General features: G+C 46.5%; 46 protein-coding genes and 1 tRNA gene (1 of these 47 running past the window's edge). 27 read left to right on the top strand and 20 right to left on the bottom strand.

Features of this window, described 5'->3' with window-relative positions; genetic code table 11:
- The first annotated feature begins 160 nt into the window (after positions 1–160).
- A complete protein-coding gene (locus tag H3H32_RS31915; RefSeq protein WP_374191794.1) occupies positions 161–1063 on the top strand; it encodes a glycerophosphodiester phosphodiesterase family protein in 903 nt (300 codons plus the stop codon).
- Positions 1064–1133: 70 nt separating this feature from the next.
- Positions 1134–2657: a GH3 auxin-responsive promoter family protein gene (locus H3H32_RS31910; RefSeq protein WP_182459772.1), complete on the top strand. Its 1524-nt coding sequence runs from the start codon at positions 1134–1136 to the stop codon at positions 2655–2657.
- 34 nt (positions 2658–2691) lie between these two features.
- Here the strand turns inward: H3H32_RS31910 and H3H32_RS31905 are convergent, their stop codons facing one another.
- A complete protein-coding gene (locus tag H3H32_RS31905; protein WP_182459771.1) occupies positions 2692–3972 on the bottom strand; it encodes a hypothetical protein in 1281 nt (426 codons plus the stop codon).
- A gap of 247 nt (positions 3973–4219) precedes the next feature.
- Here H3H32_RS31905 and H3H32_RS31900 point away from each other — a divergent pair, with 247 nt between their 5' ends.
- Positions 4220–5458: a 4-hydroxy-3-methylbut-2-enyl diphosphate reductase gene (locus H3H32_RS31900; RefSeq protein ID WP_182459770.1), complete on the top strand. Its 1239-nt coding sequence runs from the start codon at positions 4220–4222 to the stop codon at positions 5456–5458.
- Here the strand turns inward: H3H32_RS31900 and H3H32_RS31895 are convergent, their stop codons facing one another.
- Complete coding sequence (locus H3H32_RS31895; RefSeq protein WP_182459769.1) at positions 5459–7168, bottom strand: glycoside hydrolase family 10-like protein; 1710 nt, start codon at positions 7166–7168, stop codon at positions 5459–5461.
- Between the two features lie 52 nt (positions 7169–7220).
- Positions 7221–7382 carry a DUF2256 domain-containing protein gene (locus H3H32_RS31890; RefSeq protein WP_182464548.1) on the bottom strand — a complete coding sequence of 54 codons (162 nt, stop codon included), beginning with the start codon at positions 7380–7382 and terminating at the stop codon, positions 7221–7223.
- Between the two features lie 422 nt (positions 7383–7804).
- On the opposite strand from H3H32_RS31890, the gene H3H32_RS31885 reads away from it, so the two are divergent.
- Complete coding sequence (locus H3H32_RS31885) at positions 7805–8275, top strand: Lrp/AsnC family transcriptional regulator (protein WP_157587953.1); 471 nt, start codon at positions 7805–7807, stop codon at positions 8273–8275.
- A 79-nt stretch (positions 8276–8354) separates the two neighbouring features.
- On the opposite strand, the gene H3H32_RS31880 is transcribed toward H3H32_RS31885, so the two are convergent.
- Entirely contained in the window at positions 8355–9572 is a 1218-nt protein-coding gene (locus H3H32_RS31880; RefSeq protein WP_182459768.1) for a tetratricopeptide repeat protein, read from the bottom strand.
- 131 nt (positions 9573–9703) lie between these two features.
- On the opposite strand from H3H32_RS31880, the gene hpt reads away from it, so the two are divergent.
- A complete protein-coding gene (gene hpt / locus H3H32_RS31875) occupies positions 9704–10231 on the top strand; it encodes a hypoxanthine phosphoribosyltransferase (RefSeq protein WP_182459767.1) in 528 nt (175 codons plus the stop codon).
- Between the two features lie 64 nt (positions 10232–10295).
- On the opposite strand, the gene H3H32_RS31870 is transcribed toward hpt, so the two are convergent.
- The gene (locus H3H32_RS31870; RefSeq protein WP_182459766.1) at positions 10296–11516 is read right to left on the bottom strand and encodes an NADH-quinone oxidoreductase subunit D; all 1221 of its coding nucleotides are present in this window, start codon (positions 11514–11516) and stop codon (positions 10296–10298) included.
- A gap of 159 nt (positions 11517–11675) precedes the next feature.
- Here H3H32_RS31870 and rpmG point away from each other — a divergent pair, with 159 nt between their 5' ends.
- The 11 genes from rpmG (at position 11676) to H3H32_RS31815 (ending at position 21875) form a co-directional block, all read left to right on the top strand.
- The gene (gene rpmG, locus H3H32_RS31865; RefSeq protein WP_111346404.1) at positions 11676–11861 is read left to right on the top strand and encodes a 50S ribosomal protein L33; all 186 of its coding nucleotides are present in this window, start codon (positions 11676–11678) and stop codon (positions 11859–11861) included.
- 93 nt (positions 11862–11954) lie between these two features.
- Positions 11955–12110 (top strand): DUF4295 domain-containing protein, encoded by a 156-nt coding sequence (locus tag H3H32_RS31860; protein WP_182459765.1) that lies wholly within the window; start codon positions 11955–11957, stop codon positions 12108–12110.
- A 238-nt stretch (positions 12111–12348) separates the two neighbouring features.
- Positions 12349–13305: a signal recognition particle-docking protein FtsY gene (gene ftsY / locus H3H32_RS31855; RefSeq protein WP_182464547.1), complete on the top strand. Its 957-nt coding sequence runs from the start codon at positions 12349–12351 to the stop codon at positions 13303–13305.
- Positions 13302–13787, top strand: a complete 486-nt coding sequence (locus tag H3H32_RS31850) for a hypothetical protein (protein ID WP_240543556.1) — start codon at positions 13302–13304, stop codon at positions 13785–13787. The genes ftsY and H3H32_RS31850 overlap by 4 nt, the downstream gene beginning before the upstream one ends.
- 63 nt (positions 13788–13850) lie before the next feature.
- Complete coding sequence (rimO, locus tag H3H32_RS31845; RefSeq protein ID WP_182459764.1) at positions 13851–15161, top strand: 30S ribosomal protein S12 methylthiotransferase RimO; 1311 nt, start codon at positions 13851–13853, stop codon at positions 15159–15161.
- A 94-nt stretch (positions 15162–15255) separates the two neighbouring features.
- A complete protein-coding gene (gene bshC, locus H3H32_RS31840) occupies positions 15256–16803 on the top strand; it encodes a bacillithiol biosynthesis cysteine-adding enzyme BshC (RefSeq protein WP_182459763.1) in 1548 nt (515 codons plus the stop codon).
- Between the two features lie 12 nt (positions 16804–16815).
- The gene (locus tag H3H32_RS31835; protein ID WP_182459762.1) at positions 16816–17412 is read left to right on the top strand and encodes a 5-formyltetrahydrofolate cyclo-ligase; all 597 of its coding nucleotides are present in this window, start codon (positions 16816–16818) and stop codon (positions 17410–17412) included.
- Positions 17413–17542: 130 nt separating this feature from the next.
- On the top strand, positions 17543–18196 hold the full coding sequence (locus tag H3H32_RS31830; RefSeq protein ID WP_182459761.1) for a hypothetical protein: 654 nt from the start codon (positions 17543–17545) through the stop codon (positions 18194–18196).
- 141 nt (positions 18197–18337) lie between these two features.
- Positions 18338–19351 (top strand): aspartate-semialdehyde dehydrogenase, encoded by a 1014-nt coding sequence (locus H3H32_RS31825; RefSeq protein WP_182459760.1) that lies wholly within the window; start codon positions 18338–18340, stop codon positions 19349–19351.
- A gap of 74 nt (positions 19352–19425) precedes the next feature.
- Positions 19426–20202, top strand: coding sequence for an ABC transporter ATP-binding protein (locus tag H3H32_RS31820; protein WP_182459759.1), 777 nt, complete (start codon positions 19426–19428; stop codon positions 20200–20202).
- Between the two features lie 5 nt (positions 20203–20207).
- The gene (locus H3H32_RS31815) at positions 20208–21875 is read left to right on the top strand and encodes a hypothetical protein (RefSeq protein ID WP_182459758.1); all 1668 of its coding nucleotides are present in this window, start codon (positions 20208–20210) and stop codon (positions 21873–21875) included.
- A gap of 131 nt (positions 21876–22006) precedes the next feature.
- Here H3H32_RS31815 and H3H32_RS31810 read toward each other — a convergent pair whose 3' ends face one another.
- Positions 22007–22825 (bottom strand): PfkB family carbohydrate kinase, encoded by an 819-nt coding sequence (locus H3H32_RS31810; RefSeq protein WP_374191793.1) that lies wholly within the window; start codon positions 22823–22825, stop codon positions 22007–22009.
- Between the two features lie 368 nt (positions 22826–23193).
- On the opposite strand from H3H32_RS31810, the gene H3H32_RS31805 reads away from it, so the two are divergent.
- The 6 genes from H3H32_RS31805 to H3H32_RS31780 are packed head-to-tail and all read left to right on the top strand — an operon-like array spanning position 23194 to position 29555.
- A complete protein-coding gene (locus H3H32_RS31805) occupies positions 23194–23859 on the top strand; it encodes a TetR/AcrR family transcriptional regulator (protein ID WP_182459756.1) in 666 nt (221 codons plus the stop codon).
- A gap of 22 nt (positions 23860–23881) precedes the next feature.
- On the top strand, positions 23882–24328 hold the full coding sequence (locus H3H32_RS31800) for a phosphatidylglycerophosphatase A family protein (protein WP_182459755.1): 447 nt from the start codon (positions 23882–23884) through the stop codon (positions 24326–24328).
- Between the two features lie 6 nt (positions 24329–24334).
- On the top strand, positions 24335–24712 hold the full coding sequence (locus H3H32_RS31795) for a GtrA family protein (RefSeq protein WP_182459754.1): 378 nt from the start codon (positions 24335–24337) through the stop codon (positions 24710–24712).
- On the top strand, positions 24709–27279 hold the full coding sequence (locus tag H3H32_RS31790; RefSeq protein WP_182459753.1) for a DUF5686 and carboxypeptidase-like regulatory domain-containing protein: 2571 nt from the start codon (positions 24709–24711) through the stop codon (positions 27277–27279). Before H3H32_RS31795 ends, H3H32_RS31790 begins: the two co-directional genes overlap by 4 nt.
- An 18-nt stretch (positions 27280–27297) precedes the next feature.
- Positions 27298–28584, top strand: a complete 1287-nt coding sequence (locus H3H32_RS31785) for a DUF4833 domain-containing protein (protein ID WP_182459752.1) — start codon at positions 27298–27300, stop codon at positions 28582–28584.
- A gap of 35 nt (positions 28585–28619) precedes the next feature.
- Complete coding sequence (locus tag H3H32_RS31780) at positions 28620–29555, top strand: phosphatase PAP2 family protein (protein ID WP_182459751.1); 936 nt, start codon at positions 28620–28622, stop codon at positions 29553–29555.
- 301 nt (positions 29556–29856) lie between these two features.
- Here H3H32_RS31780 and H3H32_RS31775 read toward each other — a convergent pair whose 3' ends face one another.
- Positions 29857–30390 (bottom strand): YceI family protein, encoded by a 534-nt coding sequence (locus H3H32_RS31775; RefSeq protein ID WP_182459750.1) that lies wholly within the window; start codon positions 30388–30390, stop codon positions 29857–29859.
- Between the two features lie 215 nt (positions 30391–30605).
- Here H3H32_RS31775 and H3H32_RS31770 point away from each other — a divergent pair, with 215 nt between their 5' ends.
- Positions 30606–31130 (top strand): DUF4269 domain-containing protein, encoded by a 525-nt coding sequence (locus H3H32_RS31770; RefSeq protein WP_182459749.1) that lies wholly within the window; start codon positions 30606–30608, stop codon positions 31128–31130.
- A 250-nt stretch (positions 31131–31380) separates the two neighbouring features.
- Here the strand turns inward: H3H32_RS31770 and H3H32_RS31765 are convergent, their stop codons facing one another.
- From H3H32_RS31765 to H3H32_RS31705, 13 genes are all read right to left on the bottom strand, one after another.
- Positions 31381–33552, bottom strand: a complete 2172-nt coding sequence (locus H3H32_RS31765) for a plastocyanin/azurin family copper-binding protein (RefSeq protein ID WP_182459748.1) — start codon at positions 33550–33552, stop codon at positions 31381–31383.
- A gap of 24 nt (positions 33553–33576) precedes the next feature.
- Positions 33577–35460, bottom strand: coding sequence for a 3-keto-disaccharide hydrolase (locus H3H32_RS31760; protein ID WP_182459747.1), 1884 nt, complete (start codon positions 35458–35460; stop codon positions 33577–33579).
- Between the two features lie 134 nt (positions 35461–35594).
- Complete coding sequence (locus tag H3H32_RS31755) at positions 35595–36551, bottom strand: transketolase family protein (RefSeq protein WP_182459746.1); 957 nt, start codon at positions 36549–36551, stop codon at positions 35595–35597.
- A 10-nt stretch (positions 36552–36561) separates the two neighbouring features.
- Complete coding sequence (locus H3H32_RS31750) at positions 36562–37419, bottom strand: transketolase (protein WP_182459745.1); 858 nt, start codon at positions 37417–37419, stop codon at positions 36562–36564.
- A 116-nt stretch (positions 37420–37535) separates the two neighbouring features.
- The gene (xylA, locus tag H3H32_RS31745) at positions 37536–38867 is read right to left on the bottom strand and encodes a xylose isomerase (RefSeq protein WP_182459744.1); all 1332 of its coding nucleotides are present in this window, start codon (positions 38865–38867) and stop codon (positions 37536–37538) included.
- An 11-nt stretch (positions 38868–38878) separates the two neighbouring features.
- Positions 38879–40378 (bottom strand): xylulokinase, encoded by a 1500-nt coding sequence (locus tag H3H32_RS31740; protein WP_182459743.1) that lies wholly within the window; start codon positions 40376–40378, stop codon positions 38879–38881.
- Between the two features lie 249 nt (positions 40379–40627).
- Complete coding sequence (locus H3H32_RS31735) at positions 40628–41329, bottom strand: NUDIX hydrolase (RefSeq protein WP_182459742.1); 702 nt, start codon at positions 41327–41329, stop codon at positions 40628–40630.
- 41 nt (positions 41330–41370) lie between these two features.
- Positions 41371–42039, bottom strand: a complete 669-nt coding sequence (locus H3H32_RS31730) for a TetR/AcrR family transcriptional regulator (protein WP_182459741.1) — start codon at positions 42037–42039, stop codon at positions 41371–41373.
- Between the two features lie 410 nt (positions 42040–42449).
- Positions 42450–42533, bottom strand: a tRNA-Leu gene (locus H3H32_RS31725).
- An 81-nt stretch (positions 42534–42614) separates the two neighbouring features.
- Complete coding sequence (locus H3H32_RS31720) at positions 42615–43952, bottom strand: dihydroorotase (RefSeq protein ID WP_182459740.1); 1338 nt, start codon at positions 43950–43952, stop codon at positions 42615–42617.
- The gene (gene hemB, locus H3H32_RS31715; RefSeq protein WP_182464545.1) at positions 43949–44920 is read right to left on the bottom strand and encodes a porphobilinogen synthase; all 972 of its coding nucleotides are present in this window, start codon (positions 44918–44920) and stop codon (positions 43949–43951) included. Before hemB ends, H3H32_RS31720 begins: the two co-directional genes overlap by 4 nt.
- 103 nt (positions 44921–45023) lie before the next feature.
- Positions 45024–45713 carry a response regulator transcription factor gene (locus H3H32_RS31710; RefSeq protein ID WP_182459739.1) on the bottom strand — a complete coding sequence of 230 codons (690 nt, stop codon included), beginning with the start codon at positions 45711–45713 and terminating at the stop codon, positions 45024–45026.
- An 84-nt stretch (positions 45714–45797) separates the two neighbouring features.
- Positions 45798–47729 carry a sensor histidine kinase gene (locus H3H32_RS31705; protein ID WP_182459738.1) on the bottom strand — a complete coding sequence of 644 codons (1932 nt, stop codon included), beginning with the start codon at positions 47727–47729 and terminating at the stop codon, positions 45798–45800.
- 176 nt (positions 47730–47905) lie between these two features.
- Here H3H32_RS31705 and H3H32_RS31700 point away from each other — a divergent pair, with 176 nt between their 5' ends.
- The 4 genes from H3H32_RS31700 to H3H32_RS31685 all read left to right on the top strand — a co-directional run.
- The gene (locus H3H32_RS31700) at positions 47906–48733 is read left to right on the top strand and encodes a T9SS type A sorting domain-containing protein (RefSeq protein WP_182459737.1); all 828 of its coding nucleotides are present in this window, start codon (positions 47906–47908) and stop codon (positions 48731–48733) included.
- 152 nt (positions 48734–48885) lie between these two features.
- Entirely contained in the window at positions 48886–49131 is a 246-nt protein-coding gene (locus tag H3H32_RS31695) for a hypothetical protein (protein WP_182459736.1), read from the top strand.
- A 514-nt stretch (positions 49132–49645) separates the two neighbouring features.
- Complete coding sequence (locus tag H3H32_RS31690; protein ID WP_182459735.1) at positions 49646–52771, top strand: serine hydrolase domain-containing protein; 3126 nt, start codon at positions 49646–49648, stop codon at positions 52769–52771.
- A gap of 290 nt (positions 52772–53061) precedes the next feature.
- Positions 53062–57671 carry the 5' portion of an Ig-like domain-containing protein gene (locus H3H32_RS31685; protein ID WP_220472573.1) on the top strand. 16 nt of this gene lie beyond the right edge of the window, so 4610 of the gene's 4626 nt are visible here — the first part of the coding sequence; its start codon is at positions 53062–53064; its stop codon lies beyond the right edge, outside the window.

Here is a 57671-nt window from a genome sequence, read left to right as displayed (position 1 = left end):
AATATTCCTTTTCTGAAGCAGAAAAATCGTTCTTAAATATAAGAATAATGGCCGTTTGGTCAATTTTTGCAACGCACCCCATATGAATTCAAGTTGTTAAAATTAACAGAGGCCGTGTCAATTAAAAGAACCAGTACTTTTGAGCCTACCGTCTATATCTATGCGTGTTCCTCTATTGTTTTTCTGCATGACGACTTTAGCTCTTGCTCAGCCACCAACGGGTTTTGATTTACAAGGGCATCGAGGCTGCCGGGGGTTGATGCCAGAAAATACACTACCGGCTTTTCTAAAAGCTTTAGATCTTGGTGTTACGACTCTGGAAATGGACGTAGTCATCAGCAAGGATAATCAGGTGGTGGTTTCGCATGATCCTTACTTCAATTCAGCTTTTACAATCGCTCCTGATGGAAACCCGATATCGAAACAAGATCAGAAAAGCCTGATCTTATATCAGATGACTTATGACGATATCAAACGCTACGACGTCGGATCTAACGGTAATTCAGCTTACCCAGAACAGCAGAAGTTAAAAACAAACAAGCCGCTATTGAGCGATGTGATTGAGCAGGCCGAGGCTTATCGAAAAACCAAAAATCTGCCGCTGTTCTCCTATAACATTGAGTTAAAAAGCGAACCTTCTGAATACAACAAGAGTCAGCCCGAACCAGCCGCCTTCTGTGATCTTGTCCAAGCAATTCTAAAAGAGCAGCTTGCAGCGGACCGGATCAATCCAGACCGGGTAGTAATTCAAAGTTTCGACTTTGCACTATTAAAGCAATGGAAACAGGGCGCCGATGTGGGTAAGTATCCTAAAGTCAGGCTATCAGCTCTCGTTGAAAACCTCCACAGCCCCGAGAAGAATTTAGGCGAACTTGGTTTCAAACCCGATATTTATAGCCCTTATTTTCGGTTATTAAGTCGAAAAAAAATTGCCCGACTTCATGAACAGGAAATCAAGGTTATTCCCTGGACGGTCAATCAACGCAAGGATATGATTCGGCTCAAGGAGTGGGGAGTCGATGGCTTAATTACGGATTACCCCGACCGAGCCATCGGTTTATAAATCAACCCGTACCATTAAATTTGTGTCGCTAACTAGTTCAATACAGTTAGTTTATGCTATTTTTAGCCCTATGACTGTCCTAAACACCACCCTTAAATGGCTCCTGCAACGGAGATTGCCGCGTATTGAGGCAATGATGAAAGAGCCTGGTGTGGCGCAACAGAAGGTTTTCAATCAACTGATCCGATCAGGGCGTCGGACAGAATGGGGCCAAAAATACCACTACAAATCCATCCAGACGATTCAGGATTTCCAGCAGCAGGTTCCGGTTTCGAGCTACGAAGATTTGTTCCCCTATATCGAACGGGTCATGAAAGGCGAGAGCAAAGTCCTTTGGCCTTCGCCCGTTCGCTGGTTTGCCAAATCGTCTGGGACGACCAATGCCCGTAGCAAATTCATTCCTGTCACCACCGAGTCGCTCGATGAAAGTCATTTCAAAGGCGGTAAGGATATGATGGCGCTTTATATCGCGAATAATCCCGATAGTAAGGCTTTTGAAGGCAAAGGGTTATCGATTGGCGGCAGTCTTCATCCAAATCCATATGGTTCCAATAGTGCAGCGGGCGATGTATCGGCAGTAGTGATGAAAAACCTGCCTAGCTGGGCGCAGTATATTCGAACACCTTCTATTCAGGTTGCGCTCATGGACGAGTGGGAATCGAAACTGGAGCGCATGGCCGAAATCACGTCGGAAGAAAATGTGACCAGCATGCTGGGCGTACCTACCTGGGGCATGGTGCTGATTGACAAAATTCTGGCGCGTACAGGTAAATCGAATATTCTGGAGGTTTGGCCAAATTTTGAGGTCATGATGCACGGAGCGGTCAACTTCCAGCCGTATCGGGAGTTGTTTCAGCAGCAAGTGTTCCCTTCACCAACAGTTCGGTATCAGGAAATTTATAATGCCTCCGAAGGTTTTTTTGCGATTCAGGATGACTTAAGTCGTGTGGGCGAAATGCTGTTAATGCTAGACTATGGCATTTTCTATGAGTTTGTCCCTTTTCACGAAGCCGATCAGCCTTTCCCAACGGCGTTGACCATCGACGAAGTTGAACTGGATAAAAACTATGCCCTTGTTGTTTCGACCAATGGTGGTTTATGGCGTTATAAAGTAGGTGACACTGTTCGGTTTACATCACTCTACCCGCATCGACTGAAAGTAAGTGGCCGTACCAAGCATTTTATTAATGCTTTTGGGGAAGAAGTAATCGTTGAAAACGCCGAAACAGCCATTACACGAGCCTGCGAAGCCACGGGCGCTATTATTGCCGACTACACCGCCGGCCCCGTTTACATGAGCAATGGAGCTACAGGTTGTCATGAATGGGTGATTGAATTTACCCACGAGCCCGACAATCAACAGCGGTTCAATCAAATTCTGGACGAAACACTCCGGCAAGTCAATTCGGATTACGACGCTAAGCGCTACAATGATATGGTGCTCAAGCATCCCCGTATTCATGTCGTGCAACCGGGTACATTTTACGCCTGGATGAAGCAACGCGGCAAAGTCGGTGGGCAGCATAAAGTGCCTCGCCTGGCTAATTCCCGTGAATATCTAGATGATATTCTGGGAAAAGTCCTTGAACTGTAGCAGCAAAAAATCATTAACCACAAAGGCACCACCTTTATCGGTTAGCTTCAGAGAGCCAGTGAAATTGCCGTTCTGCTAATTGAAAATGCCGTTTCTGGCGTTTTAGGCCTACTAGCACGGAATCATTTCGGATTTTCCCCTGCAACACGATGTTATTAGTATCGGGCATGCTATAGTGCATGGTAAACAGGGGCAGCGAATCGGTAGAAAATTTTTTAAACGCAATCGTATGCTGGAGTGAATCCAGTGAATAGCTAAAATACCCGCGCCGATACCGCTGCCGGAACAAGGTATCAGTCGTTTGAATACTTCCTGCGTTATTATGTTCAAAAATAACATCCTTCCAACGCAGGCTATCCACTGCATTACCCTGAAATTGATCAACAGTAAAGAAGCCAGTTGCCAGTTTCTTCGACTTTGACGCGTTAGTGGGACTCTGCGAGTCCAGATATAATCTTGTCAGAGGCATTACCAGAAATATGCCTACAAAGGCAATTTTCAGAACGAGTTGTCCCGTTCGCATCCATTTTTCGGGTAGTACAATACGAGCGGCCGGTTGGGTAGGTTTATTAAAAACGAAAAAGTTGAGTAGCCGTTTGACATCGCCCAGCAACAGAAAATTACTGAATATAAACAGATGGGTGGAGAACAGCTTTACGGGAATGTCGTAACAAAGATTCATCACCATCACGTTGAGAAACACACTTGCTGCAACAAATGCTCCTAATGTGCTGGTACGACGAAACAGAAGCAACACCCCCGCCAGCACCTCAACCGCTCCAGAGAAAAACTGGTAAGGAGTTGAATAACCAATAAAATACCAGGATAAACGCATGGGTAATAAATCACCCAAGGGCGTTGCCAGGGCACTTAATGATGGAAAGACCATCTGTTGTCCGAAGAGCTTGATCAACCCATAGCTCAAAGCGAACATGGCGACGTAGTATCTAACCAAGATTAACAACCAGTAATAAGCCGTATCGTAATTCGTACGCTTATCGACAATTGTCCAGATAATCGTTCCGACAAGTGCTGCCAGAATAAAAAAACAAAGCTGAGCATACCCATAGGAGGTATCGCCACTACCATTTAGTGGAACCAGCACGTCTTTTACGTGAAAAATATAGTTATTGGCAAGGTTGACAAGCCATTCCTCGGCACCACTATAAGACTTACCAATCAGATTCAGTAAAGGAATATCGCCCAACCAGTTCAGTGGCGACATATAAAGGAGAAGATAAATGCAGAAAAAGCGAAAGAGTAATTTACGCCACACGGGCCACTGTTCGGGCGAGTGAGTAGGAGCATTCATCATAAACGAACTGGCTAAGAGGAGGTTGTGGTAACGATAGCCAAATATAAACGAAAGAGTCAAATTACAGTAGACAGGATTGATTAACAGGCTACAGATCAATACATCCAGTCGCTACCTTTGCAGCGAACGAAGACATTTATCGTTCTGTTATTAAAATGATCGAGTCAGGTGTTAGACCTTCTTGTCACTCTATACTGATAGCTGAGTTTCATTCTTTCACCAGTCCACTCGTTCGCTCTTTCAGCTAATGAAATCGTTTGACATACCCAACTATTACCGTAGTAGCATTATTACCCCTCTGAAGGAATTTCGCCGGAAGCGGGATAAACTGAAAAGGGACTTCACCCCCACCCTACTCGATTTTGGTCCGATCCGGATATTAATTGCCAGGCATTTTGGCTTCTGCTACGGTGTCGAAAATGCTGTTGAGATTGCCTACAAAGCAATTGCCGAAAATCCTGGCAAACGGATTTTTCTGCTGAGTGAAATGATCCATAACCCCGATGTTAATGCCGATTTGCAGAGCCGGGGCATTCGTTTTATTATGGATACGAAAGGTAAACAACTCATTTCATGGTCAGATCTTAAGCCTGAGGACGTCGTTATTATTCCGGCATTTGGGACCACGCTGGAGACGCAGAATCAATTGTCGTCGCTGGGTTTAGATGTTGCCAAGTATGATACCACTTGCCCATTTGTTGAGAAAGTATGGAACAAAGCGGGCCAGATTGGGCAGAAAAACTATACTGTAGTTGTGCATGGCAAGCCAAGTCACGAAGAAACCCGAGCAACCTTCTCACATAGCAAAGAAGGCGCCCCAACGGTTGTTGTAAAAGACATGGCTCAGACGCAACGCCTGGCAAAGTACATGTTAGGCGAGTTACCACCCGATGCCTTTTACGCCGAGTTTGTCAATCAGTATTCGGTTGGTTTCGACCCAACCCGTGATCTGGAACGAATTGGGGTTGTGAATCAAACAACCATGCTGGCTTCCGATACGCAAAGCATTGCCGATTATTTAAAGCAGGTGGTTATTCAAAAGTATGCCCTAACTGCCGATTCGGTTGAAACGCACTTTGCCAATACGAGAGACACGCTTTGTTATGCAACCAACGATAATCAGGATGCTACCTATGCGCTGCTCAACTACCCGGCCGACTTCGCCATTGTAGCCGGTGGTTATAACTCCTCCAACACATCGCACATTGTTGAGCTTTGCGAAGAGAAACTGCCAACTTATTTTATTGAATCGGAACAGAAAATTCTGTCCGATAAGCTAATTCGCCATTTCGATGGACATGCCAAACAGGAAGTTATCACCGAAAATTTTATTCCTCAAAGTGATAGCTCTGAACCTGTTACGGTCTTATTAACTTGTGGAGCCTCTTGCCCTGACGCTATTGTTGAAGGTATTTTACTAAAACTTGTCAGCTTTTTCCCAAACGCCCGTTCAATCGACGAGGTGATGGAAAACGTGATGGGGTAGCTACTGCACTTTTATAACAGAAACCTGGCTTTCGTTATGAAGGCGATCTATGGCTGTTATCGCGTACACGTACTTCTTCTTTGGATCAGCGGTCTTGTCGACAAAACGCGTGGTCGATTCGCCAATACAACGGGCTAAAATATAACGGGGGTCGTTCAGCTCCAATCGTGGGCGCCGTCCTTCAAAACGGTAAATGAGGTATTCATTCGCCCCATCGCCATCCGAGGCTTCAGCCGATTCCTGCCAGAATAGCTCTACGCCTTCCGGTATGATAGCCGCTTTCAGATCGCGGGGTGGCAAAGGAGGGATGCTGTCTAGCCAGGGCATGGCAGGTACTAAAGCCATATGCCGATAGAGATTTGTTTGCAGCGAATCGCGGAAAGACAGCGGGTTAAGTTTTAAATTTTTTGCACTGAACAAAACGCTGCCCTGAACAACCTGATGCTGACGATTATAGCGTATCTGATTCGGGAATTCTGCGGCTCGCCCCCATCCTGGATCACGCTCAGAACCACGTCCAACCCGGTAAGCCGCATGACCAATGTATAAATGGGCCTTTCCCGTATTGCGTTTCCACCAGTCTACGAGCGTTTTGTAAGGCACTCGCCCAAACTCTGAGCTGAAATAAACCTGCGGTACGATGTAATCAATTGTGCCTTCCCGCGCCCATTTTCGCGAATCGGCATAATTATCATAGAAGGACTGCCCACCATTGGTCGCCGACCCCTCAGGATCATTGCTCTGGTTTTTCCAGACGCCGAACGGACTAACCCCAAACTTGACCCAAGGCTTATTCGCCCGAATAGAATCTCGAAGTTCAACGATGAGTTTGTTCACATTATCCCGTCGCCAGTCGCCTTTGGTCATGCCATTGTAGTTAGCCTTGTAGGTACTGTCGTCGCGCAGAACCTGGCCAGGTTCTGCATAGGGATAAAAATAATCATCGAAGTGAATGCCATCGATATCATACTCCCGTACAACATTGGCGACGATTCCGGCAATGTAGGAACGAACCGCAGGTATACCCAGATTAAATAATTTCCGACCACCATAACTCAACATCCAACCTGGTTTCCGGTAAATAATGTTGGAAGGAGCAATACTGGAATATTTGCTGAATGTAGCCCGATCAAGATTAAACCAGGCATGAAACTCTAATCCACGCTGATGGGCCTGATCGATCATAAGCTCCATTGGGTCGTAGAATGGCGTTGGTGCCAAGCCCTGCTGGCCAGTCAGCCATTCTGACCAGGGCTCTGAACTTTTGGCATAAAACGCATCGGCTGCCGATCGTATCTGAACAATGACGGCATTCAGCCCCATTTGCTGGTACATATCGAACATGCCCAAAATTTCACGCTGCTGGTCGGCAACCGGCAAGCCTTTTTTACTTGGCCAATCAATATTATCAACCGTTGCCACCCAAACCGCCCGAAACTCCCGTTTAGGGGGCGCCGGTGTTTGAAACGTTACGCCATCCATTTCAAGCGAATCCTCAGGAACCGCCACCACAACTGTTGCTGGCTTAGGCGGGGTAGTTTTAACAACCGCAGGTTTTTGAGCAACGGGGGGCTGCGTGGTGGTTGGACGGGCAGGACTAACAGCTTTGGCAGGCGGTCTTCGTGTAACAACAGGCACTGGCTTGGCCTGACGGCAACTATCCCAGCCAATAACTGCAACTAACAGAAACAAATAAGCAATTGGACGCATTAATGAAGGCGGGTTAATCGACAAAAATAACGATAGTTTAGATTTGTCATACTTATTCTGGATCTGGGCTTGTTTTTTGCCGCTTGCCACTTCGTCGACAAGCCTCGCTACAATACACGACATGTTCCCAATTTTTCTCCCATTTTTTCCGCCAGCTAAACGGCCGATTACAGGCCGGGCAAAGTTTAGTTGGCAAATTTTCCTTTTTCTGCATTTTCATACAACGCAACTCGATTGGTTCACATGCCTAAACAATGGTTGTATGACATTCGACTTTATTAATACGAACATCAAATCCTATTCGGTATAAATTGTACAAACAATATACAGCAATAGAAAAAATCGAACCGATCGAAAAGCTGGATTAGCCCGAACAAATGAGGCTATCAAGTCAAAGAAGTTAACTGACAACAAGAAGTAACGAACTCTACATCATACGAATACTACCGAATGATAAAAATAGGATTTGGCAACTACTCTATAAAGCTTAATATTGTGCCGTTTATGAGGAAGATATGCAATATTTGTTTTGCCTTTTTTAAATATTCATACGTTTTTAAGAATTTTCTATTGTAAAAGATAGTAGATTTGCACCGTTCTGCACACAAATTCTAATTCAACAGACGACCTCCGTTTATGTCAATTCATAAATTAGATCAGATAGATCGCAACGTATTAGAGATTTTACAAGCTAACGCTAAAATTACTAACGCACAGCTTTCTAAAGAAATTGGCCTTTCGCCAGCCCCTACACTTGAGCGGGTAAAAAAACTAGAAACCTCAGGAATTATTCAGAGCTATCATGCTCAGTTAAGCCGGGAGAAAATTGGCCTGGGCGTAACCACATTCGTTATGGTGACGCTGGTTGGCCACAAAAAAGACACAACAATGTCGTTTGTGGATCGGGTGAATCAGATTCCCGAAATTATCGAATGCCACCACATCACTGGCTCAGGAGACTTTCTACTCAAGGTGATTTCGAAAGATATCTCGTCGTATCAGGCTCTGATGCTCGATGTAATCAACGAAATTGACGAAGTAGCCAGCACTCAAACCATGGTTATCATGTCGACTTTTAAGGAAAGCAAAGTGTTGCCAATTCCATGATATATATGATGTATGATATAGGATATATGTATTCAGGTTAAAACATACATCCTATATCATACATCATATATATCAAAACTCATTCCTTCCTCTTCCTTCGCTCCTCCCGTCTTGCCTTTTTCGCGTCATCAAGCGCTTTTTTAGCCTCCTTGTACTGACTGGATTTTCGTTCCGCTTTGTCTAGTACTTCATTAAAGTAGGTCTGGGCCAGGTCGTAGTTTTTCTCTCCATTCGCAATCTTCGCCAATCCGATCAACGACGATAAATAATACCCCGACGTTGTCGAATTTGTCTGCTTCGAGAAGTCTACCGATTGTTGGTAGTATTTCTTCGCTTCGGCTACGTTGTTATAAAACACGCTGTTAACGTAGGCCAGGATATAGGCCGCTGTCCGTCCGCTAACGCCCTCATAACCAGACTGCGTGCGACTCACTTTTTCCAGAATATCTTTAGAAATCCGTTCGGCTTCGTTCAAGCGCCCTGTTACAAAGGCCGACCGGGCAAAGTACCGCTCAAAGAATGGGTTATCAGGATATTGCTCAGCCATGTACTTCGACATCTGATACGCTTTATCGTACTGATTCTCCATACTATAAATCTGAACCAGAAAGTAACGGGCTTCAACACGTGTATAGAAAGCCGTATTCGCCGTTTTCTCTAACTCTTTGATCCCGTTTGCTTTATTCCCTTTGGGAAAAAAGATCAGGATTGGCTTCAGTAATGGGTAATTTTCGGGAATCCACTGGGCGTAATAATTGTACATCCCATCCCCAAAGAGCAGTTCAGGACTGAAATCGGCATTCCCCTTACATTTCTCAAAGTACTTTAGGGCATTCTTACCCGCAAAGGTGGCCTTTGTCCATTTTTTTCGCTCCGAATAAAGTCGGCTTTTAAAGGCGTAAGCAGCTGCCAGGAAAAATGCCGGTTCGAGCTTGTTCTCACTGTTATCGTATAATTCTTCGGCCAATGTAATGGTCGAATCCATGTACATTAAGCACTGGTCATCATAATCTGTGACGTCGGTATTTGGAACGATTTTCCACCACTCGGCCAGCCCCATTAAGAACGTCGGCATTGGGTGTTTCGGATAACGCAAACGCAGCCACCGAAACTCTTTGTCGGCTTCGTAGAACTTATAGTTGTACATCTGATTGATAGCCTCCGCCGATTCAATCTGAACGCCTGGATGCTTCAATAGACCATCATACTTTTTATCAAACGCCGACGGATCATAAAGCTGAGCCTGGGCTAAACTAGCCATACTCATCAGCCAAACCGTCAACACAAATTTCTTCATTTCGTCAAAATCAATTAGTTAGTATATCAACGTAAACTGCTGGCTCTGCGTTTGCCAATTGTTATTTTTCCATCGTTTTTTTGTCCACGACCTCACTATCGGCGTATCTTTGCCGCCCCACAGACACCGATATGATAACGATAAAAGATAAAACGTTTGTCCCGTTTATTACTTCCGAAGCGATTCAGGAACGCATTCAGGAACTGGCCGAACAAATTAATCAGGCATACGCTGGTAAAACTCCCCTCATAGTCGTTGTCCTGAACGGGGCTTTTTTATTCGCGGCTGATCTGGCAAAGCGTTTAACAATTCCCTGTGAAATCACGTTTCTCCGAGTCTCCTCCTACAAAGGAACGGAATCGACCGGGCAACTGAAAGAAATCCTGGGCCTTACCGAATCTGTTGCCAACCGTGACCTTATTGTGGTCGAAGATATTGTCGACACAGGCAAAACCCTCTGCGACATACGCGATCAACTTCAGGCACAAGGTCCCTCATCGCTGGCAATCGCGACATTACTCTTCAAACCAGAAGCCCTACAAAAGCCAATTGACTTACAGTACGTTGGATTCGAAATCGAAAACAAATTCGTTTTGGGTTATGGTCTGGATTATGATGGTTTGGGTCGGAATACGCCCGATATATTGGTGTTAGAATGAGTCTGGGCCAAGCTCCGGCTTGGCCAATAGATTTTACGGGCCAAGCCGGAGCTTAGCCCAGACATCACCGATCCACTTCCCCCATCACGACATCAATTGATCCGATTATCGCTACCAAATCGGCTAGCATAGCGCCCCGGCTGATTTCGTGAATGACGGACAGATTGTGAAAGCAACACGAGCGGGATTTGCAGCGCACAGGCACGTCTGATTTGCCATCCGTGCGAAAGAAAAAGCCAAGTTCACCCTTAGCACTTTCAGCACGAGCGTAGAAATCCATTGCTTTAGGGCGAATTTTCTTTGGCACAACTGCTTGTGGATCGTAGTCACGGGTACGTCTATGATCACCCATAAGTTGATCCAAACACTGCTCAATAATGCGAATAGATTCGTGACACTCTAGTACCCGTACATTGTTGCGATCCCAGCAATCGCCAACCGTTCCCATCTTCCCTTCGCCAATCGGAATATCGAAGTCTAGCTCAGGGTAAACCGAATAACCATCTACCCGACGTAAATCATACCGTAATCCAGAACCACGAAGCATCGGGCCTGTACAGCCATAATTAATGGCAACGGGTAAGGGAAGAACGCCCACATTAGCCGTTCGTTTTATGAAAATATCATTCTCAATAACCAGCTGTTGTAGCTCTACTAATTTGGGTTTCAAATAGGAAATGAACTCCCGGCATCGTTCTTCAAACCCTACCGGAAGATCATAAAATAAGCCCCCTACCCAAATATAATTATACAACATCCGGGCCCCACTTACCCACTCGAGCAGCCGCTGAATATGCTCACGATCGCGCATGAGCCAGAGAAAAGGCGTATAGGCACCAATATCGAGTGCGTATGTCCCAATGCCGACAAAGTGGGCCGCAATACGATTCAATTCGGCTACCAGCACCCGGATGTATTCGGTACGTTTCGGAATATCGTTCTGAATACCCAGCATTCGCTCAACGCCCATCACAAAGGCATGTTCGCAGTTCATTGCAGCCAGATAATCGAGTCGATCTACGAACGGAATTGCCTGATTGAAGGGCAATGACTGCGCATGTTTCTCAAAACAACGGTGCAGATAACCTAGATGCGGAACTACGTCAACAATAATTTCTCCATCGGTAACCACTTCGAGCCGCAATACACCATGCGTTGATGGGTGTTGCGGTCCCATATTCAGAATCATCTCCCCTTCCTGAAGCATTTCGGGTCGATAGACGCCAGGTTCCGAAGCCCGGAAATGGCCGGGAGCGTACTCGTATTGAATTGTTTGCGTGGTCATGACAGCACCAAAGGTCGAAAGCGGGAATCCGATTGCCAAACTTTACGCACTTTTCTGACCTAATTCATTACAAATCATCAGTTTTTCTTAAAAAGCTATTGGCTAAATAAAAGTAATTCCGTACCTTTGCGCTCCTTATCGAGAAAACGAACATTAGCGATGGCAAAGAAAGGCGCCAATAGAATCCAGGTTATTCTGGAATGCACCGAGCAAAAAGACAGCGGTGTACCCGGCATGTCCCGGTACATCACCACGAAAAACCGGAAAAATACGCCAGCGCGTATCGAACGGAAGAAATACAACCCGTTTCTGAAGAAAGTAACGGTACATAAAGAAATTAAATAGGTTTTAGGTTTATAGTTTTCGGTTTACAGCAGATAATAATCTGAATTTGCATCCGAAAACCGAGAACCGTAAACCATAAACTGCAAAATCGACATGGCAAAAAAGGTAGTTGCAACCCTGAAAACGAAGGATAACGGCAAGGCATTCGCCAAAATCATCAAAGCCGTGAAATCGCCTAAAACTGGCGCTTATACCTTCAAAGAAGAAATGGTTCCCGTTGATGAAATTCAGGCTGCGCTGAAAAGCTAGTCTTGACTACGTTAACCACGTCGACGAATCGGCGCCCTGGAGAACCCGTTTCTGTACAAAGAAATTTGTCCCACAGCCTTCATGGTTCTGTGGGACTTTTTTTGCTGTAGTTTTGTTGAACCAGTCAATAGTTAATACACTATGCCCGCGCCTGCCCATATACAGGCTGACACAGTAAAGTTAATCATTGATTGCTAATCCACTATCGACTCACGACCGCACGAGCGGCCCCATTTTTATGGCTCTATTCGGCTTATTCTCGAAAGAAAAAAAAGAAACACTCGACAAAGGATTAGAGAAAACGAAAGACAGTTTTTTCTCGAAACTTGGCCGGGCCGTCGTTGGCAAATCGACCATTGACGAAGAAGTTCTCGACGAACTCGAGAATGTTCTCATTTCATCGGATGTAGGCGTTGAAACAACTGTCAAAATTATACGCCAGATCGAAGAACGCGTTGCCCGCGACAAATACATGGGCACCGACGAACTCGACCGGATACTCCGCGAAGAGATTGCCACCTTGCTTTCGGATAATAACACTAGCGATGTCCCCGACGACTTTGATTTACCTGTCGGGAAGAAGCCCTATGTAATTATGGTTGTCGGTGTTAATGGCGTTGGCAAAACCACAACGATTGGCAAACTGGCGGCTCAATTTCACAAACGTGGCAAACAGGTTGTATTAGGCGCTGGCGATACGTTCCGGGCAGCAGCCGTAGATCAACTCAAACTCTGGGGCGATCGCGTTGGTGTACCCGTCATTTCGCATGGAATGAACACCGATCCTTCGGCAGTGGCCTTCGATGCTGTTAAAAAAGCAACCGATATGAACGCCGATGTGGTCATTATAGACACAGCTGGTCGGTTACATACCAAAATTAACCTGATGAACGAGCTGACCAAGATTAAGCGCGTCATGCAGAAGTTCACTCCCGATGCACCGCACGAGGTACTTTTGGTGTTAGACGGCTCAACCGGGCAAAATGCGTTTATTCAGGCAACCGAATTCACAAAAGCAACCGAGGTTACGGCACTTGCCATCACCAAACTAGATGGAACGGCCAAGGGTGGTGTAGTTATTGGAATTTCAGATCAATTTAAAATTCCGGTTAAATACATTGGCGTTGGCGAGAAAATAGAGGACTTGCAAACATTCAACAAGATGGAGTTTGTGGATTCGTTCTTTAAGAAATGATACGTATCACAACAATCTTACTGGTTTTATTTCTCGGTACATCGGCTACCACGATTGCCCAGAAAATTCAACGGCAAAAAATGGCCAGTACAGCTGCGCTTCAGGGAATATGCGGAACTGTGCTGGTAAAGCAGGGTAATCATATGCCGGGCCCAGGCTCACCCAGACCTAACGCTAACGGCGCTCCTGCTGAGCGCGAGGTACTCATTTTTCCCTTGTTGAATGTGAGTCAGGTTGAAGCTGGCGACAATGGCTTTATTAATTCGGTGGGTTTAGTCAAACCAATCAAGACGGTCAAGTCAGGAAAAGATGGCACATTCTGTGTCAATCTTCCCAAAGGACGATATTCGGTAATTGTGCAGGAGCCAAAAGGCTTATACGCCAACTTATATGACACCAAGAACAACATTTTTCCGGTAACTGTTGAGGCCGGGAAGAGCGCGAAAATTAAGGTTGAGATTACGCATCAGGCAGTGTTTTAATGTAACGCGGACATCCTGTCCGCAATAGCTTTCAACAAAGCGGACAGGATGTCCGCGTTACGAATGAAAACCAAAGGAGTACGTACTAATAAAATCAATATCGTCACGCTCGGTTGCTCAAAGAACCTCGTGGATTCGGAGGTGCTGTTTACGCAACTCAAGGGCAATGGTATGAACGTGACGCACGAATCGAAAAAAGACGATGCCAACATTGTCGTGATCAATACGTGTGGTTTTATCGACAATGCGAAAGAAGAGTCGATCAATACCATTTTGCGCTATGTCGATGCGAAAGAAGCTGGGATTGTCGATAAAGTTTACGTAACGGGTTGTTTATCGCACCGTTACAAAGACGAACTCGAAGTCGAAATGCCGACCGTTGATGCCTGGTTTGGCACTAACGAGTTGCCTCGAATGCTGAAAACGCTCCGTGCCGATTACAAACACGAACTCGTTGGCGAACGACTCCTGACAACTCCGGCTCACTACGCCTATCTAAAAATTGCCGAAGGCTGCGACCGTCCCTGTTCATTCTGTGCTATTCCGCTTATGCGCGGAGGACACGTATCACGCCCAATAGAAGAGCTGATCACCGAAGCAAAGTCGTTAGCTCGGCGAGGCACCAAAGAATTAATTCTCATCGCTCAGGATTTGACCTATTATGGTCTTGATCTCTATAAAAAACGTAACCTTGCGGACCTCATCAATCAGTTAGCCGATGTAGAAGGCATTGACTGGATTCGGTTGCAGTACGCCTATCCATCAGGCTTCCCGCTGGAAGTACTGGATGTAATGCGAGATCGCCCAAACGTTTGTAATTACCTGGACATGCCGTTACAGGCGGGTTCAACTGAGTTGCTGAAACTCATGCGTCGGGGTATTACGCGAGAAAAAACCGAAGACCTGATTCATACCATTCGTGACCGGGTACCGGGTATTACGCTCCGCACAACGCTAATCGTGGGACACCCCGGTGAAACGGAAGCTATGTTTGGGGAGACGTATGAATTCGTAGAACGGATGCGTTTCGATCGGATGGGCGTGTTTACCTACTCTCACGAAGATCAGACTCACTCGTTTACTATGCCCGACGATGTTCCAGCTGATATTAAACAGGAACGAGCCGACGAGCTTATGGAGTTGCAACAGGGCATTTCGCACGAACTGAACCAGAAGAAAGTCGGGCAAACGTACAAAGTGCTGTTTGATCGGAAAGAAGGCGGCTACTTTATTGGTCGTACCGAAGCTGACTCACCCGAAGTGGACAACGAAGTATTGGTACCAGCCAGTCAGTACGTTCGGATGGGCGATTTTGCGAACGTACGCATTAACCGAGCCGATGATTTTGATTTATACGGAGAGGTTGTCTCCTGAGTTTAGAAACCCGCAAGCGAATCGTGGTGCACAACCCGAACCTTGCGGGTTTTTCCGTTGTTGAGCCGAATAAATCCCAACCCCCGCCCATCGCATGGACTGTCAGTACCTGCCGCTTACCTCAACCGGCCAGTTTTCGTCACTATTCCTAGATTACATCAACAAAAAAGATAGTTTAACTCCTTTTTATAATCGCTTTCCGGACGTAGCTGCTTTTGGCGGGCAGATTGCTGATAAGTCATTTGATGCATCGAAACGGCAGGTTTTAGTCAATACGCTTGAGCGGCAATATGCGGGTATTGCCAACAAGCCTGATTTTTCCGTATTACTTCAGCCCAATACATTTACCGTTACAACGGGCCATCAGCTGAATATTTTCACGGGGCCATTATACATTGTTTATAAGCTCATTACGACCATTAATCTGGCCCGAAAGCTGAAAGAAACGTATCCCGATTACAATTTCGTGCCTGTGTACTGGATGGCCACCGAAGATCACGACTTCGCCGAAATCAACCATTTTTCGATGTTCGGGAGAAGTTACGTCTGGCAAACCGAACAGCGTGGTGCTGTTGGAAGGATGAATCCACAGGAGCTAAAAGCGCTGTTTACCCAGATTCCGGAGAAACTAGCTTTGTTTGAAGAAGCCTATTTCAATCAGGACACCTTAGCAAATGCCGTTCGGTACTATATCAATGAATTGTTTGGTGCCGAAGGATTAGTTTGTCTGGACGCCGACGATGCGGCCCTCAAACGCCTTTTCGCGCCTGTTATGCGGGATGAACTTATTCATCATCGTTCAGGAGAACTAGTCCAACAAAAAACGCAGGAACTGGAAAATCTAGGGTATAAAACGGTAATCGCCCCGCGTGATATCAATCTGTTTTACCTCGACGATCAACTTCGTGAACGTATTGAACGTAAGGGAGATGGCACGTATAAAATAATTAATACACAGCTAAAATTTTCGGAGCCTGAGTTACTAGACATTTTAGAGCAGAACCCCGAACGCTTTAGCCCGAACGTTGTCTTACGTCCACTTTATCAGGAAACAATTCTGCCAAACCTGGCCTATATCGGAGGGCCGTCTGAGGTGCCTTACTGGTTGCAGTTGAAAGGCGTTTTTGAACATTTTCAGACAGCGTTCCCGATATTAATGCCGCGTAATTTTGCCATGTATGTTCCCGCTGTCAGTGCGAAGCGTATCTGCAAGCTCGGCCTCACCCCCGAAGAACTCTTTCAGGATACCCTTACGCTCAAACATGCGTATGTAGAACACCATGCCCGACATGCCCTTAAGTTCGATAATGAGAACAAGACGGTAAACAAGGCGCTGGATGCTATTTTGCATAAAGCGCAGATGGTCGATCCGACGCTCGAAAAAGCCGTTCTGGCCGAAACCAAGCGGTTTGCCAACGCCGTTGCCCGACTCGAAAAGAAAATGCGACGGGCCGAAGAGCGAAATCAGGAAACGGGCGTTCGGCAATTACTGGCCGTTAAAAACGAGCTTTTCCCCAATGGAGGTTTACAGGAACGAAGCGAAAACTTCCTGACATTTTACCTGACAGATCGCCAGTTTCTCCAGAAAATGCTAGCCGTTTTCAATCCATTCGATTACCGAATGCAGCTTTGTTTGGAGTAAGAGCTACAGCGTATGAATAAAGCGGAGCTACGTCGTGAGTATCTGGACAGGCGGCAAGCGTTGGTAGCCGATGAGGTCGCGCACCGGAGTCAGGCAATAGCACAGCGTTTTCTAGATTTTCTTATCCAGACGGATTTGGCCACAAAACCGTTGCTGATTCATACGTTCTTGCCAATTCGGCGGCAACATGAAGTTGATACGTGGCTAATTATTAATTCCATCTGGAAACAATTCCCACAAATAACGCTTGCCATCTCAGTAACCGATATCGCAGCTAATCAGCTCACTCACTACCCTTTATATCCGGATACGCGCTTGCAGGAAAATCGCTGGGGCATTCCTGAGCCGGTTGATGTTACGCAGAAATCGGCCATTGATAGTCATCAAATCGATCTAGTTCTCGTACCACTTTTAGTATTCGATACACAAGGACACCGGGTTGGTTATGGCGGAGGCTATTATGATCGTTTTTTAGCCAGTTGTCGACCAGACTGCTTAAAAGTGGGGCTTTCGTTTTTCGATCCGATTGAAGCAATTGACGCTATTGAAGTGACGGATATCAGATTGGATACCTGCATCACACCTAGACAGTTATTTAGCTTTAAGTAGTTAAGATTTTGTTAAAAAAAGTCCTATCAATACCACCTAATCGGTATTAGCAACATCTAATCAAAGTTTATTTATATTTTAATATAATAAGTGCCTAGCTGTTGTTAACTTTCTTAAAAGAACAGCAACTATGAAAAAAATTCTGCTTTTACTCTTTCTAGGCCCGTTACATGTATGGGCACAACAAGACAGAATACCTCCGCCTGTTTCGGCCGAGAATCTTAAACCCATTCAAAGCGATCTCGTTCCTGCTTACAACGGCCGTTATGGGACTAGTATACGAACGCAGTATATGTATGATGGATTGGATGTTCGACACGCAAAAGATTTAGGGCAATACATATTGGCCTCCAATGATCCTGATGCCATTCGCGAATTTAAAAGCTATATGACCAGCCGACATGCGGGTGGCTGGCTAATTGCGGGAGGCCTCATAACAGCGGGCGTTGGCTTAATCGTGGGCGTCTCTAACGATCACTCAGGCGAAGCCAGCAAGGGGACCTTTTCGTCAACAGGGGTTGTCAGCAATGGCACCATATGCTATGGGTATTGTAATTCTGTCCCAGACCGCACAAACACGGCGGCCGTAAAAGCGGGCGTAACGACTTTCTTCTCTGGGCTGATTGTAGCCGCTATTGGCGGATTTATGTTACGGCCAGGCCCTCATCTTCGTCGATCGGTTCAGTATTATAACCGTTCACTGAAGCAGCAGGGAATTTCCTGGCAATTGACCCCTTATTCATCTCTATCAAATTCTGGCATTGGCTTAGTAGGACGATTCTGATTTTTTTAGAATATAATTCCTGACCGTCAAAGTTTTACCGTACTTTTGCACTCCAATTCGGAGTGCGGGTAGAAACCCGCTTTTTATTAACCATTTAACCGCGGATTTCCATGGCTTCGGCCAACCGTCCGCATTATAAGTATGAAAATCGCAGTCGTTGGCGCCACAGGCCTGGTCGGTGGCGAAATCCTGAAGGTTCTGGCAGAACGGAACTTCCCTGTATCTGAACTTCTTCCCGTCGCTTCTGAGCGTTCGGTTGGTAAACAGGTTGAGTTTAAGGGTAAACCGTACACAGTCGTAAGCTTCGAAGATGCTATTGCTGCCAAACCTGCCATTGCGATTTTTTCGGCGGGTGGTGGTACCTCGTTAGCCCTGGCCCCTAAGTTTGCCGAAGCCGGTATTGTTGTTGTCGACAACTCGTCGGCCTGGCGTATGGACCCAACCAAAAAGCTGGTTGTACCTGAAGTAAACGCCGATACGCTGACTCCTGAAGACAAAATCATCGCGAACCCAAACTGCTCGACCATCCAGATGGTGGTGGCGCTGAAACCACTACACGATCGGTATAAAATCAAACGTGTTGTTGTGTCAACTTATCAGTCGGTAACCGGAACGGGTAAAGCAGCCGTTGACCAGCTTTTCGCCGAACGTGCAGGCAATACAGATGTAGCGAAAGTTTACCCACACCCAATTGACTTGAACGTATTGCCCCACATCGACGTCTTCCTCGACAATGGTTATACCAAAGAGGAAATGAAGATGGTGAACGAGACCAAAAAAATCATGGGCGACGATTCGATTCAGGTAACGGCCACTACGGTTCGGATTCCAACCATCGGTGGCCACTCGGAAGCGGTGAATATCGAGTTCGAAAATGAATTTGAGTTAAGCGATATCGTTTCGATTCTGAGCAACACCGAAGGTGTTATTGTTCAGGATGACCCAGCCAATAAAATCTACCCAATGCCTTTAACAGCGCACGGGAAAGATGAAGTATTCGTTGGCCGTATCCGTCGTGATGAAAGTCAGCCAAAAACGCTGAACATGTGGATCGTAGCCGATAACCTACGCAAAGGAGCGGCTACCAACGCGGTTCAGATTGCGGAATACCTGTTAAAACATAATCTGGTTGAAGCTGATGCTGTAACAGCTTAACCAGTTATCCTGACTAAGAACCAAAAGTCCCATTCGGCTTGCTGCTGGATGGGACTTTTGGCGTATATTGATGTATGAATATGACGCCAATCATCCAACTCCACGACCTTTATAAATCCTACGGATCAACGCCCGTTCTGAAAGGCATTAACCTGAGTGTATCGGCCGGGCAAGTAGTGGGTTATATCGGTCCTAATGGTGCCGGGAAATCTACAACCATTAAAATCCTGATCGGCATGCTGCCCGACTACACAGGCGAAGCAACCATATTAGGCATGGATGTGAAAACGAACTCGCTGGATATCAAACGCCGAATTGGCTATGTCCCTGAAAACGCAGCGCTGTATGACACCCTTACGCCCATGGAATACCTACAATTCATTGGGCAATTGTATGGGTTAGAAACCGCACAAATTGAATATAAGGCTCTTGAATTGCTTCGCCTGTTCCAGCTCAATGAGTACACAAATGCCCGCATGACGACCTTCTCGAAAGGGATGCGTCAGAAAGTGTTGCTCATTTCGGGGCTTCTTCATAATCCAGATGTCATTTTTCTGGATGAACCCCTGTCGGGTTTAGATGCCAATACAGTTGTACTGGTTAAAGAAATTATTCGGCAGCTCGCGAACAGTGGTAAAACGGTTTTCTACAGTTCGCATATTATGGACGTAGTGGAAAAGATTTCGGATCGCATTATTATTATCAATCAGGGGCAGATTATTGCCGATGGCACCTTTGCCGAATTGCAGCACCAGCGCCCCGAATCACTTGAACAGCTCTTTGCCGAACTGACGGGTAGCGAAGGCCAAACGGGCATTGCCGAAGAGTTTATTCACACTTTGAAAAACTAGAGAATATGGCCACGTTTATTCTCTGGATACTTGACCGAATCCAGCCGCTATTCCGGACTTTGGGTGCCGATTATGGCCAATTGCGGGCTATTGTATCCGTAAAACTAACGATGGACAACCGACGTAGCATCATTAGTTTGGGGCGTTACGGCAAGCCGTCGGGCGAGAACAACAGTAGTTTTATTCGCATTTTAGGGATTTACACCCTGTTCGGTGGCTTTGTTGGTCTGGGGATATTAACCTTTCCTGAGAGAGACCAGATGTTTTTTCCGCTCACCCTGCAATTTGCCTATGTTATGGCGCTATCGGCCATGACGCTTATTTCGGATTTCTCATCGGTCATTCTCGATTCATCTGACAACCAGATTATTTTACCCCGGCCTGTCAGTAGTCGTACACTCTGGCTGGCTCGTGTTGTACACATTGCCAGTTATCTGTTCGCCATTGCCCTTTCCATATCGTTAGGTGCTGTTTTTATTATATCGACCCGTTTTGGAGCGCTGGCGGGTGTACTGGTTCTGGTACTCAGTCTGCTATCGTCAGTATTGATGGTATTTCTGACGAATGTATTCTACCTCCTGCTGATGCGGTTCATTAGTGAGGAAAAATTGCGGGAGGTGATCAACTATTTTCAGATCATCATGGCCATTCTGTTCTATGGCGGCTATCAACTTTTGCCCCGCTTAATGGGCCCAGAAATGAGGCTGGCGCAGGCATTTGAACACCAGGGGTGGCATTATCTGGTACCGCCGATGTGGATGGCAGGCGCTGTCGATATGGTGGTTCAGCCAGCTATTGACCAGATACACTTGATTTTTCTGGCACTTGCATTCGTCACACCGTGTGCTGGTCTCTGGTTTATGAATCGCTTCCTGACCGCCGATTTTACCCAGAAACTCAGTGGGCTCGATCAGGAAAGCCGCCCGGCAGAATCAGCGAGCTCTGTTCAGGAAACGCAACAAACACTCGGCTGGACAGATCGCTTTGCCAACGTATTTACAACCAATCCGCTTGAACGCGCAGCCTTTGCCTTCACCTGGCGCGTAACGGGCCGCGACCGTAAATTCAAGCTTAAAACATACCCACAACTGGGCTTTGGTCTGGCTTATGTGGTGGTCATGTCAATTCAGGGGCAGACCTTCGGTTCAAGTAGCTTCTTTTATCTATTTGCTCTGTACTTCGCCAGTATTTACGTGATGGTTGCGCATTACCAACTCGGCGTTTCAGATAATTACCGGGCGGCATGGGTCTACGGTAGTGCTCCTATTCGCGAACCGGGCGCTATTTTATCAGGCTCACTGAAAGCTTTGATCATAAAACTTCTGATCCCTTTCTACCTTTTGCTATCCGCTTATATTATCTATCGATACGGCACCGATAAGATTAGCGACGTACTCCTGGCGTTCTGTAATTCTCTGGTAATGGTAGCAAGTTCAGCTCTCCTGTCAACCCGATACATGCCCTTCTCAACGGCACAGGATGCGTTGAAGCAAAACATTACCGCTCGTGGACTGTTGATTAGCATCGTTCTGGGGATAGTCGGTTTCTCACATTATGGTCTGACGTTTGTGCCATATGGCGTTTGGCTGGCTATTCCGGTATCAATTGCTACGTTCTGGATTCTTCTTCAGCAATACAAAAAGACGGATTGGGATAAGATTGTGATGGGGTAAGGGAAAATATAGTTTAACCACAGGCCAAAGTAGATTCTCGGGTGCGCCCGTGCGGTTGATTCTATTGATAATCACCACCTAAACGATCAATTAGAATCGAAAGAATCTCTAGAATCTAAATTGGACAAGCACTAACCCACGATCCCATGTTCCAGCAAGGTTGAAAACAACGCAGGTGAACCGGAAAATGGACCCGAAGATGCCACTTTCAATGTAGCCAGTGCAGCTCCAAACTCGCCAGCTTCTTCTACGTGGCTACCTTGAACCCGCTTCAACAGATAACCCGCCATGTACGTATCGCCACAACCGGTAGCATCGACAACGGCGGTGGGCTTGAAAGCCGGAATCTCATAAAAAGTACCTCCGGTATAAATTAGTGACCCTTCGCTTCCAAGCGTTATAATTACTTCACGCACACCCAGATCGGCAAGGTACATAGCGCCATCCCAGGCATTTTTCTGGCCGGTAACGACCTCCATTTCAAACTCATTTGCCTTCAGAATGCTTACATAAGGAAGGATATATTTTTTGTGAATCCAATCCTGATACACCACTCTCTTATTCCGAACGCGTCGTAAATAGCCCTGAATGTCGAGCGATACGATCCCCCGTTTCGACAAATCCTCAATCACGTTTATGGGAATATCATCGGCAAGCAACGGCCCTAAATGAAACAGTTTCGCATCGATGGCAGGCATTTTAGAGAGCCGAAAGGGAGCTGCCTTTTGCAGTACCTGTTGTTCCCGATGATTCTGATCGGCGCTGTAGCTGTTTTGAAAATAAACAGTGTGTTTACTTGGCAGAATGTCAACATCAACCCCTTCGGCCTGAAGATCGTCGACAATGTGATAGTCTTGCTGGGCAAGAGCCGTGATTAATTTATACTTAATATCGGCATGCAAAAGGGCCTTGGAAAAGTAAAAAGAGGTGCCCCCTGGCATGTAGCTCACAGATTGTGATGTGACTATTTTGTCAAGAGTTATATGTCCTATTGTGCATATGTCTACCATAATTTACCTCTGCCGCTGTGCGGCAATTTAAGTTTAACAAGTGTCAAGTATGTATTCAGCAATCTTTTTCAGTCAATAGCCTTGTGCTGTACGTGGTAATCACTTAAAGCAATATTATTCTGATATACAGTCATATTCAGAAATTCAAACACTCACACGTCTCTTTTCCGTAGAGGAATAAGCGGATTAATGCCGACAATGTTCCCCGTCATAGAAATATTTAAAACATATTATTTAAACATTTGATTAAAACATTTGGCAAATATAAATAACCAACATTACCTTTGCCACATAATATTGACGTAATAATGAAATCAGCGAGTTCAACTGAGGATAAGATTAAAGAAGCAGCGAAAAAGGTATTCCTGGAAAAAGGCTTCGAAGGAGCCACCACCCGCGATATCGCTAAGGAAGCTGACCTGAATTGCGCCCTGATGAACTACTATTTCCGAAGTAAGGAGAAGCTCTTTGCGGCCGTCTTCGACGAAATGCTTCAGCTTTTCTTTGCGGGCATGACCAATGTTCTTACCAAGCCCATTAGCCTCAAAGAGAAAATAATTGAGTTAATCGAACATGATTTTCAGACGTTCAAGCAAAATCCCAGCTTATGCATTTTCATTCTGAATGAGCTCCATAGAGACCCCGACCATTTGGTGAATATCATTCAAGCGGCCAAGACTCAGGCAACCTTGCTATTCGAGAAACAGCTTAGGGAAGCCATCGATCAGGGAATGGTACGCCCCGTAAACCCGCATCATGTGCTAAGCTTACTGCTATCGAATACACAGTTTATTTTTCTCGGGAAAGCCATTACAATGAATACTTGGCAAATGAGCGAGAACGCATTTACTCTGTATGCCGAAGAGCATAAGCAGCTGGTTACACTAATGATTATCAACTTTTTATTCATCGAAAAATCGGAGGATAAGCTAAACCTGCACGTCTCTGAGCCTGCTTTATTAGCGCTGGCCTAAAAGATCCGTTCCACTACACGCCATGCACAAACTGATTGCTACCGGCCTGGGTATCGGCTACATCCGTAAAGGGGGTGGAACGGTAGCTGCTGTTGCGTGCTGTGTGATTTGGTATCTGGCCCAATCGACTACCTATCCGTTCTATACGCCTATACTTATTACCACTGGTATTACGGCGATTGGTATATGGTCGGCCAATGTGGTTGAAGAACAGTGGGGGAAAGACAGTTACCGCGTTGTGATTGATGAAGTAGCCGGTATGTGCCTCAGTTTGCTATTCATCCCCATTACGGAGAAAAGCCTGTTGGTGGGGCTTCTGTTGTTTCGCCTGTTCGATATCGCCAAGCCCTTTGGTATCCGAAAGCTGGAAAAACTACCGGGAGGCTGGGGCGTCATGCTCGACGATCTGCTCGCAGGACTTTACGCCAACCTGTTGTTACAAATTGCGCTGGCCGTAGGTTTCTTATAAAACGTTATGCAAACATTTATTAAAGTTCAGGCCACCTCGCTTATAGCGACCGGGGTTGACTTTCTGACAACAATCCTGTTCGTCAATATCTGGCACTTCTGGTATTTGTCGGCCAGTGTAACCGGGGCTGTTAGTGGTGGAATAGCCAGCTTCATTATCGCCAGGAAGTGGGCTTTTCCTACTAGCCAACAGCCTGTTGTTTCACAATTCAGTCGGTTTGTTCTTGTCTGGCTCGGTAATGCAGGTGCTAATGCAACCGGGCTCTATGCCGCTACACATTTCCTTGGCATCCAGTATCTAATCGCCAAAACGGCAGTGTCTATTCTGGTGGGTGTCAGCTACAATTATTTTTTACAGAAAGACTTCGTCTTCACCATGTCATGAACCATTTACTCCGCTGCATATCCTACCAAACAGTCCTGTTTTTGAGCGGATTGCTGTTTTTAAGTGCTGGGTTAACCCGAGCACAGGTGACTACCGTTACCGGAACTATTATTGATGGGGCAACCAATCAGCCCTTACCATTTGCTAACATCGTTTTTGTCGGTACTACGATCGGTATTAGCAGCAACGAACGAGGAGCCTATACCCTAACCGGAAATGGCAATTTCGTGAGCGTGGCCTTTTCATTTCTTGGCTACAAAACAGTCACGAAATCCATTAAACCGGGTATATCGCAACAAGTAAGTATACGACTGGAGCCAGACGCCCAGGTACTGAATGAGGTGGTTATCCGCAAAAGCAAGCAGGAACGATATCGCAATAAAAACAACCCTGCCGTTGAGCTGATTCGGAATGTGATTAGCCACAAAGAGCAGAATCAGATTGGTCATTACGACTACGCGGCTTATGAAGAATACGACAAGTTGCAGTTTTCGCTCAGTAGCTTATCCACGAAAGTATCAGAGCGGAAGATATTTCAGAAGTATAAGTTTCTATTAAACAATCGGGACACAACCACTTTACCGGGCAAATCGCTACTGCCCGTTTATCTGGAAGAAAAAGTTTCGGATGCCTATTTCCGCAAAGACCCAGCGAAGGAAAAAGTCATTGTGAAGGCGAAGAAACGAGTCGATTTTGGTCAATACTTCGACAATAATGGTCTTAGTCTGTACTTGAACCGGATGTATTCGAAGGTCGATATCTATTCCAACTCGATCTTCCTGATGACCAACCAGTTCCTGAGTCCTATTGCCAGTAATGCTCCCCTCTTTTATCAATATTATCTGGCGGATACGCTTACAATTGGCAAGGCTAAACTGATCGGGTTAAATTTTGTACCCCGAAATGGAACAGATATGCTGTTTGAAGGCAAGATGTATGTCACGCTGGATAGTAATTATGCCGTGCAGAAGATCAACCTGACCATTAATCCCAAAATTAACCTGAACTGGGTTCGTGACTTGCAAATCCGTCAGCAGTTTGAGCAAAACACGGACGGCCGATATTACCTCAGCAAAAGCGACATGCTGGCTGACTTTGGGATTAGTAAAGGCGGCAAAGGGGGTGGTATTTTCGGCCAGCGGACGCTGTCGTACCGAAACTACAAAACGGACGAAGCGCACACAGCCAGCTTCTACGAAGGCTCACCCCAGGTAGTAGCCGAGGATGCAACGACTAAACCCGACGTGTTCTGGGTGGAAAATCGGCACGATTCGCTTTCGGCCGCCGAGTCGAAAATCTATACCAACATCGACAGTTTAAAACGAATGCCTTCGTTTCGGCGTACGATGGAAGCCTTAACCTTTTTGCTGGCTGGCTATAAATCGTTTGGCCCATTTGAAGTTGGTCCCGCCAATACGTTCTATAGCTTCAACCCAGTAGAGGGATTTCGGCTACGATTGGGCGGTCGCACAACACCCGAATTGAGCAAACGCTATTACGCCGAAACTTACGCGGCTTATGGGTTTAAAGACCAGCGCTGGAAATATTTTCTGAGCGGAACGTACTCCATCAACAACAAGTCGATCTACCAGTTTCCGCAAAACTACATCCGAACCAGCTTTCAGCGCGACACCAAAATTCCGGGACAGGAACTTCAATTTGTACAGGAAGACAACTTTCTGCTCTCCTTCAAACGGGGTGTCAACGACAAGTGGCTCTACAACGACACCTGGCGCATCGATTACGTGCATGAGTTTGAGAACCACTTTTCATACAGTTTCGGCTTTAAAAACTGGCAGCAGTCGGCGGCTGAAGCCTTGCTATTCAAGACCGCAACTGACAACGAAAATACGCCCTCGCGTACGCTAACAACAACTGAGCTGTCGGTAGAAGCCCGCTATGCGCCGAATGAACAGTTCTATCAGGGAAAGATTTACCGGATACCCATTGTGGGCCGTTATCCGGTGTATACGATCCGATTTACAGCTGGCGTAAAGGGGTTACTCAATAGCAGTTACAACTACCAGAATCTGACAGCTAGTATTAGCAAACGTTTTTATTTATCCCAACTGGGCTATACCAACGTTGCGGTACAGGGAAGCTACATTTTTGGGCAAGTTCCTTTCCCCCTGCTGACCATTCACCGGGCGAACCAAACGTATGCCTATCAGCTCAACTCGTATAACCTGATGAATTTCCTGGAATTTGTCAGCGACCACCATGCGAGTTTAAGCATCGATCACTCGTTCAATGGATTTTTCTTTAACAAAATTCCGTTGTTTAAAAAGCTGAAATGGCGGGAAGCGGTTTCGTTCAAAGCGCTGTATGGTGGTTTACGTAGCCAGAATGACCCACAACAGAACCCATCGCTATACCAATTCCCGGTCGATGCTTTAGGAACTCCCTCTACCTATACCTTAACGAAAACGCCTTATATCGAAGCCAGTGCAGGGGTTGCCAATGTACTGAAGTTTTTCCGCATCGATCTGGTTAAACGACTCAATTATTTAGATCATCCAAACGTGTCGCAATGGGGCATTCGCGCCCGCGCTACGTTTGATTTTTAACACAATACGCCTACAACTATGGAACAGGCACTCACCTTCAGAACGAAAATTCAATTAGGAATTTATACGGTCATCAATCCTTTCGTCAGATTGTTGATTCGACTCGGCCTAACGCCGAATATGGTCACAACCATTGGCCTTGTCTTAAATATTGGTGTGGCCGTAATCTTCATTCTTGGTGCCCAGCAAGGCAATCGGGGTGATTTAAGCTATGTTGGCTGGGCAGGCGCGTTGGTACTTTTTGCCGGTTTGTTTGACATGCTGGATGGTCAGGTAGCGCGGCTTGGTAAGATGAGTTCGCTATCGGGAGCGCTCTTCGATTCGGTGCTGGACCGGTACAGCGAGTTGATTATGTTTCTGGGTATCTGTTATTACCTGATTGCCCATCACTACTTTTTTGGCTCATTATTTGCCTTTATTGCGCTGATTGGCTCCATGATGGTTAGCTATACCCGTGCCCGCGCTGAAGGGTTAGGTATTGAGAGTAAAGGCGGATTGATGCAGCGTCCCGAACGAGTAATTACCATTGGGGTATCGGCGCTGGCGTGTGGTTGTCTGGCAACTGTTATTGGTCCGGACTTTAAGCTTTACGTGCCCGGCATTCCTGTACATATCTTTGAAACCATGTCTATTTTCACCTTACCCTTAACGGTAATGGCGGTTATGACCAACATCACGGCTTATAATCGACTGATGGATGCCAAAAAAGCGCTTGATCAGAAAGAGAAAGCGGCATCGCGGCCAGCCGCACTAGTTATGGCTTTTTTAATGCTGACTACTTCCCTAGGGCAGCCAGTTACAGCAAAGGGAGTACCCGACAAGCCTCAACAGAATAAAGTAACTACAAGCTTTCCGGTCCCTCAAAATGTACCGAATCAGTTATTTTACCTCCAGCGCGATCCGAATACGAACACGATTATTTGCGCCTTGAATCTAAAAAATGGGAAGCTGGATAAAGACGATCCAGTGCATGTTTTTTGGATTCGCTATACCGAAGAAAGCCAGAAGCAAGAGCTTTCTTACATTCAGCGCACGTTTGCCTATGGTATCAAGGCTAAGCCGTTGTCAAACGAAGAGTATGAACTGAATTTCGTGTCTTACAAAAAATTTCCGTTGCATCTGGTAAAATCAGAGCGAGATGGCTATCAGGTGTATGCCAATGTGAATCAGAAAAAGGTAATTCTAAAGCGTCTTTACCTGCATATTGAAGGCGGTACATTCTGGGCACCTAACGTAAAATACATTCAGGTAGAAGGTATAAACGTGTCTACTGGCGAGAATACAGTCGAACGCATTATGGTCTAAACGGAAGCTGCCTCCATAGGCAATTCCTCATTGACATGACATCTGACTCCTCACTTGTTGCGCCATCGCTTCCCCGACAGATTATAACCCTAAGTGCGCTTTCGCTGGGTTATCTTCTGCTATCGTTTACGCTGGTTGGCTTTAAATCAGATCAGTTATTTCTGATTGGGTTGGTAAATGGCTTATATTTTGCCTCAAATCAGAGCCGTAAGTTTGTGCTCGGTTTCTCGATTTTCATTGTGTACTGGATCGTTTTCGATTACATGAAAGCGTTTCCGAACTATCGATACAATTCCGTACACATTGAGTCGCTCTATCTGTTGGAAAAAAAGCTGTTCGGGATTCCTTACGACTCATCAATTCTGACACCGAATGAATATTGGCTGGCTCATCGAACAACTTTACTCAATGTGCTGACGGGCATATTCTATTTAACCTGGGTCCCGATTCCACTTGCCTTTGCGACTTATCTTTTTTTCAAAAATCGGCCAGCGTTTTTTCCTTTCGCGTTGACGTTTGTGCTGGTCAATCTGCTGGGCTTTGTCATTTATTACCTGTACCCGGCGGCACCACCCTGGTATGTACAAGTGCATGGATTTGTATTTGAACCCAACACACCGGGTAATACTGCTGGCTTAGCCAACTTCGATCAGTATTTTGGCGTATCGGTATTTAGCGGCATCTACGCCAAAAGTTCGAATGTGTTTGCCGCTATGCCTTCGCTCCATTCGTCTTACCCGGTCATTGTTTTATACTACGGCCTGAAGAATCGACTGGGCTTGATCAACCTGTTTTTTGCTGTGGTGATGGTGGGCATCTGGTTTTCGGCAGTATATACAAGTCATCACTACACGCTGGACGTGCTAGCCGGAATCACCTGCGCTATTACGGGCATAACACTTTTTAATGTATTGGCAAAAACAAACTGGCTGCGCTCGTTTACACAACGATTGATCACCCTGACGGCTTAATCGGCACTAGTTTACCTATACGATTAAACCCCATTTTTGGCCCGTTAGGGCCTTCACACCATAGCGTTGGTAGTAAAAGCTTCTGAGTAAATAGGGTGTGCCTTTAGGTACACAACCGTTATGTACCTAAAGGCACATTATCTATTCTGCAAACAAATGGTACTACCGACGTTACACTGTAAAGGCCCTAACGGGCCAACTCCAATCTCAAATTCACGTTAGTTTAGCCTGTAAAATCAAGCTAGATCCAATAAAAACTCCGACCATTTGTGTAGGAGTTTTTTTATTGGATCTAGCTCGCTTAAGCTGGTCTTCCCAATTGGATGTTAGCGATAATCTTAATGTTCTCGCCCAAAGCAAGTCCACCTGTTTCGGTTAGCGCATTGAAGGTGACGTTAAACTCTTTACGGTCAATTGTACCGGTTACTTCAAACCCAACCTTGATATTACCCCAGTTATCTTTCTCGGTACCGCCATATTCGGCCTCGAACGCTACTTCTTTCGTAATGCCTTTGATGGTGAGATTACCGATTAGTTTGTACAGGTCTCCTTTGATCTTCTTAAACGAAGTCGATACAAACGTGAACTGAGGGTAGGTTTCGGCTTCAAAAAAATCGGCATTACGCAGGTGCTCGTCCCGACCAGGCTGGCCTGTATCTACGCTATTAACATCGACCGAAAATTGAATGTCGGCATCCTCAAACTGGTCGCCATTGGTAATTGCCTGACCACTAAACGACTTGAAAGAACCCGTGACCGTTGATATAACAAGGTGTTTAACCTTGAATTGTACTTCTGAATGCAGATTATCTACAGTCCATGTTGTTTGTGACATACCCGTTGATCATTAAATTTAAACTTGATAAAGCCTTTACAGGGGAATCGCGGATGAATCGCAGAGAATACACCTTGTCTGGCCCACAAATGTATTTCCTAGTAGTCCCTTAAAGGATACTGCTATCCCAAAGGAAACCGGTATCCTTCAGTATACTACCAGCCTTATTGTAATCCATCCAGGCCCATTCTTTACTAAATCGGTTTTAGGCAAACATGAATTTTGACACGATCGAGTACCTACAAGAAGGCACACAAAGGCAACGCGAAGCGCATCGGGTATTGACCGAATATCGAGTTCTACCAAAGTTGAAGCTGTTTGCGCCTATCTTAGTCGGCACCATTCCGATCAACATCGATATTGACACCAGTGATCTCGACATTATCTGCCATTGGACCCACAAACAATTGTTTACTAGGGCGGTAATTGATGCTTTTGGTGGCGAAAAAGGATTTAGCTTCCGAGAATCTTTTGTCTCGGAACACGAGGTGGTTGTCGCTAATTTTGAGATTGGTGGCTTTGAGATTGAGATTTTCGGCCAGAATATGCCTACCAAACAACAAATGGCTTACCGGCACATGCTGATTGAATATCGGCTCTTAACGGAACGAGGAGAGGCCTTTCGGCAAGCGGTCATTGACCTTAAATGGAAAGGCCATAAAACAGAGCCTGCTTTCGGCATATTACTCGGCCTTCAGGGAAATCCGTATGTTGAATTGTTGGCTTATGAGGTTGAGTAATTAGCCCAACTCACATGTTAACAACAAAATCGCACAGCTCCTTTTTAAAGAACCGTGCGATTTTTAGCAGAATTAATAAACAAGTTCTTGAGACTGTTTAAGCTTTTGTTTTACTAGCGTTTTTGTCATCCCGACGCAGGAGGGATCTTCGGTAAATGGATGGTATATCAGCTCTACCGAAGATCCCTCCTGCGTCGGGATGACAAAAACACACCGATTAGAGCTTGATAATAGAAAGTCTAACCAGCTCTTATTTGGTCACCTTCATTGTGCCCTGCATTACATAAAAATGGCCGGGTACCGAACATTCGTAGGTGTAATCGCCAGGTTTTTCGGGAGCAATAAAATAAATGCTCTCGTTGGTATTCGGTTGAAGCAGGTTGGTGTGATGCAGCACTTTGTCGGTTAAAGGAATGTAATTTTTCTCCTGTCCCTCCAGTCCTAACTTCATGGCCAGTTCGCCTACCTGCACCGCTGAACCGGGTTGCACAACCACAAAGTTGTGGAGCATGTCGTCCTCATTGTTAAAGATAACACGCACCTTACTCCCCGCTTTAACCTGAAACTGCTCCGGAGAAAACTTCAATCCAGGCTTCGTTCCCATCGTGATCGTATAATCAGGCTCGCCCCAACCAGCAGGTAGTTCGGTCACGCGCTTGGCGGCAGTACTAGTCGCGACTTTAGCAGCACCTGATTTTGCAGCTGTTGCCTTCGTTTTGGCAGCTGTCTGTTTTGTAGTTACAGGCGGAGTCGAAGCGGTCGATGCCATCTCCATTTCCGCGTGATTGTGCTTGTGAGCTGGAGTGGTAATGGTCAGTTTTTCGCCATCGGGAAGGTTGTTCAGGGTATAGTAGCCAGTTGTATGAAGCAATGCCCGACCCGTTTCTGAACGAACTCCGCTGGCCGTGATTTCGTGGATATACCCTAGTCGCAGGCTATCGACCACTAACCGTGCTTTCAGCCCATCTTTCGACACGAAAATGCCCCGAATAGGACACCCAGCCCGATTAATAACCGGACTTCCATAGGTTGCATGGTACTTATAGTTGAACCCGGTCACTTTATAAGAAGCCGGATCGTTCGCCAATTCGGGATCGACCGGCGTTGTAAACTCGATTTCGAAGCCATCAGGCATGGCGTGGATAGTCTTCATTTCAAATGGCATTCGTCCTGTCCAGACCACACGCTGCAAGCTATACAACTCTTTCCCCGTCGACGACCACCCCCGGCTGGTCATACCTACGAACATAGACGCATCGTGCCCCCATACCATCCGCAGTACGCCCGACGAGAAACCTTCCCGAAACGGAAAAACAACGCCCTGGTACTCGCCTTTCACTTTTTCGAAATCAACCCGCGAAAGGATGCTTTGCCCTTGATCGCCGACGAAGACCTGATTCGGAAAAGGACCGAATTTACCGTTTGTATTATCGGATAGGAATCCGGACGTGGATATACCCAGAATACCGTGCGGCAACCAGACCGCAGGCGCTTTTAGAGCAGGCACTCGTTTGGCAACATCGTAGAGCGGTTCGCCCGTGTTAGGCACTTCGTCTGGCTTTAATTTCAGCGGTGAGCCGGGTAAGTCAGTCCAGCGAAGGCTTTCGGCATTGCCCAGGAAATCTCCTTTCTCAACCCGTGAAATCCGTCCCGATCCAACCCAGTCACCCTGGTTTTCGGTGTAAAAGAAATCACCAGCGGCATTCATACCATAACCCGCAGGTGACCGCATACCAGCCGCAAAAGGCGTCATTTTACCATCGGGCGTAATCTCCAGAGTCCAGCCACGCCAGGGAACCAGACTCACGCCATGACCCAAGCTATTACTCCAGCCTACGTTCAGGGTAACCAGCATATTGCCATTCGGCAAAAAGGTTGGCCCGTAGGAATATTCGTGATAGTTGCCCGAAAGCGGCCACGAATAGATTTTGTCGTACGAATCAGCGCGCCCGTCACCATCCGAATCGCGCAGGCGGGTTACTTCACTGCGTTGGGTAACGTAGATATCGCCATCCTTATAAGCCAATCCTAACGGTTCATGTAAGCCGAAAGCAAACCGCTTGTACGTTGGGCGCTCTGTACCGCTTATATACGGATTAGAGACCAGCCAGACTTCGCCCCGACGTGTACAGATCGCCAGTCCACCGTCGGGCAAGGTGGCCATGCCCCCTACCTCCAGAATGACATCTTCTGGAACAGACAGCGAAATCAATTTATAAAAATCGTCCTCTTTTTCGGGATCGGCTTCCACTTTGGCAAGTCCCTTAGGAGCCGGAGCCGGTTGCTTACTGCTGGAGCTAACAGGCTGCCCGGTCTTGGATTGAATCTGGGCAAAACCACGTTGGCTGGTCAGGCAGGAAAGACCGGCGACAACCAGCACAGCGATAGGCAGATGGCTTAGGGTATGATTAAATAGCTTCATAGTGCTTTCAGAAAAATAGCCTCTTTACCAGACAATTGAATACGTAACAGTACCAGCACCATTCACGGCTTTTACCGGCAACAATAATTCTTTCGTGTTTTGGGCCGAAGTCCGGATAACCGGTTTTTCTTTGCCCGTCAGCTCAATGAAATATTGTTTGTCATTGATCGCATACAACCCATTGGGCAGTTCAACAATATCCCGTCCTTCGGCCACTCGACACCAGATGTCTTGGGTGGCAGGCGTAACCGTAAATGAGTGCGACAGTTTCCGCCCCTCGTTGGCCGAAGCAAATGACTCCCGAACCGAAGCTGTACCCAGTGTATATTTAAAAACCGGACGACCCGCTTTGTCTACATCGTAACCCAGATTGTTGTAATTCGTGCTGGAGTCGGGCCAGGCGGCATTTTGATCGGCCAGAAAAGCCAGTGACGGTTTGCCCGACCGCTCGATAACACTCCCAAGCGGAACCGATAACTGTGTTTCACCCCGGCCATACCACATCGGTGTTGTTTCTAGAAAATCGCCCCGCCAGAATTGTAGAAATTCACCTTTACGCAGGTCAACGGTGTAGTTCACCAAATCGGACTCACCCACCGATATGGTGTGTGTATGTTTGATTCCCTGGTGGTTTACAAAGCCGCGCTGCATAACGGGTTCGCTTCTAGCCAGCACAGTAATCTCGCTAACCGGATTTTCGGCCCGGATAACTGGGTTCAACGTGGTGTAGGGAACACCTGGGCCTTCGAGCGACAGGAGAATATCGTTGCTACGAGCGTACCACTGTCCGAAGTTTTTGTAGTACGACAGTTCAATCGGATGATCACCCGCTGTAAAGTTCACTTTCGTTGACACGAAGCCACCGTCTTCTGTTGTAACGCCAACCACTTTTTTACCATCGATTTTCAGTTCACCCGCTCCGTTGCGAACCTTAACATTTACCTCTGCCGGAATCCAGCGCAGGTTCAGGTTGAGCAGGTAATCGCCCGTGTGTGGAATATGAAGCGTACCGGTGATTTTACCAGCAAAATTATCCCGGCTTCCGGGAGCCAAATGCGCCAGCACATCAATCGGCATTTCGCGTTTGGGCGTGAGTGCGTTTAACTCATCGACCGACTGGAATTTACCATCGTAAGCCTTTAACTGAAGATTTGTTAACGTAACGGGTTCAGTGCCATAGGCTTTGTAACGGATATTTCGAACAGATACCGGACCATGATCGCCCTGAATCATCAATGCGCCTGTAGGCTTTTCATCCTGAAAGGCAGCCGATCGGGTGGGGCCAGTTACTTCTGTATTTTGGTGAACAGTTACGCCATTCAGAATCACTTTCACGAAGCGGGCATTGGCTATTTTTTCGCCCTTTTCGTTGAAACGAGGAGCAAGGAAGCTAATTTTCAGATGCTGCCACAAACCGGGGGCCCGACTCACATTTTGTGCGGGTGGATGACCTTCGTATCCTTTCCGGCCTTCGGGTCGGTTGTCGTCCCAACGCTCGTAGATAGCTCCACAATCCAACGATCTAGGCTCTTTAACGCCCCAACTATCGAACAGCTGTATTTCATAGCGACTCTGAAGATAAATACCGGAATTAGAGCCTTTCTCCATCATGAAATCCAGCTCCAGATCAATATCGCCATGTTCCATTTTGGTGAACAAGTGGTCTTTGCTCTTACCCGATAAATCGTTGGCAAGAATACCACTACCAGCTTTCAGGCTGGCGGCACCACTTTTATTAAAATCGTAAAAAACGTCACTAACTAATTTCCAGTTAGCTCCGGTTGGCTTAAAGTCATTCAGGGTTTGAAGGTTAATTACCGTATACGGTAATTCGTTTTGCTGGGCCTTTACGCTACGTATCGTAACGAGTAAAAGCAACAGATTAAACCAAAGTTTATGCTGCATCATTACCACAGTTAATAGATTGATGTTCAAGGCTCACAGCTATATTTTCAATTAGATCAGGAGGTTTTTACTATCAGACTACTTAAACCTATAAGGTCTTGGAGACCTTATAGGTTTGTAATTATATTGAGTAGGCTTTATTTTTTTCGCTGAATAACGGCCAGTGCTTTCGCCACTATCGACGCAGCCGTCAGGCCGTATTTTTCCATCAACTGATCGGGCGTTCCGCTTTCGCCAAATGAGTCGTTGACGGCCACCATTTCCAATGGTGCCGGATGGTTCAATGCCAATACCTGCGCGACACTATCGCCAAGTCCACCATTCATTTGATGCTCTTCGGCAGTTACGGCACAACCCGTTTTGTAAACTGATTTCAGGATCGCTTCCTTGTCGAGCGGCTTAATGGTATGGATGTTGATAATTTCGGCATCAACACCCTGTTCGGCCAGAATTTTACCCGCTTCTAGGGCTTGCCAAACCAGATGTCCCGTAGCAAAAATGGATACGTGGGCGCCTTCGTTAAGCAGAATCGCTTTACCAATCTCGAAAGGCTGATCGGCGGGGGTAAAGTTGGGAACTACCGGACGGCCAAACCGCAAATAAACCGGGCCTTCGTAGTCGGCAATGGCAATGGTAGCGGCTTTGGTCTGATTGAAGTCGCAGGGATTAATTACCGTCATACCAGGCAATGATTTCATCATCCCGATATCTTCCAGAACCTGGTGAGTCGCACCATCTTCGCCCAGCGTCAATCCCGCATGCGATACGCAGATTTTGACATTCTTGTTCGAATAGGCTACCGCCTGACGAATCTGGTCATACACCCGGCTCGATCCAAAGTTGGCAAATGTGGTTGCAAACGGAATCAGGCCATTTAACGTTAAGCCAGCCGCAACGCCAATCATGTTCGCTTCGGCAATACCGCACTGAATAAACCGGTCTGGGTTTTCTTTGATAAACGTATCCAGTTTCAGCGAGGCTACTAAATCAGCGCATAAGGCTACTACGTCTGGATTCGAACGGCCCAATTCGGCCATACCCGCCCCAAAACCAGAGCGCGTATCTTTCTTTTCGGAAAATGTGTAGGTTTTCATGGTGTTTGATTTAGTAGTCGCCCAGAGTTTCGTCTAATTGCGCTAAAGCCGCTGCTAACTGTTCATTATTAGGAGCTGTTCCGTGCCATTTGTGCGTGTGCATCATAAAGTCGACGCCCTGCCCCATTTCCGTTTTCATGATGATACAAACCGGCAACCCTTTGCCACTAGCTTTTTTAGCAGCGGCTAACGTAGCCACCACCTCATCCATGTTGTTCCCATCCATATGAAGTACGGCCCAGCCAAAGGCTTCATATTTCACGCCCAAATCACGATTGTTCAAGACAACGTCCGTTGGCCCATCGATTTGCTGTCCGTTGAAATCAACAATAGCAATCAGGTTGTCGAGCTTTCGGTGAGGAATGAAAGCAGCGGCTTCCCAAATTTGCCCCTCCTGTTGTTCGCCATCGCCCATCAGGCAATACACCAGATTTGGGTCTTTCCGAATTTTTTTACCGTAGGCCGCTCCGGCAGCCGCCGAAAGCCCTTGCCCCAGCGAACCGGAAGCAATACGAATACCGGGTAGGTGTTCTGCCGTTGCCGGGTGTCCTTGCAATCGAGAATCCAGCTTACGAAACGTAGCCAGTTCACTTACGGGGAAATAGCCACGGCGAGCCAGCACCGAATACAGCACTGGCGAAATATGCCCATTCGACAGAAAGAACATATCTTCTCCGGTGCCGCTCATGTCGAACACCACCGAATCAGACTCATCCTTTTTTAGATTCATTGCCTCAAAATAAAGGCCCACCAATAAATCAGTGCAGCCCAGTGAACCGCCTGGGTGACCAGACGCCACGCCATGTACCATCCGGACAATGTCCCGCCGTACCTGTGAGGCAACTTTAGTTAATTCATTCGTTATCATGCGTTTATTTTTAATAATAATGGATAATGTAAAATGAATAATCGGGGCCGACCATGTGAATTGACAGTCAATACCTTATCATTATTCATTTTACATTATCCATTGTCTTAATACCTCTAGATATACTGATTAATAATACTTTCCAGCCACTCCTGTTTGCCACTACGAAGTTGTGGCTCCCCATTTTCCAGCGTGTAGGTACGCAAGTCTTCTAGGGTCAGTTTACCTTCCTCAAAGGCTTTACCCTGACCGCCGTCAAACGATGCATAACGATCTTTGCGGAACTTGAGATAATCGGAATCCTGCAGGATCGCATCAGCCACGATGAACGAACGGGCAAACGCATCCATACCACCAATGTGAGCCACAAACAGGTCTTCCAGATCGGTCGAGTTCCGGCGAACTTTCGCATCGAAATTGATACCACCCGGTTTAATACCACCCGCCTGATGAATCACCAAAGCTGCCTCTACTAATTCATACAGATTGATGGGAAATTGGTCAGTATCCCAACCATTTTGGTAATCGCCCCGGTTGGCATCGATGCTGCCTAACATACCTGCATCGGCAGCCACCTGCAATTCATGATCGAACGTATGTCCGGCCAGGGTAGCGTGGTTAACTTCGATGTTCAATTGGAAATCCTTATCCAGACCATACTGACGTAGGAAACCAATAACTGTAGCGGCATCGTAGTCGTACTGGTGTTTGGTAGGTTCCATTGGCTTCGGTTCAATGAAGAACGTACCTTTAAAACCTTGCTTCCGGGCGTAATCGCGGGCAATGGTCAGGAACTGAGCCAGGTGCTCAACCTCCCGCTTCATGTTGGTGTTCAGCAGCGACATATAACCTTCCCGACCACCCCAGAATACGTAGTTCTCTCCGCCTAATGCAATAGTGGCATCGATAGCATTTTTGACCTGCGTTCCGGCATAAGCCAACACTGCAAAATCTGGATTCGTCGAAGCGCCATTCATATAGCGAGGGTTCGAGAACACATTAGCGGTACCCCACAGGAGTTTCACACCACTTTCTTTCTGCTTTTGTTGACCATACTCAACAATAGCTTGCAGCCGCTTTTCGTAGTCGCTGGCCGAAGGGCCTTCATCGACCAGATCAATATCATGAAAGCAATAGTAAGGCGCTCCGATTTTCGTGATAAATTCGAAAGCCGCGTCCATTTTCAGTTTTGCCCGAACGTTGGCATCGTTGTCCTGATCCCAAGGGAAAACGCGTGTTCCGGGGCCGAAGGGGTCACCACCGGTTCCGCAGAAGGTATGCCAGTAGCTGATGGCAAAGCGGAGTTGCTCACGCAGCGTTTTTCCACCTATAACTAATTCGGGATTGTACCATTTAAACGCTAATGGATTTTTGGATTTAGGGCCTTCATAGGCGATGGCGCCAATACCTTTAAAGTATTCCTGATCGCCCAGTGTAATCGTTGACATAGTTGACTTAATTAATACGCGTTAGTAAATTCAGTTAATTGTAATTTTGAATGCCATCGGTCAAATGCTTCGGTATAGGCGGCCTGAAGTTGAGGTTGCGGCTCGGTTAGACTAACCCGTTCCAGCGAAGCAAAAGCCTCATCAAACGAACTGTACACACCAACTCCAATACCCGCGCCCCGAGCAGCCCCCTGCGCACCATCCGTATTATATAACTCCAGCGTGGCTCCTGTCGTATTGACAAATGCCTCCCGGAATACCGGACTCAGAAACATATTTGCCTGACCCGCCCGAACAACCTGAGCCGTCACTCCCACCGACTCCATGATGTGTAATCCCATCGTCAGGGCAAAAACGATACCTTCCTGTGCTGCGCGCAGGACATGCTCAATCTGATGAGTTGTCAGGCTTAAATTTTTCAGGTTAGCTCCGGGATTCTTATTGCCCAGAATGCGCTCGGCACCATTACCAAAGGGATAAAACAGAAGATTGGCCGCTCCAATCGGAGCCTGTGCTGCCAGCTGATTAAGTGCTTCATAGGGCAAATTCCCGACCAAACGACGCAACCAGCTATTGAGAATACCCGTTCCATTCACACAAGCCAGCACGCCTAAATGCGGGTCTGTTGGCTGACTATTCACGTGAACGAATGTGTTTATACGTCCCTCTCGATCAAATGACGTTTCCTGGGTAATACCATAAATGACCCCGGATGTACCAGCAGTGGCCGCAACTTCTCCAGCTCGGAGTACATTCAACGAGAAAGCATTATTCGGCTGATCGCCCGCCCGATACGTAATGGGCGTGCCTGCTTTCAGTCCCAACAGACTTGCGGCCTGGGAACTCACACTGGCCTGGAAGCCGAAGGTTGGCACCACATCCGAAACGAGTGACGCATCAATACCGAAATAATCGAGCAGATGAGTTGCCAGTTGGTTCTCTTTGAAATCCCATAAGATGCCTTCCGATAAACCCGAAGCCGTCGTTTGCGCTTCGCCCGAAAGTCGAAAGGCGATGTAGTCGCCGGGAAGCATGATCTTGTGAATTTTTGCATACACATCAGGCTCATGCTCTTTTACCCATTTGAGTTTCGACGCGGTGAAATTACCCGGTGAGTTCAGTAGATCGCCCAAACAATAAGTTTCTCCCAGATCCCGAAGTGCCTGCTGACCAATAGAAACCGCACGACTATCACACCAGATAATGGCTGGCCGCAGTACCTCAAAGTTCTTATCAACAACCACCAAACCGTGCATCTGATAAGCAATACCGATCGCTAATACGTCATCGCCCGCAAAGGGATGCGCATTTTTCAGGCGTTCCGTAGCCCGGATTACTTCCTGCCACCAATCTTCAGGATTTTGCTCTCCCCAATCAGCCTGGGGCGACAGAATTTTCATTTCCTGGTCAGGGCTAGTAGCAGAAGCCACCAATCGACCCGTTTGGGCATCTACCAGCGCTGCTTTTACGGAAGAGCTACCGATATCATACCCCAGTAAGTAAGCTGCCATTCTTTTGTGTCAATATAAATGTATGTCTTATGGTCAGCAATTGATGAAGTAGTAAGGCGTTATCAATGAGCATTTTAAAAAATCGATACGCACTGAAACATCAAGCGAAAATAGAATCAATATCCTCCCAAACCTATTAGAGTACTATTGACGCTTATTTTAATGTAAAATTGACACTTATTTTTTTAATGTCAATATGACACCAATTAATTTTCGAATAAAATTTCAGTGAACAAATCTAGTTTGTCCCTAAAGAGCCAGTTCCGAATTTGGGATGAAGTTCAGGAAGGCGTTGTTTATCTCCTGATATTTGGTGGCATCCACCTGATAAAAGTAAGCCCCTCGTTTCGAAAACCCTTTTTGCTTCTCATCGAGTTTAACCAACAAATTCGTAGACAGAATCTTACGGCTGAAATTCCGTTTATCAAACTCCGTATTGTAGATGGCATCATACAATTTCTTGAGTTGAGGAATAGTGAATTTCTCGGGGAGTAATTCGAAGCCTAAGGGATGTTGAGCCGCTTTGTAGCGAAGTCGTTTAATAGCCAGATCGACCATATCGCCATGATCGAACAGCAAGGGAGGGAGATCATAAATCGAAAACCAGCGGGCCTGAAATACTTCCGAAATTTTCGTCTCGTAGTCGGCTATTTTTACCAGTGAGAAATAAGCCACCGATATGGTTCGGACGATGGGGTCGCGGTGTGGGTCGCCAAACGCATACAATTGCTCCAGATACACGTTGGTTAAGCCAGTTAGATCAAATAAAATACGGGCAGCAGCCTGTTCTAGTCCTTCGTTGGGTTGAAGCCATCCCCCCATAAGCGACCAGGTTTTTTCTTCCACTCCTCGTTTGACAAGTAGTACTTTTAAGCTCTCGCCATCGAAACCAAATATGATTGAGTCTAAAGCTAATAGATAGGGGTTCTGCTGTTTGTATTGATCTAACATTCGCTATTGAATTAACATAACACGAAGGTAGTCAATAGTTGTTACCACTGGCCAACTACCATGGTGACGGGTTTTGTTGTTATCTGGATTGTAGGTGAATCAATGGCCAGTTGATTCAATGACTTATAAATCATTTTAACGGCTTCTTCTATTCGTCGCCAGCCATTTTCACTTCGCAGATCCAGACCAATAACTGGCCGATTAAGCTGTGCCTGTATAGTCAGGTAGGATAAAGCACCGAAAATTATAGCCGACGTAGCCTGATGATCGCCCCCTTTTATAAAGGCAAGTTGATTGACCAGATTAGTCAGCTCAGCATCTAAACTACTGCTAATCGCTTCACCCAACGAATCTGCTTCTGTCATACTGGCTTTTAGTAGTTCACGGGCAGATCGAAATTGGCGGAACTGACGAAATAGTTGTAGAGCCTGACCCGACCAGATTGGTGCAAGATCGTGCGGTTCGGCAGGTTGAATTTGTTCTATCCAGGAAGGGGCATAATGGGGTACCAACTGACCACGTCGGATGTAATAGTCTAACAGCCCTTCAATACTGCCAAAATAACGATAGATAAGTACCTTACTGACAGAGGCTTTTTCGGCAATCGCATTAATTCCAATTCCTTTAATACCCTCATTGGCCAGAATTTGCTCTACGGCATCGACTATACGCTGGGTAGTAGCCGCTCGGTTGCGTTTGAAAGTTTCCACAATTGACTTAAAAGTAGTAGTAAATTAACTAAGTAGGCCAGCTAATAGTCCTATATCAAATGGTATAGTTAACGAAACTATGCAAAAGGAAACTAAAAGGCTTCATTTATTTACGATACGGATATGAATTTAGATTTTCGTATACTTTATTTAAAATATTATAAATTAATAATATATAATTAGTACAGGTAGCTTCCTCGGTTACTTATCGACATAAAAGCCTGCCCAAATCACCCGATTCCGTTTAAGCTGGAAATGGCGAGTAGAGCAACTAGATGATATAATGGCTGAACTGTAACGGCTTTCTGGAGGATTTGGGGAATCCACTGTCTGAGCAATGATGATGGGCTATTTATCTAGGTCTATCACAAAACAAAAAGCCGCAACCAGTTGATTGCGGCTTAATTATGTGCCGAAGGCGAGACTCGAACTCGCATGTCCGTAAAGACACACGCCCCTGAAACGTGCGTGTCTACCAATTTCACCACTTCGGCAGTACGCTTCCCTTATTTGGGAGTGCAAAGATAAGACGGCCTTGCCCGTACACGCAAGATTTTTGCTTAAAATTTTCTTTATTATCGAGTAAATAATAATCGTTTTCCTACCTGCTCAGTCAGAAACTCACCATTTTGATACACCAGCTTGCCTGATACAATAGTATGCGTCACGCTGGAACCAAACGTATGTCCTTCTAATGGCGACCAGCCGCACTGATAGTGAATCGATTCCTTTGTAACAGTTGAAGGTTGGTTCATATCGACCAAAACGAGGTCAGCCCAGTAGCCTTCGCAGACATAGCCACGACGATCAATCTGAAAACAATCGGCAGGGGCATGACTCATTTTACGCACAACCGTTTCGAGCGGTAATTTCCCCTGCTTCACAAAATCAAGCATGAGCAGCAAAGGGTGCTGAACCAATGGCAAACCAGACGGAGCCTGCCAGTAGGGTTGCTGTTTTTCGGCCCAGGTATGGGGCGCATGATCAGTAGCAATAATATCCAGACGATCATCTAGTAGCGCAGCGAGTAAAGCTTCTTTATGATGAGGAGCTTTTATGGCTGGATTGCATTTTATCAAATTCCCCAACGTTGCGTAGTCTCTGCTATCGAACCAAAGATGATGCACGCAAACCTCTGCCGTAATCCGCTTTTCGGTAAGTGGAAGTTTGTTATCAAATAAAGCTAGTTCATCGGCAGTCGATATGTGCAGAATATGCAGTCGAGCATTGTGCTTCCGAGCCAATTCAACCGCCATCGACGATGACTTTAGGCAAGCTTCTTCATTCCGAATCAGTGGATGCAAATCGGCCGTAGCGCGGTCGCCGTATTCAGCCTTGTATCGCTCAGTATTGGCCCGAACGGTGGCTTCATCTTCGCAATGAGTAGCAATCAGCATAGGGCTTTTCCGGAACAAGCTATCCAATACCTGCTCATTATCGACCAGCATATTTCCAGTCGACGACCCCATGAATACCTTAATACCACAAACCGTTTTCGGATCGGTGCGGAGTACTTCATTGAGGTTATCGTTCGACGCGCCCATGAAAAACGAATAATTCGCCAGTGATGTCTGAGCAGCAATCGCGTATTTATCGGCGAGCAATTCCTGGGTTAACGCATTCGGAACCGTATTCGGCATCTCCATAAAACTGGTAACACCGCCAGCTACAGCCGCTCGTGCTTCCGATTTGATGGTGGCTTTATGCGTTAAGCCCGGCTCCCGGAAATGCACCTGATCGTCGATAACACCGGGCAATAGGTATTGTCCATTTGCCTCAATAACCTGGTCTACATAGGCATCTGACAGACCCGACTTAATTTGGGCAATGAAACCATCTTCAATCAGCACATCGGTCTCAATAATCTGACCTTCGTTCACTAATCGGGCATCACGAATCAATAGTTTACTCATAATAACCGGGCGGCTTCTTTAGCGAAATAGGTTAGAATTACGTTGGCACCAGCTCGCTTGATGGCCATAAGCGACTCCATCATAGCTCGTTCGCCATCGAGCCAGCCATTTTGAGCAGCCGCTTTAATCATGGCGTATTCACCACTAACGTTATAAGCAGCAATAGGCAAATGGAAATTGTCGTCCAAAAGTTTGATGATATCCAGATAAGCCAGCGCTGGTTTGACCATCAGAAAATCGGCCCCTTCTTCGAAATCAAGTTGAGCCTCGATCAGGGCTTCGCGACTATTGGCCGGATTCATCTGATACGTCTTTTTGTCACCAAACTTTGGAGCAGAATCAAGCGCATCGCGGAATGGACCGTAAAACGCACTGGCGTATTTGGCGGCATAGGACATAATTGCTACGTCATGAAAGCCGCCTTCATCGAGTACTTGCCGAAGATAACCTACGCGTCCATCCATCATGTCAGATGGGCCAATGATATTCGCTCCGGCTTGTGCCTGTGCCAGGGCCATTTTCCCTAAGACTTCCAGCGTTGGATCATTCAGGATTTTACCATCTTCGACAATGCCATCGTGTCCATCAGAGCTATAGGGGTCCATCGCCACATCGGTCATGACCATTACGTCGGGGAACCGATCTTTAATAGCCTGAACGGCTTGCAAATACAGGCCGTCAGGATTGTAGCTTTCGGTAGCGTATTTGTCTTTTTTGACTTCGGAAATATTAGGAAACAAATCGAATGTCTTGATACCCAGGTCAACACACTCCTGAATTTCATCCAGTAGTAAATCCAGCGATAAACGATAGATGCCGGGCATGGAAGCTACCTCCGACCGTACTTTTTGTCCTTCTACAACGAAGACGGGCAAAATAAAATCAGTTACCGACAAACGGGTCTCCTGCACCATGTCGCGGATAACGGCCGATTGGCGGTTTCGACGCGGACGACGTATTATATTTATCAAAGTTGTAAAGTTGTAAACGTTATAAAGTCCTAGAGTTGCTGAATGCATCAACCAGAGCATCAACTATATAACTCTACAACTATATGACTTTATAACTTTTTTAAACAATCAGTTTAAATCCTTCGCCGTGTACGTTTACCAGTTGAACGGCCGGGTCTTCTTTAAGATACTTCCGCAGTTTGGTTACGTACACATCCATGCTTCGGGCATTGAAATAAGAATCATCTCCCCAAACCATTTTCAGGGCAAAGCTACGACTGACTGGCTGATTGAGGTTCTGAGCCAGCAATTTTAATAATTCAGACTCTTTGCTGGTCAATTTCTGCGGCTGTGATCCGTCTGTTTTACAGGAGAGTAGCTGGTGCGGGTAATCGAATGACAGTGAGCCAATTTGATAAACCGAAGGGTCGATTGCTTCATCTGAGCGTTGGTACCGGCGCAAAATAGCCTGAATCCGCAGGAGCAGTTCTTCCATACTGAACGGCTTCGTCATATAATCGTCGGCCCCGACTTTAAAGCCTTGAATGGTATCTTCCTGCATGGATTTAGCCGTGAGGAAAATAATGGGGACATCCCGATTGCCCATGCGAACTTCTTTGGCAAGCGTGAACCCATCTTTCTTGGGCATCATCACATCAAAAATACAAAGGTCGTAGTCGCCCTCCATAAACAGTTGCAGGCCCTGATCACCATTAATGGCACGATCGGTTGTGTATCCTTTCATGGTCAGGTATTCCTGCACCAATTGACCCAGATTAGGGTCGTCTTCAACGAGGAGAATGGTTGGCATAATATAATGAATGATAGAATGATTGATTGATTGATAGAATGATTGAATAAGGCTGACGCAAGAGCCATTCACTTATTCTATCGATCAATCATTCAGAATTTTATAAGGAAGTATCACTTCAAATGAACTGCCCTTCCCAAGTTGGCTTTCAACCAGAATCTGGCCGTGGTGTTCATCGATCATTTTCTTCACGTAACTCAGTCCCAACCCGAACCCTTTCACATCGTGGCGATTGCCCGTAGGAACTCGGTAAAACTTCTCAAAAATTCGGCTCGTCTGTTCCTTCGACATGCCTAATCCCTGATCCGTAACGGTAATACTCACCCCTTCTGGAAGGCTTTTAGTACTTAACGTAATATGCGGGCTTTCGGGCGAGTATTTAAGCGCGTTATCCAGCAAATTGTACACAATGTTGGTTAGATGAAGTTCGTCCGCTTCAACCACTTCCCGGTCAGCGTCGAAGTTGAGCTCTACCTCTCCCCCGCGTTGCTCAATTTGCAAACCCAGATTATTCAATACCTTTTCGATAACGTCATGTACGTTTACGGATGATAGGTTCAGCTTAATTTCGCCCCGATCCAGCAGCGCCATTTGCAATACTTTCTCCACGTGCGACCCCAATCGCCGGGTTTCATCGCGAATAATCCCCATATAGCGGGTCAATCGGGAGTCCATTTGTTCTGGCCGCTCGGGTAAATCGTTATCGTGTCCGCCCGAAGCGACTCCTACTGGTGTGCGTCCCAGTTTCGTCTGGCTTTCTGACCGTAGCTGCTCCTGCGCCATTTCGACCGCGAGCGAAATGGTCGATATAGGCGTTTTGAACTCATGGGTCATGTTATTAATAAAGTCGTTCTTGATATCGGCTAGTTTCTTTTGTCGAACAATCGTGTTAATCGCGATATAAAAACAAGCCAGAATGACCAGGATCAGAACAGCCGAAGCGGCAAATGTGAAGCCCAGACGTTCTAAAATAAACTGCTGCTGGGTAGGAAAATAGACGTACACGTAGTTCCCCGTTTCAACGAAATTGTTCGGAAAGAGTACCGCTTTATACCCTTCTTCATCCAAATGCTGGGCTTCCATACCCAATGAAGTAAACAGAAATTTCGGCTGCTGGCGGGTACGAACGCCATAGGCAAATGGAATACTAATACCTCGCTCAACCAATGACTGACGAAGCAGCGTGTCTAGCGCAACCCGATTAATTCGGTCTTCGATAGGTCGATCAGACAAGAGTAAGCCCTTGAGGACATCCTTAATCATGTGCGATTGTTCCTCGGCCCGGTGCTGGCTCATACTAGCCGGATGTGTAGGAATGCCTGGTTTAATAGCTGCCAGATTAGTGGGCAGTGGGTCTTTACGGGGCTGTCCTGTTTGACGCTTACGCTGTTTGGCTGCCCGCTTAAGTGAATCCTCATTAACCTGTTTATTGATTTTGATTAATTCGGTACTCAATACCGTTTCGACCCAGTGGTCAAACTGCTGCTGTTGAAGCAATTGGGTTTGCCAATCACCAACGGCCATAAGCTCCTCCTGCTGCCGGAAAAACTCAACTACTACCGCCGATTGCTCGGCAGAAAGTGGCTGAACCGTTGGATGAAGCACATCGGATTGAACCACAACCGCCCCGGCAGGCGTCATACCCAGCGTCATTTGGCGTGAGTTGGGCGTTGGGCTCTGCGAGTGCTCCGCTTTTTTTAGTTCGACCAATCGGTTAGTGTGCCCTCCCGTTCCCTGGGCAATTGATTCTGAAGCGTTCGACTTCCCTTCTTTCTTCGCAATCGCTTTCAGACGATCCTGCTGTTCACGAGCCTGGATTCGCTGTTTGGTCAGGTACACAATCTCCTGCCGTTCCAGCGTTCGAACAACCTCCTGCAACGCATCGGTTACTTTATAGGCAAATTGCTCTTTCTGCAACCGCAAGGCGCTTCTAATCCAGAATACTTGCAGACATACAAGACCCAGCAAGCCTATGGCCATCAGTGCGACAATCCAGCGTATGCGTTGTTCTGACATTTTTTTACTCTTTCATGCAACCTTCGCCCAATTTCTGCATCTATTCGAAAACAGGGCGTGGTCAGTAAAAGTACGAACCGGGTAGCCTACTAATTGGCCCGTTAACAAACTTTAACACCCCCTGAATCAATTGGTTTAGCAACTTATTGTTCCTTCGTTTGCAAATAATCTGTACTATGAAAAAAACAGTTTTTGCCGTCTCCCGGTTCACACCGGCCCTGTTACTGGCAGTTACCTTCAGTGGTATGGCCGTAGCGCAAAAACCGATATCCCCATCGCCAAAATCGGATAGTAATGAGGTAAATGTCCGAATTATTGAGCGGAATGGTGATGAAGTTCGGGAAATCGAACGCACATATCGTGTGAATGGAATGAGTGATCCCGAGCGCGATAAGATGGTCATGAAATTAGTCGATTCGCTGAAGGCTACCCGTAAAGATGGCCGTAAGCGTCAGATGACAATTATCGTAGAGGACAATGATAGTGAGCGAATTGTATCACGCAAACGCATTGGTCCAGGTATGAAACGTGTTCCGGGCGATGCTTATGCTCAACGTGATCGCTTTCAGAAAGATGACTGGAATTTAAGAAACAACCAAAACTGGCAACAGGAGTTTCGGCGGGGAACGGATTCGATGGCCGATCAGCTTCGTCGGTTTAAGATGGAGTTTCCGAGAGATTTTGATCGCCAACTGGTTCGCCCATTCGAAGACTGGTCTCGTAACTTGGGTGGAAAGCCTTCTACGATTCGGGGATTAGATGCTTTCCCAAATAATCCCGACCGCGACCAATTGAATGTTCGTTTTACAGCGCCAGAAAAAGGGGATGTAAGCATCATTGTCACAAATCCGAAGGGAAAAGAAGTCGCCAAGCGTGAAATAAAAGACTTTTCGGGCGAGTTTGTGGGGCAGATCGATCTGGGCAAAAAAGCGCAGGGTATCTACTTCATTACCGTTACCCAAAATGAAGATGGTGCCGTGAAGCGGATCGTCGTTCAGGAATAGTCCGTTAATCGGGTGATTGAAAAGGGAATAACTAGCTCAATCAATCACCCGATTAGCCTATCTCAAAAAAATAATTCAAAAAATTTAGTACTATGTATTGCAAGATACCAAACAAAACATATAACTTTGTAGTGTAAATAAAGCTAGTGGTCATGAAAAAGTTAATGGTAATCGGGATTTTGTTAGTGGGCGTCAGCGGTCAAGCCTTCAGCATGGGGCACCCACACAACATGTTTGCTGCCCGGAAACAGCTACGGGCTAAAGCGTCGGCATCTGTATCTAAATCGAAGCCACTGACAACCACCTGCTGGCAGCAAGCTGTGCAGATCACAAAAACAGAAATCAGCGAACGATTGCTGGCTGCTCTCTCCAACGTACATCCAGCCCGCTCTTATTAATTTTTTCGGCTTCCAGCGCTTTCCTAAGCCGGACAGCTATTCTGTAGCCTGATTCGATTAGGCACCTTACTTCCCTTATTCTCTGGCCCTAGCGGCCATTTGTTGTTTACACAGCCCCTGACGGCTCTCCTCCTTTCGGATAATCATCCTTTTCATTTCAAAATACTTACGTTTTTTCTTAGCGTAAGCAGGCCTGCGGCCACGGCATCATTATTGCAGCTTTTTCATCATTTACACAGAAATAAATCAGTATCAGTTTATTGCGAGCTGCACAACCACATAGTCTGATTTGTCCAGCCAGCAGTAGTATATACGTCATTGAAGCTTGAAGGCACTAATTTTTGAATTTAATTTTGTATTAATCCGTTATCAACAACAATCTATCTATCTTTTTTCGTTAAAAATTTAGATAATTCAATGATTAGTAACGGTTTTCGATAGGCTTTGGCTATTTTTATGGTTTGCCACAAACTACCGTTAACTGACTTAGACTTTTTTTACCTTCAGAGTGCCCATGCGGAACATTGCTGTACGACCAATTTTACTTGTCGGCCTCCTGTTCGTCAGTTTGTTAACAGCTTACGGTCTGACAAGACCAGGCCGTAACCACTGGGCGAGGCATTCTCATTCAAGATCTCATAAAGCCAGTAATTCGAGATCGCATAAGGCAAAATCCAAAATCAAACGTCCAGCTCCGGCCCCTGCGCCAGTCGCTATTGCCGTTGCTTCTCCCTACAAATACGGAGCGGCTGCCGAAGGCGTTGAGGTGTTTACTCTTCCCGATAGCGGCCGTATATGGGTCGACAGTGTTTTCAAGTCGCTGACGCCTGAACAGAAAGTAGGACAATTTTTCATGGTAGCGGCCTTCTCGAATCGCCATGAGAGCCATTACCAGTACATCGACCATCTGATCCAAAACAATCATATTGGTGGGCTGATTTTCTTTCAGGGTGGCCCTTACCGTCAGGCAATTTTAACCAATCGATACCAGGCTGAATCGAAAGTACCCCTGCTTATTGGCATTGATGGTGAATGGGGACTTGGCATGCGATTAGATAGTGCGATGGATTTCCCCAAGCAAATGTCGCTGGGCGCTATTCGGGACAACGAGTTGATTTATCGAATGGGGGCCGAAATTGGTCGACAATGCCAGCGGTTGGGTATCCATATCAATTTTGCCCCGGTATCTGACATTAACAGCAATCCATCGAATCCTGTTATCGGCGTTCGCTCATTTGGCGAAACGAAAGAAAATGTAGCTTTGAAAGCATCGGCTTACATGCGCGGCTTGCAACAAACGCACGTGATTGCCACGGCAAAGCACTTTCCAGGCCACGGCGACACAAATGCCGATTCGCATCATACGCTTCCAATAGTTTCGCGCTCATCGGATCAAATGCGCGAAATTGATCTCTATCCATTCCGCAAACTCATCGCCGATAGTTTAATGGGCGTTGTGACCGGGCATTTGCACGTACCTGTGATGGATAACACGCCTGCATTGGCGGCAACCTTGTCGGAAAAAATTGTCACTGATCTTCTCAAAAAAGAACTCGGTTTCCGGGGGTTAATTTTTACAGATGCACTCAATATGGGTGGTATCAGCCGATCGTCCAAGACAGTAGATGTAAACATTCGGGCTCTACTCGCCGGGAATGATATTCTGCTTTATCCGGAAAATGTACGGGATGCCGCTGCCAATATTCTGAATGCCGTTCAACAGGGTGTTATTTCTCAGGAGCTTATTGACGAAAAAGTTAAAAAGATACTTCGGGCTAAATATTGGGCAGGTTTAAACCATTACAAACCTATTCAACTAGGTGGCCTATCGGCCGACCTCAACTCATCAGAAGCCCAACTCTTAAAACAGGAACTTTGTGAGCAGTCGGTCACGGTGATCGATAACCACAACAAGCTCCTTCCTTTAAATCGACTGGATACGCTACGGCTGGCGTCTATTGCTATTGGTGCCGAACCTGGCAATGTTTTCCAGAAAACATTGAACCAGTACGCGCCTTTCCAGACGCTTGCTTTCCCCGAGAAACCGCTCTCTGATGCCGATTTAACAAACATACTAGCTCAGGTTGGCGATGTAAATACCGTCGTCATTAGCTTTCATAGAATGAGCGAGTCGGCGGTTCGTCGATTCGGCATCACAAAGCCTTCTATCGATTTGATCACTCGTCTGAAACAGCGCGGGATCAAGGTAATTGTTACTTCATTTGGATCGCCCTATAGTCTACCTCACTTTGCGGGTGCCGATGCGCTTGTTTGTGCTTACCAGGAACTTGATGATATGCAACGAGTAGTGCCTCAGGTGCTATTTGGTGGATTAGGGGCAAAGGGTATGTTGCCGGTTTCTACATCAGGCGAGATGAAAGCAGGCATGGGTTTGCATACAAACCCTGAAGGAAGGTTATCGGCCGGATCGCCAGAAAGTGTCGGTATGAAATCGGCGGTGCTGAACCAAATTGACGCCATTGCCCAAAACGCGATAAAAAATCACGTTGTGCCGGGTTGCGAGATTCTGGTAGCACGCAAAGGAAAAATCGTTTATAGCAAGAACTTCGGCGCAGTAACGTATTCTGCTGGTGCCGAAAAAGTAACTGATGAGACCTTGTACGATCTGGCATCGCTCACGAAAGTACTCGCGACTTTACAATCGGTGATGGTATTGTATGACCGGAAACAGATTGATCTGACGCAAAAGGCATCTGTTTACTTGCCCGAACTTCGGAATACAAACAAGCAAAACATTACCCTTCAGGATTTGCTCTGGCACCAATCGGGTATGGTTTCGTACTACCCAACCACCTGGGATCGTACCCGCTTACCGGGCGGGGGCCTGAAAGCTCAATACTATTCGGCTACGCAGGATAGCTTACACACCCTTCAAATTGCGCCTACACTCTGGGGTGTTCCGGCGCTGAAAGATTCGGTCTGGAAATGGGTGATTCAATCGCCGATGTCACGTAAGGTCGATGAAGGGGGCAAGCCAGCCTACGTTTATAGCGACCTTAACTTTCTGACTTTACAGAAGATTGTGGAACGCGTGAGCAAGCAACCGTTAGACAAATTCGTGACGGAGAATGTCTATAAGCCGCTTGGGCTGCATCAGCTGGGTTTCACGCCTTTACAGCGTTTACCACATCCAGTATGCGCACCAACCGAACAGGATACTTACTATCGGAATCAGTTGCTTGTGGGTACCGTGCATGATCAGATGGCAGCTGTTCAGGGAGGAATTTCGGGCCATGCTGGTTTGTTTGGCAATGCACACGATATCGCGACGCTCTTGCAGATGAATCTCCAGAAAGGTGTTTACGGCGATCAGCGTGTTCTGAATCCTATGACGGTGCCTTATTTCACCCAGACTTTAAGCAACCGTAGCTTCCGGGCATTGGGTTGGGACAAACCAAATCCGGAAAACCCCAATAGTGTATACATGGCACCGAAGGCATCGGCTCGATCATTCGGGCATACCGGTTTTACAGGCAATGTGGTTTGGGTTGATCCCGATGAAGAGTTGATTTTTGTATTCCTGTCGAATCGTATCTATCCAACAGCTGGTAACAACTCGATCAACACCACGAAACTTCGCCGACGGATTCACGAAATGATCTATAGTGCTGTTGAGTAATACGTTGCTTATTAAACGGTATTCGCCCTCACTCAGGATGCGTATAAAATAGCTTTATGCCACTTCATTAATGAAGTGGCATTTTTATTGCAGCTAGTTTAAGAGCATTGTCTCTCTGGGCACAATAACGAATACAAAACACTAGCATACTACTATTAATCAATCGATTAATTATACAGTTATCCACATTTTGCTAACTGGTGTACATGGGCTACAACCTATTGTCTTCCATATATCAAGCATAAAAACATTAACTTTAGAGTCCAAAATTGATTTATTACTCAAGTTTTATGAAAGGACGTATATTTTACTCCTATTTACTGGCTTTGCTGTGTCTGATGGGGTTGGCAACTAGTGGGTTTGGGCAGACAATAACCAATGTTACTTTTTCTAAAGCTACAGTTTGTGCAGGAGAAGGACTTACTGTTTCTTTCACAACAAGTACTTCATTCGCTGTGGGAAATGTTTTCACAGCGTATTTATCTGATGTTGTTGGAGGTACTTATCCAACAATTTTAGGTACTCTGACGTCAAGAACGGGGGGAAATATTAGTGGGACCATTCCTTCGACGGCTGCAAATGGTAATTCCTATCGTATTCAAATAGCTGCCGGCAATGCAACAAAGGCTACCAGTCTATCAACCCTCACAATTAATGTCCCTACTGCTCCAGGTATACCTTCTCCTTCTCTTACTTATTGTGAAGGTAATTCCCCTCAATCACTAATTGCTACAGCTTCAGGCGGTGGTACGCTAAACTGGTATGGCCAGAATCCATCAGGCACGCCCTCTAGTACGGCAACGAAACCAAACACTAACCTTATTGGATCAACCCTCTATTACGTCAGTCAAACAGTTAACGGCTGCGAAAGTCCTAAGGCAACGATTACCGTTACCGTAAAAGACACACCTGCTGCTCCGGGCACTTCGCCCATAAGTTATTGCGTAGGGCAAACAGCCAGCTCTTTAGTGGCAACCCCAGTTGGGTCTGCAACGCTTAATTGGTATGGCACTTCTTCCAATAGTGGAACAGCATCTTCTATTTCTCCTGTTCCTTCTACAACAGCTGTAGGTCCTACTACCTATTACGTCAGCCAAACGCTGAGCGGCTGCGAAGGTCCTCGCGCCAGTCTTGTTGTTACAGTCTCCAGTCCTCCCAATCCTCCGACCGTAACGAAACCTGCTGATTATTGCGACGGTGATACTCCTCAATCGTTAAATGCGACGGCTTCGGCAGGGGGTGTACTTAACTGGTATGGTACGGCGTCATCGGGAGGGACCGCATCAACTGTGGCGACACAACCAAATACAAGCCTTATTGGCCCAACTAATTATTACGTCAGTCAGACAGTTAACGGATGCGAAAGTAGCAGGGCAACCATCACAGTTACCGTAAAAAGTAAACCGGGCTTACCAGCTACAACTCCGGCTCCTACTTATTGTCAAAGTCAACCAGCTGTCGCCTTATCGGCCACGGCTTCTACCAGTGCCGTTCTCAACTGGTATGGTACTTCTGCCAATGGAGGCATAGCATCAAACGTTGCGACAACACCTACTACCTCTCAATCAGGAGTAACAAATTATTATGTCAGCCAAACGCTAAATGGCTGCGAAAGCTCAAGGGTTGCTATTGCCGTTACGGTTAAAGCGACTCCAGCAGCCCCTACCGTAACGAGTCCGGTTATCGCCTGTCAAACGCGTAGTACAGACCCTTTATCCGCAACACCTTCATCGGGCGGGACTCTGATCTGGTATGGCACGGCTTCGGCTGGAGGGACAGCATCAAGCGTGGCCCCAACCCTATCAACGATTAATACCGGGTCAACCACTTATTATGTTAGTCAATCCGTTAACGGCTGTGAAAGTTTAAGAGCAGCCTTGACTGTAACGGTTAATGCCATCCCTCCCGCTCCCTCCGGACAATCGGTTACATATTGTGAAGGAGCTACTCCTCAAGCTCTGGTCGCAACCGGATCGCTCTTAAAATGGTATGGCACTAACTCAACAGACGGTACGGCTTCAACCAACGCTACAATCCCCAGTACAGCAGCATCTGCCATTTACTATGTAACGCAAACGATCAGTGGCTGTGAAAGCTCACGTACGGGTATTCCTGTCGTAGTCAAAAGCAAACCTGCTGCGCCCGGTACAACAAATGTTGAATTATGCCAGGGGGTAGCATCCTTAACATTAACGGCAACAGCTTCTGCAAGCGCCGTGCTTAACTGGTATGGCACTTTAGTTAACGGTGGGACTGCCTCTTCGAATCCACCTGTTGTTTCCAGTGCAACGCCGGGTAATACGCCTTACTATGTTAGCCAAACCCTAAACGGCTGTGAGAGTCCTCGTGCTGGTTTGAGTGTCCGGGTGAAATCCCTACCTCTTGCTCCTGTTGTGAGCGCTATTAGCTTCTGTAATAATGTGACTGCTCAACCATTAACAGCCACTGGTTCAAATCTGAAATGGTACGATGATACTGATAAGTTGTTAACTGGTCCGCCAACTCCTAACACAAGCTCCCTGGGTAATCAGGTTTACAAAGTTTCGCAGACCGTTGACAATTGCGAAGGTCCTAAAGCAACGCTTACGGTAACCATCAATTCGGTACCAACTCCACCAACCGGAACCTCTCCCAGTGCTTATTGTGAGGGTACCACAGCACAAGCATTAACGGCTGTAGGACAGAATTTGAAATGGTATGGTACGAATGCGACTAATGGCACTGGCTCAAGCAACGCTACGGTTCCGAGCACAGCAGCTTCGGCTATTGGCTCTGTTACCTATTACGTAACCCAGACGGTTAATGGTTGTGAAAGCGCTCGTGCCGGTATACCTGTGCAGGTAAAAGATACGCCCGCTGCTCCCGGAACTTCTGGAATTGACTTTTGCCAGAACTATACAGCCCCAGTTCTTACAGCATCTTTAGTCACCAATGCTACGGCTAACTGGTATGGCACATCTGCCAATGGTGGTACGGCATCTACTAACGCGCCTACGCCTGCAAATTCTACCGTTGGGACAACTGTTTATTATGTTAGTCAGACGTTAAGCGGTTGTGAAGGACCTCGTGCCAGCCTGAGCGTACGAGTAAAGACTACACCTGGCGCACCAAGCGTAAATCCTGTAAGTTTCTGTAATAATGCTACTGCCCAACCATTAACGGCCAACGGCACAAACTTAAAATGGTATGATGCTTCCGATAATTCGTTAGCTGGGACGCCTACTCCCAACACGGGTTCTGTAGGTAATCAAACCTATAAAGTTTCACAGACATCCAGCGAAGGTTGCGAAGGTCCCAAAGCAACAATAACCGTTGTCATTAACGCCTTACCTAGCCAGCCGACGGTGGCACCTGTTACGTATTGTCAGACGCAACAGGATCAACCTGCGCAGAACGTAACATCATTACAGTCTAACGTTAGTGGGCAAAATCTTCGTTGGTATAATACAGACGGTAATCAATTCCCCAACGCGCCTATTCCTTCCGTTGATAAAGCGGGTACGCAGACCTTTAAGGTTAGTCAAACGGTCAACAACTGCGAAAGTCCCAGAGCCGATTTAATTGTTACAATCAATACAGTAGCGGCACCTATTACCCCCAAACCCGTGGTTGTCTATTGTATTAACGACAATGCCACGCCCCTGGAAGCCGTTGGTGAATCCGGCAGCCAATTGAGATGGATTGATCCTTATGGTCGAGTAACTACCTACGCACCTACGCCTGCAACAACCAATACGAATGTTCAGCCAGGTGGCGATCCTTTTTACGTGTACCAGATTGGGGCAAATGGCTGTTATAGTCCCCGAACCCTCATCAAGGCTGTTGTTACATCACCACCTACATTAGGCTTAACAGCACCTACCACTACGGTAAATTTAGGCCAGCGGGCCCCATTGCAATTAAAGTTTACTAGCTCAGGGCCATTTACCTACACGCTTACAGGTGGTTATACGGGTACGTCGACCAAAACAGACACAACCATTTCGGTATTACCCCGTGGCAACACAATCTATCAGGTAATAACCGTTTCGAATGGTTGTGGCGTGGGGTTACCAGGGAGTCCGGCAACTGCCCAAATCAATGTTATTGTCCCAACGGTTTCAACCAGCTCCATAGCAACAACAACCTTATGCACAGGCACGTCGCTTGCGGTACCGTTTACTACATCAGGGCTGTTTAATTCGGGCAATGTATTTAGAATAGAACTGGTGAGTGCAATCGATACGACGAAAAAGTATGCTGTTTCGACAACCGCCACAAGTTCTCCCGTTACAGGAACGCTTCCCTCTACACTACCCGGAGGCCAGTATCTTGTTCGTATAAAAGCCGATAACCCAGAGATCGCCATCATCGGTAGTAACAGCCCTACTCAGCTAACCGTACGCTCTGTTGCGAGTGCAACGCTGACGGGTTCACAAACTATTTATGAAGGCACTCCCGCTAATTTAACCCTAACATTTGGGGGCGATGCACCGTGGACAACAACCTACTCGGACAGTCTTAACAATTATTCGATCACGACGTCCACGAACCCGTATATTTTTGAAGCACGACCGATTAAAACAACAAGCTATCGTTTAACCAATGTGACGAACGTTTGCGGTAGTGGGCCAATTTCAGGTACCGCGACCATTGTAGTCTCCCCACTACTGGCTACAGACGACAACCCGCTTGATCCATTAATCAAAACCTATCCAGTACCTACGCAAACCATACTTAGGGTAGAGTTAGAGCTGCCATTAACTCATACGCCTGCCACCCTATCACTCATTGATGCAGGAGGTCGGCCCGTTTTGGAGAATAGTACCCGTAAACAGATCAATGAACTTGATCTGACCACTCAGCCTAATGGCCTGTACTTTCTACGTATACAGGTTGGCGACCGACAAACCGTTCGAAA

It is taken from the genome of Spirosoma foliorum, assembly GCF_014117325.1.
Taxonomy (GTDB): Bacteria; Bacteroidota; Bacteroidia; order Cytophagales; family Spirosomataceae; genus Spirosoma; species Spirosoma foliorum.
This window is presented reverse-complemented; position numbering and strand designations above follow the sequence as displayed.

What these genes read in the sequence shown, in the direction of transcription:
- H3H32_RS31915 (WP_374191794.1), top strand. Translation starts at nt 161, where the DNA reads ATGCGTGTTCCTCTATTGTTTTTCTGCATGACGACTTTAGCTCTTGCT.
- H3H32_RS31910 (WP_182459772.1), top strand. Translation starts at nt 1,134, where the DNA reads ATGACTGTCCTAAACACCACCCTTAAATGGCTCCTGCAACGGAGATTG.
- H3H32_RS31905 (WP_182459771.1), bottom strand. Translation starts at nt 3,972, where the DNA reads ATGATGAATGCTCCTACTCACTCGCCCGAACAGTGGCCCGTGTGGCGT.
- H3H32_RS31900 (WP_182459770.1), top strand. Translation starts at nt 4,220, where the DNA reads ATGAAATCGTTTGACATACCCAACTATTACCGTAGTAGCATTATTACC.
- H3H32_RS31895 (WP_182459769.1), bottom strand. Translation starts at nt 7,168, where the DNA reads ATGCGTCCAATTGCTTATTTGTTTCTGTTAGTTGCAGTTATTGGCTGG.
- H3H32_RS31890 (WP_182464548.1), bottom strand. Translation starts at nt 7,382, where the DNA reads ATGCAGAAAAAGGAAAATTTGCCAACTAAACTTTGCCCGGCCTGTAAT.
- H3H32_RS31885 (WP_157587953.1), top strand. Translation starts at nt 7,805, where the DNA reads ATGTCAATTCATAAATTAGATCAGATAGATCGCAACGTATTAGAGATT.
- H3H32_RS31880 (WP_182459768.1), bottom strand. Translation starts at nt 9,572, where the DNA reads ATGAAGAAATTTGTGTTGACGGTTTGGCTGATGAGTATGGCTAGTTTA.
- hpt (WP_182459767.1), top strand. Translation starts at nt 9,704, where the DNA reads ATGATAACGATAAAAGATAAAACGTTTGTCCCGTTTATTACTTCCGAA.
- H3H32_RS31870 (WP_182459766.1), bottom strand. Translation starts at nt 11,516, where the DNA reads ATGACCACGCAAACAATTCAATACGAGTACGCTCCCGGCCATTTCCGG.
- rpmG (WP_111346404.1), top strand. Translation starts at nt 11,676, where the DNA reads ATGGCAAAGAAAGGCGCCAATAGAATCCAGGTTATTCTGGAATGCACC.
- H3H32_RS31860 (WP_182459765.1), top strand. Translation starts at nt 11,955, where the DNA reads ATGGCAAAAAAGGTAGTTGCAACCCTGAAAACGAAGGATAACGGCAAG.
- ftsY (WP_182464547.1), top strand. Translation starts at nt 12,349, where the DNA reads ATGGCTCTATTCGGCTTATTCTCGAAAGAAAAAAAAGAAACACTCGAC.
- H3H32_RS31850 (WP_240543556.1), top strand. Translation starts at nt 13,302, where the DNA reads ATGATACGTATCACAACAATCTTACTGGTTTTATTTCTCGGTACATCG.
- rimO (WP_182459764.1), top strand. Translation starts at nt 13,851, where the DNA reads ATGAAAACCAAAGGAGTACGTACTAATAAAATCAATATCGTCACGCTC.
- bshC (WP_182459763.1), top strand. Translation starts at nt 15,256, where the DNA reads ATGGACTGTCAGTACCTGCCGCTTACCTCAACCGGCCAGTTTTCGTCA.
- H3H32_RS31835 (WP_182459762.1), top strand. Translation starts at nt 16,816, where the DNA reads ATGAATAAAGCGGAGCTACGTCGTGAGTATCTGGACAGGCGGCAAGCG.
- H3H32_RS31830 (WP_182459761.1), top strand. Translation starts at nt 17,543, where the DNA reads ATGAAAAAAATTCTGCTTTTACTCTTTCTAGGCCCGTTACATGTATGG.
- H3H32_RS31825 (WP_182459760.1), top strand. Translation starts at nt 18,338, where the DNA reads ATGAAAATCGCAGTCGTTGGCGCCACAGGCCTGGTCGGTGGCGAAATC.
- H3H32_RS31820 (WP_182459759.1), top strand. Translation starts at nt 19,426, where the DNA reads ATGAATATGACGCCAATCATCCAACTCCACGACCTTTATAAATCCTAC.
- H3H32_RS31815 (WP_182459758.1), top strand. Translation starts at nt 20,208, where the DNA reads ATGGCCACGTTTATTCTCTGGATACTTGACCGAATCCAGCCGCTATTC.
- H3H32_RS31805 (WP_182459756.1), top strand. Translation starts at nt 23,194, where the DNA reads ATGAAATCAGCGAGTTCAACTGAGGATAAGATTAAAGAAGCAGCGAAA.
- H3H32_RS31800 (WP_182459755.1), top strand. Translation starts at nt 23,882, where the DNA reads ATGCACAAACTGATTGCTACCGGCCTGGGTATCGGCTACATCCGTAAA.
- H3H32_RS31795 (WP_182459754.1), top strand. Translation starts at nt 24,335, where the DNA reads ATGCAAACATTTATTAAAGTTCAGGCCACCTCGCTTATAGCGACCGGG.
- H3H32_RS31790 (WP_182459753.1), top strand. Translation starts at nt 24,709, where the DNA reads ATGAACCATTTACTCCGCTGCATATCCTACCAAACAGTCCTGTTTTTG.
- H3H32_RS31785 (WP_182459752.1), top strand. Translation starts at nt 27,298, where the DNA reads ATGGAACAGGCACTCACCTTCAGAACGAAAATTCAATTAGGAATTTAT.
- H3H32_RS31780 (WP_182459751.1), top strand. Translation starts at nt 28,620, where the DNA reads ATGACATCTGACTCCTCACTTGTTGCGCCATCGCTTCCCCGACAGATT.
- H3H32_RS31775 (WP_182459750.1), bottom strand. Translation starts at nt 30,390, where the DNA reads ATGTCACAAACAACATGGACTGTAGATAATCTGCATTCAGAAGTACAA.
- H3H32_RS31770 (WP_182459749.1), top strand. Translation starts at nt 30,606, where the DNA reads ATGAATTTTGACACGATCGAGTACCTACAAGAAGGCACACAAAGGCAA.
- H3H32_RS31765 (WP_182459748.1), bottom strand. Translation starts at nt 33,552, where the DNA reads ATGAAGCTATTTAATCATACCCTAAGCCATCTGCCTATCGCTGTGCTG.
- H3H32_RS31760 (WP_182459747.1), bottom strand. Translation starts at nt 35,460, where the DNA reads ATGATGCAGCATAAACTTTGGTTTAATCTGTTGCTTTTACTCGTTACG.
- H3H32_RS31755 (WP_182459746.1), bottom strand. Translation starts at nt 36,551, where the DNA reads ATGAAAACCTACACATTTTCCGAAAAGAAAGATACGCGCTCTGGTTTT.
- H3H32_RS31750 (WP_182459745.1), bottom strand. Translation starts at nt 37,419, where the DNA reads ATGATAACGAATGAATTAACTAAAGTTGCCTCACAGGTACGGCGGGAC.
- xylA (WP_182459744.1), bottom strand. Translation starts at nt 38,867, where the DNA reads ATGTCAACGATTACACTGGGCGATCAGGAATACTTTAAAGGTATTGGC.
- H3H32_RS31740 (WP_182459743.1), bottom strand. Translation starts at nt 40,378, where the DNA reads ATGGCAGCTTACTTACTGGGGTATGATATCGGTAGCTCTTCCGTAAAA.
- H3H32_RS31735 (WP_182459742.1), bottom strand. Translation starts at nt 41,329, where the DNA reads ATGTTAGATCAATACAAACAGCAGAACCCCTATCTATTAGCTTTAGAC.
- H3H32_RS31720 (WP_182459740.1), bottom strand. Translation starts at nt 43,952, where the DNA reads ATGAGTAAACTATTGATTCGTGATGCCCGATTAGTGAACGAAGGTCAG.
- H3H32_RS31710 (WP_182459739.1), bottom strand. Translation starts at nt 45,713, where the DNA reads ATGCCAACCATTCTCCTCGTTGAAGACGACCCTAATCTGGGTCAATTG.
- H3H32_RS31705 (WP_182459738.1), bottom strand. Translation starts at nt 47,729, where the DNA reads ATGTCAGAACAACGCATACGCTGGATTGTCGCACTGATGGCCATAGGC.
- H3H32_RS31700 (WP_182459737.1), top strand. Translation starts at nt 47,906, where the DNA reads ATGAAAAAAACAGTTTTTGCCGTCTCCCGGTTCACACCGGCCCTGTTA.
- H3H32_RS31695 (WP_182459736.1), top strand. Translation starts at nt 48,886, where the DNA reads ATGAAAAAGTTAATGGTAATCGGGATTTTGTTAGTGGGCGTCAGCGGT.
- H3H32_RS31690 (WP_182459735.1), top strand. Translation starts at nt 49,646, where the DNA reads ATGCGGAACATTGCTGTACGACCAATTTTACTTGTCGGCCTCCTGTTC.